The sequence below is a fragment of the Massilia sp. ZL223 genome (assembly GCF_018119395.1).
Classification (GTDB): Bacteria; Pseudomonadota; Gammaproteobacteria; order Burkholderiales; family Burkholderiaceae_D; genus Telluria.
This window is the reverse complement of sequence record NZ_JAGPWD010000032.1, coordinates 1-55,241: the sequence shown is the minus strand read 5'-3', so window position 1 is coordinate 55,241 and position 55,241 is coordinate 1. Positions and strand designations below refer to the sequence as shown.

The 55,241-nt window shown below is 66.7% G+C and carries 55 protein-coding genes (1 of these 55 running past the window's edge); 33 read left to right on the top strand and 22 right to left on the bottom strand.

Going from position 1 to position 55,241, the window contains the following annotated elements:
• Positions 1-342 carry the 5' portion of an HPF/RaiA family ribosome-associated protein gene (locus KBW95_RS18410; protein ID WP_211526511.1) on the bottom strand. It extends 33 nt beyond the left edge of the window, so only the first 342 of its 375 coding nucleotides appear in the window; its start codon is at positions 340-342; its stop codon lies off the left edge, out of view.
• Between the two features lie 174 nt (positions 343-516).
• Between KBW95_RS18410 and KBW95_RS18405 the strand changes: the two genes are divergently transcribed.
• Together KBW95_RS18405 and KBW95_RS18400 are read left to right on the top strand one after the other, a co-directional pair.
• A complete protein-coding gene (locus KBW95_RS18405) occupies positions 517-807 on the top strand; it encodes a hypothetical protein (RefSeq protein ID WP_211526510.1) in 291 nt (96 codons plus the stop codon).
• Positions 808-843: 36 nt separating this feature from the next.
• The gene (locus tag KBW95_RS18400) at positions 844-2,397 is read left to right on the top strand and encodes a methyl-accepting chemotaxis protein (RefSeq protein ID WP_211528989.1); all 1,554 of its coding nucleotides are present in this window, start codon (positions 844-846) and stop codon (positions 2,395-2,397) included.
• Here the strand turns inward: KBW95_RS18400 and KBW95_RS18395 are convergent.
• From KBW95_RS18395 to KBW95_RS18375, 5 genes are all read right to left on the bottom strand, one after another.
• Positions 2,378-3,253, bottom strand: coding sequence for a PHB depolymerase family esterase (locus tag KBW95_RS18395; protein ID WP_211526508.1), 876 nt, complete (start codon positions 3,251-3,253; stop codon positions 2,378-2,380). The genes KBW95_RS18400 and KBW95_RS18395 overlap by 20 nt on opposite strands.
• A 73-nt stretch (positions 3,254-3,326) precedes the next feature.
• Complete coding sequence (locus KBW95_RS18390) at positions 3,327-4,523, bottom strand: HAMP domain-containing sensor histidine kinase (RefSeq protein WP_211528988.1); 1,197 nt, start codon at positions 4,521-4,523, stop codon at positions 3,327-3,329.
• On the bottom strand, positions 4,516-5,220 hold the full coding sequence (locus KBW95_RS18385; RefSeq protein ID WP_211528987.1) for a response regulator transcription factor: 705 nt from the start codon (positions 5,218-5,220) through the stop codon (positions 4,516-4,518). The genes KBW95_RS18390 and KBW95_RS18385 overlap by 8 nt, the downstream gene beginning before the upstream one ends.
• Positions 5,221-5,261: 41 nt before the next feature.
• On the bottom strand, positions 5,262-6,494 hold the full coding sequence (locus tag KBW95_RS18380; RefSeq protein ID WP_211528986.1) for an MFS transporter: 1,233 nt from the start codon (positions 6,492-6,494) through the stop codon (positions 5,262-5,264).
• 85 nt (positions 6,495-6,579) lie between these two features.
• Positions 6,580-7,608 carry a CDP-6-deoxy-delta-3,4-glucoseen reductase gene (locus KBW95_RS18375; protein ID WP_211526504.1) on the bottom strand — a complete coding sequence of 343 codons (1,029 nt, stop codon included), beginning with the start codon at positions 7,606-7,608 and terminating at the stop codon, positions 6,580-6,582.
• A 164-nt stretch (positions 7,609-7,772) separates the two neighbouring features.
• On the opposite strand from KBW95_RS18375, the gene KBW95_RS18370 reads away from it, so the two are divergent.
• The 3 genes from KBW95_RS18370 (at position 7,773) to KBW95_RS18360 (ending at position 9,417) form a co-directional block, all read left to right on the top strand.
• Entirely contained in the window at positions 7,773-8,657 is an 885-nt protein-coding gene (locus KBW95_RS18370) for an NAD-dependent epimerase/dehydratase family protein (protein ID WP_211526503.1), read from the top strand.
• Between the two features lie 6 nt (positions 8,658-8,663).
• Positions 8,664-8,897, top strand: a complete 234-nt coding sequence (locus KBW95_RS18365; RefSeq protein WP_373888820.1) for a hypothetical protein — start codon at positions 8,664-8,666, stop codon at positions 8,895-8,897.
• Positions 8,898-9,153: 256 nt separating this feature from the next.
• Entirely contained in the window at positions 9,154-9,417 is a 264-nt protein-coding gene (locus KBW95_RS18360) for a hypothetical protein (RefSeq protein WP_211526502.1), read from the top strand.
• A gap of 71 nt (positions 9,418-9,488) precedes the next feature.
• Here KBW95_RS18360 and KBW95_RS18355 read toward each other — a convergent pair whose 3' ends face one another.
• The 3 genes from KBW95_RS18355 to KBW95_RS18345 form a co-directional block, all read right to left on the bottom strand.
• Entirely contained in the window at positions 9,489-10,199 is a 711-nt protein-coding gene (locus tag KBW95_RS18355) for a glycine-rich domain-containing protein-like (RefSeq protein ID WP_229429861.1), read from the bottom strand.
• A 298-nt stretch (positions 10,200-10,497) separates the two neighbouring features.
• Complete coding sequence (locus tag KBW95_RS18350) at positions 10,498-12,351, bottom strand: CHASE domain-containing protein (protein WP_229429860.1); 1,854 nt, start codon at positions 12,349-12,351, stop codon at positions 10,498-10,500.
• A 241-nt stretch (positions 12,352-12,592) separates the two neighbouring features.
• Positions 12,593-14,350 (bottom strand): glutamine--tRNA ligase/YqeY domain fusion protein, encoded by a 1,758-nt coding sequence (locus tag KBW95_RS18345; RefSeq protein ID WP_211528984.1) that lies wholly within the window; start codon positions 14,348-14,350, stop codon positions 12,593-12,595.
• Positions 14,351-14,493: 143 nt separating this feature from the next.
• On the opposite strand from KBW95_RS18345, the gene KBW95_RS18340 reads away from it, so the two are divergent.
• The 7 genes from KBW95_RS18340 to KBW95_RS18310 all read left to right on the top strand — a co-directional run bounded on the left by KBW95_RS18340 (position 14,494) and on the right by KBW95_RS18310 (position 19,701).
• On the top strand, positions 14,494-14,646 hold the full coding sequence (locus KBW95_RS18340; RefSeq protein ID WP_211528983.1) for a hypothetical protein: 153 nt from the start codon (positions 14,494-14,496) through the stop codon (positions 14,644-14,646).
• Between the two features lie 86 nt (positions 14,647-14,732).
• Complete coding sequence (locus KBW95_RS18335; RefSeq protein ID WP_159696031.1) at positions 14,733-15,023, top strand: DnaJ domain-containing protein; 291 nt, start codon at positions 14,733-14,735, stop codon at positions 15,021-15,023.
• Positions 15,024-15,072: 49 nt separating this feature from the next.
• The gene (locus KBW95_RS18330) at positions 15,073-15,588 is read left to right on the top strand and encodes a hypothetical protein (RefSeq protein ID WP_211528982.1); all 516 of its coding nucleotides are present in this window, start codon (positions 15,073-15,075) and stop codon (positions 15,586-15,588) included.
• Positions 15,585-16,373, top strand: coding sequence for a hypothetical protein (locus KBW95_RS18325; protein WP_211523320.1), 789 nt, complete (start codon positions 15,585-15,587; stop codon positions 16,371-16,373). Before KBW95_RS18330 ends, KBW95_RS18325 begins: the two co-directional genes overlap by 4 nt.
• A 17-nt stretch (positions 16,374-16,390) precedes the next feature.
• Positions 16,391-17,263, top strand: coding sequence for a hypothetical protein (locus KBW95_RS18320; protein ID WP_211528981.1), 873 nt, complete (start codon positions 16,391-16,393; stop codon positions 17,261-17,263).
• Positions 17,260-18,471 (top strand): MFS transporter, encoded by a 1,212-nt coding sequence (locus tag KBW95_RS18315; RefSeq protein WP_211528980.1) that lies wholly within the window; start codon positions 17,260-17,262, stop codon positions 18,469-18,471. Before KBW95_RS18320 ends, KBW95_RS18315 begins: the two co-directional genes overlap by 4 nt.
• 288 nt (positions 18,472-18,759) lie before the next feature.
• Entirely contained in the window at positions 18,760-19,701 is a 942-nt protein-coding gene (locus KBW95_RS18310) for a 4-hydroxyproline epimerase (RefSeq protein ID WP_229429858.1), read from the top strand.
• Between the two features lie 93 nt (positions 19,702-19,794).
• Here KBW95_RS18310 and KBW95_RS18305 read toward each other — a convergent pair whose 3' ends face one another.
• On the bottom strand, positions 19,795-20,556 hold the full coding sequence (locus KBW95_RS18305; RefSeq protein WP_211528979.1) for an AraC family transcriptional regulator: 762 nt from the start codon (positions 20,554-20,556) through the stop codon (positions 19,795-19,797).
• A 202-nt stretch (positions 20,557-20,758) separates the two neighbouring features.
• Here KBW95_RS18305 and KBW95_RS18300 point away from each other — a divergent pair, with 202 nt between their 5' ends.
• The 10 genes from KBW95_RS18300 to KBW95_RS18255 all read left to right on the top strand — a co-directional run bounded on the left by KBW95_RS18300 (position 20,759) and on the right by KBW95_RS18255 (position 31,154).
• Positions 20,759-21,655 (top strand): dihydrodipicolinate synthase family protein, encoded by an 897-nt coding sequence (locus tag KBW95_RS18300; RefSeq protein ID WP_211528978.1) that lies wholly within the window; start codon positions 20,759-20,761, stop codon positions 21,653-21,655.
• The gene (locus tag KBW95_RS18295; protein WP_211523325.1) at positions 21,652-22,770 is read left to right on the top strand and encodes an FAD-dependent oxidoreductase; all 1,119 of its coding nucleotides are present in this window, start codon (positions 21,652-21,654) and stop codon (positions 22,768-22,770) included. Before KBW95_RS18300 ends, KBW95_RS18295 begins: the two co-directional genes overlap by 4 nt.
• Complete coding sequence (locus tag KBW95_RS18290; protein WP_211523468.1) at positions 22,763-23,035, top strand: 2Fe-2S iron-sulfur cluster-binding protein; 273 nt, start codon at positions 22,763-22,765, stop codon at positions 23,033-23,035. Before KBW95_RS18295 ends, KBW95_RS18290 begins: the two co-directional genes overlap by 8 nt.
• Entirely contained in the window at positions 23,032-24,282 is a 1,251-nt protein-coding gene (locus KBW95_RS18285) for an FAD-dependent oxidoreductase (protein WP_211523326.1), read from the top strand. The genes KBW95_RS18290 and KBW95_RS18285 overlap by 4 nt, the downstream gene beginning before the upstream one ends.
• A gap of 34 nt (positions 24,283-24,316) precedes the next feature.
• A complete protein-coding gene (locus tag KBW95_RS18280; protein WP_211528977.1) occupies positions 24,317-25,537 on the top strand; it encodes a Xaa-Pro peptidase family protein in 1,221 nt (406 codons plus the stop codon).
• Between the two features lie 147 nt (positions 25,538-25,684).
• Complete coding sequence (locus tag KBW95_RS18275) at positions 25,685-26,155, top strand: hypothetical protein (RefSeq protein ID WP_211528976.1); 471 nt, start codon at positions 25,685-25,687, stop codon at positions 26,153-26,155.
• A 74-nt stretch (positions 26,156-26,229) separates the two neighbouring features.
• A complete protein-coding gene (locus tag KBW95_RS18270) occupies positions 26,230-26,895 on the top strand; it encodes a hypothetical protein (protein ID WP_211528975.1) in 666 nt (221 codons plus the stop codon).
• Positions 26,896-27,001: 106 nt separating this feature from the next.
• Positions 27,002-28,030, top strand: a complete 1,029-nt coding sequence (locus KBW95_RS18265; RefSeq protein WP_229429857.1) for a sigma 54-interacting transcriptional regulator — start codon at positions 27,002-27,004, stop codon at positions 28,028-28,030.
• Between the two features lie 209 nt (positions 28,031-28,239).
• Positions 28,240-28,515 carry a hypothetical protein gene (locus KBW95_RS18260; RefSeq protein ID WP_211528974.1) on the top strand — a complete coding sequence of 92 codons (276 nt, stop codon included), beginning with the start codon at positions 28,240-28,242 and terminating at the stop codon, positions 28,513-28,515.
• On the top strand, positions 28,512-31,154 hold the full coding sequence (locus tag KBW95_RS18255) for a tyrosinase family protein (RefSeq protein ID WP_211528973.1): 2,643 nt from the start codon (positions 28,512-28,514) through the stop codon (positions 31,152-31,154). Before KBW95_RS18260 ends, KBW95_RS18255 begins: the two co-directional genes overlap by 4 nt.
• Here the strand turns inward: KBW95_RS18255 and KBW95_RS18250 are convergent.
• Entirely contained in the window at positions 31,151-31,783 is a 633-nt protein-coding gene (locus tag KBW95_RS18250; RefSeq protein ID WP_211528972.1) for a cysteine hydrolase family protein, read from the bottom strand. The two genes, KBW95_RS18255 and KBW95_RS18250, sit on opposite strands and share 4 nt — an antisense overlap.
• A 117-nt stretch (positions 31,784-31,900) precedes the next feature.
• Between KBW95_RS18250 and KBW95_RS18245 the strand changes: the two genes are divergently transcribed.
• Positions 31,901-32,869, top strand: coding sequence for a GlxA family transcriptional regulator (locus KBW95_RS18245; protein ID WP_211528971.1), 969 nt, complete (start codon positions 31,901-31,903; stop codon positions 32,867-32,869).
• On the opposite strand, the gene KBW95_RS18240 is transcribed toward KBW95_RS18245, so the two are convergent.
• Positions 32,851-33,948 carry a tartrate dehydrogenase gene (locus tag KBW95_RS18240; RefSeq protein WP_211528970.1) on the bottom strand — a complete coding sequence of 366 codons (1,098 nt, stop codon included), beginning with the start codon at positions 33,946-33,948 and terminating at the stop codon, positions 32,851-32,853. The genes KBW95_RS18245 and KBW95_RS18240 overlap by 19 nt on opposite strands.
• A 93-nt stretch (positions 33,949-34,041) precedes the next feature.
• Here KBW95_RS18240 and KBW95_RS18235 point away from each other — a divergent pair, with 93 nt between their 5' ends.
• The 3 genes from KBW95_RS18235 (at position 34,042) to KBW95_RS18225 (ending at position 36,242) form a co-directional block, all read left to right on the top strand.
• The gene (locus tag KBW95_RS18235) at positions 34,042-34,944 is read left to right on the top strand and encodes a LysR substrate-binding domain-containing protein (protein WP_211528969.1); all 903 of its coding nucleotides are present in this window, start codon (positions 34,042-34,044) and stop codon (positions 34,942-34,944) included.
• Positions 34,945-35,014: 70 nt separating this feature from the next.
• Positions 35,015-35,797 (top strand): hypothetical protein, encoded by a 783-nt coding sequence (locus tag KBW95_RS18230; RefSeq protein ID WP_211528968.1) that lies wholly within the window; start codon positions 35,015-35,017, stop codon positions 35,795-35,797.
• Between the two features lie 121 nt (positions 35,798-35,918).
• Positions 35,919-36,242, top strand: coding sequence for a hypothetical protein (locus KBW95_RS18225; protein WP_211523335.1), 324 nt, complete (start codon positions 35,919-35,921; stop codon positions 36,240-36,242).
• Between the two features lie 166 nt (positions 36,243-36,408).
• On the opposite strand, the gene KBW95_RS18220 is transcribed toward KBW95_RS18225, so the two are convergent.
• The 6 genes from KBW95_RS18220 to KBW95_RS18195 are packed head-to-tail and all read right to left on the bottom strand — an operon-like array spanning position 36,409 to position 41,125.
• Entirely contained in the window at positions 36,409-37,662 is a 1,254-nt protein-coding gene (locus tag KBW95_RS18220; protein ID WP_211528967.1) for a CaiB/BaiF CoA-transferase family protein, read from the bottom strand.
• A 35-nt stretch (positions 37,663-37,697) separates the two neighbouring features.
• Positions 37,698-38,057, bottom strand: a complete 360-nt coding sequence (gene speD, locus KBW95_RS18215) for an adenosylmethionine decarboxylase (RefSeq protein ID WP_211523337.1) — start codon at positions 38,055-38,057, stop codon at positions 37,698-37,700.
• The gene (locus tag KBW95_RS18210; protein ID WP_211523338.1) at positions 38,054-38,215 is read right to left on the bottom strand and encodes a hypothetical protein; all 162 of its coding nucleotides are present in this window, start codon (positions 38,213-38,215) and stop codon (positions 38,054-38,056) included. Before KBW95_RS18210 ends, speD begins: the two co-directional genes overlap by 4 nt.
• Positions 38,216-38,221: 6 nt before the next feature.
• Complete coding sequence (locus tag KBW95_RS18205; RefSeq protein ID WP_211528966.1) at positions 38,222-39,661, bottom strand: DUF4178 domain-containing protein; 1,440 nt, start codon at positions 39,659-39,661, stop codon at positions 38,222-38,224.
• 12 nt (positions 39,662-39,673) lie between these two features.
• Positions 39,674-40,699 (bottom strand): SPFH domain-containing protein, encoded by a 1,026-nt coding sequence (locus KBW95_RS18200; protein WP_211523340.1) that lies wholly within the window; start codon positions 40,697-40,699, stop codon positions 39,674-39,676.
• Between the two features lie 39 nt (positions 40,700-40,738).
• Positions 40,739-41,125, bottom strand: a complete 387-nt coding sequence (locus KBW95_RS18195) for a DUF350 domain-containing protein (protein WP_211523341.1) — start codon at positions 41,123-41,125, stop codon at positions 40,739-40,741.
• Between the two features lie 61 nt (positions 41,126-41,186).
• On the opposite strand from KBW95_RS18195, the gene KBW95_RS18190 reads away from it, so the two are divergent.
• The gene (locus KBW95_RS18190; RefSeq protein ID WP_211528965.1) at positions 41,187-42,698 is read left to right on the top strand and encodes a polyamine aminopropyltransferase; all 1,512 of its coding nucleotides are present in this window, start codon (positions 41,187-41,189) and stop codon (positions 42,696-42,698) included.
• A complete protein-coding gene (locus KBW95_RS18185; RefSeq protein ID WP_211528964.1) occupies positions 42,698-44,293 on the top strand; it encodes an NAD(P)/FAD-dependent oxidoreductase in 1,596 nt (531 codons plus the stop codon). Before KBW95_RS18190 ends, KBW95_RS18185 begins: the two co-directional genes overlap by 1 nt.
• On the opposite strand, the gene KBW95_RS18180 is transcribed toward KBW95_RS18185, so the two are convergent.
• Together KBW95_RS18180 and KBW95_RS18175 are read right to left on the bottom strand one after the other, a co-directional pair.
• Positions 44,290-46,026 (bottom strand): cation:proton antiporter, encoded by a 1,737-nt coding sequence (locus KBW95_RS18180; protein ID WP_211528963.1) that lies wholly within the window; start codon positions 46,024-46,026, stop codon positions 44,290-44,292. The two genes, KBW95_RS18185 and KBW95_RS18180, sit on opposite strands and share 4 nt — an antisense overlap.
• A gap of 163 nt (positions 46,027-46,189) precedes the next feature.
• Positions 46,190-48,514 (bottom strand): family 1 glycosylhydrolase, encoded by a 2,325-nt coding sequence (locus KBW95_RS18175; protein WP_211528962.1) that lies wholly within the window; start codon positions 48,512-48,514, stop codon positions 46,190-46,192.
• A 308-nt stretch (positions 48,515-48,822) separates the two neighbouring features.
• On the opposite strand from KBW95_RS18175, the gene trpS reads away from it, so the two are divergent.
• Positions 48,823-49,845, top strand: a complete 1,023-nt coding sequence (gene trpS / locus KBW95_RS18170) for a tryptophan--tRNA ligase (protein WP_211523346.1) — start codon at positions 48,823-48,825, stop codon at positions 49,843-49,845.
• 135 nt (positions 49,846-49,980) lie between these two features.
• Positions 49,981-51,030 (top strand): zinc ribbon domain-containing protein, encoded by a 1,050-nt coding sequence (locus KBW95_RS18165; protein ID WP_211528961.1) that lies wholly within the window; start codon positions 49,981-49,983, stop codon positions 51,028-51,030.
• Positions 51,031-51,047: 17 nt separating this feature from the next.
• Here the strand turns inward: KBW95_RS18165 and KBW95_RS18160 are convergent, their stop codons facing one another.
• On the bottom strand, positions 51,048-51,479 hold the full coding sequence (locus tag KBW95_RS18160; RefSeq protein ID WP_211528960.1) for a DUF3597 domain-containing protein: 432 nt from the start codon (positions 51,477-51,479) through the stop codon (positions 51,048-51,050).
• Between the two features lie 55 nt (positions 51,480-51,534).
• Positions 51,535-52,062 (bottom strand): hypothetical protein, encoded by a 528-nt coding sequence (locus tag KBW95_RS18155; protein WP_229429856.1) that lies wholly within the window; start codon positions 52,060-52,062, stop codon positions 51,535-51,537.
• A gap of 145 nt (positions 52,063-52,207) precedes the next feature.
• Between KBW95_RS18155 and KBW95_RS18150 the strand changes: the two genes are divergently transcribed.
• The 3 genes from KBW95_RS18150 to KBW95_RS18140 all read left to right on the top strand — a co-directional run bounded on the left by KBW95_RS18150 (position 52,208) and on the right by KBW95_RS18140 (position 55,075).
• Positions 52,208-52,555, top strand: a complete 348-nt coding sequence (locus KBW95_RS18150) for a DUF1294 domain-containing protein (RefSeq protein WP_211523349.1) — start codon at positions 52,208-52,210, stop codon at positions 52,553-52,555.
• Between the two features lie 20 nt (positions 52,556-52,575).
• Complete coding sequence (ugpQ, locus tag KBW95_RS18145) at positions 52,576-53,334, top strand: glycerophosphodiester phosphodiesterase (RefSeq protein ID WP_211528959.1); 759 nt, start codon at positions 52,576-52,578, stop codon at positions 53,332-53,334.
• A 100-nt stretch (positions 53,335-53,434) separates the two neighbouring features.
• Positions 53,435-55,075 carry a flagellinolysin gene (locus KBW95_RS18140; RefSeq protein WP_211528958.1) on the top strand — a complete coding sequence of 547 codons (1,641 nt, stop codon included), beginning with the start codon at positions 53,435-53,437 and terminating at the stop codon, positions 55,073-55,075.
• Positions 55,076-55,241: the final 166 nt, after the last annotated feature.

Below are 55,241 nucleotides of genomic sequence, written 5' to 3'. Positions count from 1 at the left end.
ATCGTCGATGGCCGGCGAAGTGTGCTTGTTCTTGTCCTGCAGGCGCCCGATGGCGCTGTCGAGGGCGCGCGCCAGCTTGCCGCCCGCGTTCTGCACCGCCTGGTGCAGGTCGGCCGCGTGCTCGTGCACGACCACCGGCGCATAGCCGGACACGCGCGCTTCCATCATGCAGCTCTGGCCGCCGTCGGCCTTCTTTTCCTTGACCTCGTTACTCAGGTGCACGTCGACACGGGTCACGTGGTCGCCGAAGCGGCCGATGGAGGAGCGCAGGACGGATTCCACATGCTCGTCCAGGCCTTGGTGCTTATCGATGGTGTTATCGGTATTGACATTGATTTGCATGGGTTTGCTCCTGTTGTCACGTTAAGTCCATCTTACACGTCCCCTTGTTTTCGCCGCGCCCGGTCTGCACAAAGGGCGGTGTTGGATTTTGCTCATGTGAAACAATGCGTGAGACTGTGCTAATTTTTAGTACGTAGAATCCATGCCTGAATCAACTCGTTCTGTTCATTTTGTATGGCACACGTCTTCAGGCATCCGCACACCGGCCGGCGCGAAACGGTCGGTTTCCGCTGTTCCCTGTGCGTGCTGGTGGCGGGCGTCGCCTACCTGGCCTACAAGCGGCAGTGGATGCACGCCTTCATGGCCGGCATCATTCTCGCGATTCCCGTCTACCTGTGCTGCAGCAGCATGCTGGGTTTCACGCTGCCGCTGGTGTCCATCGCCTATTCCCTCGCCATCCAGGACATGCTTGTCGCCGATTACCTGGAGCGCGGCTGGGTCGAACTCGGCCCGGCCGGCGCATGAAGCGCCCTGCGGCCATTCTTCTCATCCAGGTCCATCGTGTTATCCAATCTGAAAATCGGTACCCGGCTCGCCTTGTCCTTCGGAGTCGTCGTTGCCCTCATGTTCGCCATCACGGCCATTTCCCTGAACCGGCTCGGCACGACCGCCGACGCGATCGGCGCGGCGACCGCGATCCGCCAGCAGCAACTCGAGCCGCTGTACGAAATCCGCGAGGCGCTGGCGCAGACCGGCATCGCGGCGCGCAACGTGTACATCGTGCAGGACCCGGCCCAGGCGCAGGCCGAGCTGGCCCTGCTGGACCGCCAGCGCGAAGCCTACGTGCGCAAGCTCGACGCGCTGGAACCGGTCCTGCGCGGCCGGCCCGAGTTCGACAAGGCCAGCGCGGGACTGCGCCAGATGGCGCAGGAACTCCTGCGCCCGCGCCAGCTGCGCGACAGCGGCGACATGGCGGCCTTCGCCGCTTTCCTGATCAATGAATGCAGCCCGCTGCGGCGCCGGATCGTGACCGATCTCGACGCCGCGATCGATGCCATCGAAGCCGACATGAATGCGGCGAGCGACAACATCGGCGCCGTCACCGAACACTCGCGCTGGATCGTGGTGGCCATCTCCGCGCTGGCCGCGGCGCTCGGCGCCGGCCTCGCGGCGGCCGTCACGCGCGGCGTCACCCGTCCGATCCGCCGCGCCTGCGCGTTCGCCCAGGCGGTCGAGCGGGGCGACCTCACGGTCGCACTGGAAGCGCGCTCGAGGGACGAGCTGGGCGCGATGATGGGCACCCTGCATGGCATGCGCCTGGGCCTGGCGCGTATCGTGCAGGAGGTGCGTCGCGGCGCCAGCGAAATCTCGACGGTCACCGACGAAGTCGCGACCGGGAACCGTCACCTGTCGCAACGCACCGCGTCGCAAGCCGCGTCGCTGGAACAGACCGTCGCCGCGATGGAGTCGCTGACCAGCACGGTGCGCAACAATGCCGACGCGGCGCAGGCGGCGGGGCAGGTGGCGGCTGCGGCCTCCTCCGTGGCGGTCGAGGGCGGCGTCATCATGGACAAGGTGGTGGAGAAGATGGACACCATCGATGCGGCGTCGGCGCGCATCGTCGACATCATCGCGGTCATCGACGGCATCGCGTTCCAGACCAACATCCTGGCCCTGAACGCCGCCGTCGAAGCGGCGCGCGCCGGCGAGCAGGGACGCGGCTTCGCGGTCGTCGCCGGTGAAGTGCGCAACCTGGCGCAGCGCTCGGCGGTCGCGGCCCAGGAAATCAAGGCCCTCATCGGCGAGTCGGTCGCGGCCATCGGCGACGGCTCGGCCCTGGTCGGCCAAGCGGGACAGACCATGGAGCAGATCGTCGCCAACGTCAACCGCCTGGCTGGCGCGATGCGCGAGATGGCCGATGCCAGCGACAGCCAGGCCACCCAGGTGCGCGAGATCAGCCTGGCGCTGGGCCACGTCGACGGGCTGACGCAGCAGAATGCCGCGCTGGTGGAAGAGGCCACCGCCGCCGCGCAGTCGCTGCACGAGCAGTCACAGCACCTTCAGGAACAGGTGGGCCGGTTCCGGACCGCGGCGCTCACCGCCGGTGCCGGCTGAAGAACTGCCACATCAGTTCATTGGCGTCGACATCGCGCGTAGTCTTCCCGATCGGCAGGCCGATATTGAAGGGATCGGCGCCCGGCCAGGTATGGCCGCCGTCCTTCACCGTCACCAGCGCCACGCCGCGCTCAACGTCAGCCTGTTCGAGATAGGTCACATCGGTGCCGTCGCCCTTATCGGCGTCGATCGTGCGTGAGCGCGCCGGCGCCGAGGCCAGGCCGTTGCGCTCGGCCCAGTAGCGCTGGCTGTCCTCGGCGGACAGGTAGCCGGCCGGCTTGCCGCCGTAGGCCACCACCTGGTCCGCGGTACCGTGGATCAGCATCACGCCGACCTTGCCCGCCTTCGTATGATGCTGGACCAGCGGCTTCGGCGTCGGCCCGCCCACCGAGGCCACGGCTGCGAACACTTCCGGCAGGTCGGCCGCGAGGCGCAGCGCAAAGAAGCCCCCGCGCGACAGGCCGGTGGCATACACCCGGCTGCCGTCGATGCGGTAATCCTGCTTGAGCTTCGCCAGCAGCGCCTGGGTGAAGCCGACGTCGTCGGTCCCTTCCAGATAAGGCATGTCGAAACCGACGTTCCAGTCCTGTTTGATGCCTTGCGGGTAGACCACGATGAAGCGGTGGCGGTCCGCCGTCCGGTTCATCTGGCTGTACAGCATCTGCTCGGTCATGCTCATGCCGCCGCCGTGGAAGTTGAAGACGACCGGATAGGATTGCTGCGGTTCGCTGTGGTAGGACGCGGGCGTGTACACGATGTACTTGCGCTTTTCTTCCTTGTGGACGAGCTTGCCGACCTGGGCCAGCGCCGTGGTGCAGGCACAGGACAGGGCGATCAGGGCGATGAGGATTTTCATGGACGTGCTCCTGGTGAATGGAGCACCCAGCGTATGCGGGCAGGGGTGAAATCGCGGTGAAATCCCGCGGATTTCAGCTCGTGGGGCGGATCTCGACGCGGTAGCTCGATGGGCCCGGGTGGAAACCGAGTTCCCAGTGCATGGCCCGCGCGACGCGCGCCAGCAGGTTCTGCCCGTGCGAAAAGCCCTGGATGCGGCCCGGTTCTCCCGGCGTCACGGTATTCGCGATCACCAGCCTGCCATCGGCCCAGCAGAGCGACAGCCGGGCCTGGGGACCGCCGTGGAAGAGCGCATTGCCCACGCAGTTATGGACGAGGAGGGCGGCGAGATGCGGGTTGCCGGCGACCTCGAGGCGCTCGGGCAGGTCGAGCGTCCAGCGGCTGGCGTCCCAGCGGCCTTCTTCCAGCACGCGCAGCAGGCATTGCTCGATGCAGGCGCGCAGGTCGAAGCGTTCGCTGCCGAGCCGCTCGGCGCGGGCGAGGGCAAACAGGACGTCGACCGTACTCCGAATCTCGTCCAGCCCAGCCTGCAGCTGCACCACTTCCGCATCGCCGATGGGACGCGTCGCGAGCGTGTTGTTCATGATGGTGAGCGGCGTGCGCAGCTCGTGGCCCACGTCGCGCGTGAATGCGTGCTCGCGCTCCAGCGCGGCCTGCAATTCGCTGAAGCCGGTTTCCAGGCGTTCGGCCAGGAAGCCGATTTCGTCAGGCCGGCCGCGTGCGCTGAAGGCGATCTCGCTGCCGGGTCCCAGCGCGCGCGCTTCCGCGGCAAGGGTCTGCAAAGGCAGGACCAGGCGCCTGGCCAGCAGCCAGGCCAGCAGCAGCGCCAGCGCGATCAGTCCCAGCGCCACGAAGATCAGCACGCCGCCGACGTCCTGGATCACCTTGGAGACCACCAGCAGCGGGCCTACGTCGGCCAGCAGGTACACGCGCCGCGCGTCGAGGTCGAGGGCCATCAGGTGATAGTGGCGCCCGCCGCCGGCGAACACTTCGGCGCGTCCTTCCGCCGGCCCCGCCGCCTGGCGCACGACGGCGGGCAGGGCCGCATGGCTGGCGTAGACGGCGATCAGATCGTTGCGCGCCGACGGAATGTCGCCGTGCTGCTCCACATGGCGCGCGATGGCGCGCGCTTCCCGCTCCAGCAGGCGCTCGACCAGCATGTCTTCGGTGACGTAGGCGATGACGACCGCCAGCCCGGTGTAGCACAGGCAGATCAGGACCGTGAAGCCGGCCAGCGCCGTGAACAATCCCTGCCGGATCGACTTAGCCATCCTGCGGCGCCGCGTCGAGATCGAGCCGGTAGCCCAGGTTCAGGATGGTTGCCAGCAGCTTGCGCCCGGACGCCTGTTCGAGCTGCTTGCGCAGGGTGTAGATGTGGGACTTGAGCGCATCGCTGTCCGGCGGGTCGTCGCCCCACAGGTGCCGGACCAAAACCGAGCGCGAGACCGGATGCGGGTGTTCCCTGCACAGCTGGAGCAGGATCCTGAAGCCGGTCTGGGTCAGCGCCAGCGGCGCGCCCTCGTACGCGGCGCGCATCTCGCGCGGCAGCAGGGTCAAAGGCCCGACCTGCAGCTCCTGGCGCAGGCGCAGCTGCCCGCGCCGCGCCAGCGCTTCGCAGCGCAGGGCCAGTTCGCGCAGGTCGAAGGGCTTGGTCAGGTAGTCGTCGGCGCCGTCGCGGAATCCGCGCGCCTTGTCCTCGAAGGCGTCGCGCGCGGTCAGCATCAGGACCGGCACGTTGCTCGGGGCGTTCGCCTTGATCTGGCGGCAGACCTCGAGGCCGTCGATGTCGGGCAGGTTGAGGTCGAGCAGCACCACGTCGTAGGCGTGCCGGGTCGCCAGCTCGATGGCGAGGCGCCCGGTGGCCGCATGGTCGGTCTGCCACCCCAGCCCGTCGAGGAAACCCGCCACCTGGCGCGCAATCGTCGGGTGGTCTTCGACCAGCAATACGCTCAGCGGGGGACGGTTCATCGGTCAGGGAGCCATGATCAGGAACCGGGATTGTAGCGCGCCTAGGCGCCGCTCTTGCGATCCTGGTCGTGGTGAGGGAAGCGGTCCATCCTGGAGAGCACGGGGAACAGCACCGCCCAGAGGCCGGTGACGAACAGGGTGGCGGCCCCGCCCAGCAGGATCGCGCGCACCAGGCCGAGCCAGCCGGCGGTCACGCCGGATTCGAACTCTCCCAGTTCGTTCGAGGCGCCGATGAACACCGAGTTCACGGCGCTGACGCGGCCGCGGATCTCGTCCGGCGTCTCGTACTGCACCAGCAAGTGGCGGATGTAGACGCTGACCATGTCGCCCGCGCCCAGCAGGAACAGGGCGCAAAGGGCGACCGGGAAGCTGGCGGTCCAGCCCAGCACCAGGGTGCACAGGCCGAACATGGCCACGCCGCCGAACATCCAGGCGCCCACGCGGCGCGTGATCGGGACGAAGACCAGCGCGATCGAGCACAGCGCCGCGCCGGCGCCGGGCGCGGTGCGCAGCAGCCCAAGGCCGGTCGGGCCGGCCTGCAGCACGTCGTGCGCATAGGCCGGGAGCAGGGCGGTGGCGCCGCCGAACAGCACCGCGAACAGGTCGAGCGAGATCGCCCCCAGCACGATCGGGCGCGAGCGGACGAGGCGCAGGCCTTCCAGCAGGGTGTGCCAGCTGACCGGCGCCTTGCTCACCGTCTGCTGCACGCTGCGGGTGGCGGACATCAGCAGCACCGCCAGCGCCAGCAGGCAGCTGGACGTCATGTGCACGGTCTGCGGGCCGAACACGTAGAGCAGGCCGCCGATGATGGGGCCGGCGATCACCGCCACGTGGAAGGTCGAGGAGCCGAGCGCCACGGCCTGGCTGAAGTCGCGGTCCGGCACCAGGTTCTTCAGCACCGCCTGCGAGGCCGGCATCATGAAGGCGCGTGCGCTGCCGAACAGCACCAGGATCGCGAACACCGGCCACACCACCTGGCTGCCGCTGGCAGTGAAGGCGACCAGCATCAGGCTGCACAGCAGCTGGGTGGCCATGCACAGCAGCACGATGAGGCGGCGGTTGTGGCGGTCGGCCACGTGGCCGGCCCACAGGATCAGGACGAGGAAGGGCGCGAACTGGGCCAGACCGATGAGGCCGAGGTCGAACAGGCTGCCGGTGATCTGGTAGACCTGCCAGCCGATGGCCACGCTTTGCATCTGGACGGCGAGGGTGCCGAGGAAGCGCGCGGAAAGGTAGAAGGAGAGGTTGCGGTTGCGCAGGACGGCGAGGGACATGGAATTGGTGGTAATGAGGCAGCGAACGCGGGACGAGCCCGCTATTCTGCCCCAATCCACGGCCGCTCGCCGGCCGGCGCCCGGCTCAAGGCTGGGCCAGGTCGGCTTCCGAGGTGAAGGCGTCGGCGTAGAACTCGTCCGCCGGCAGGCCGCATTGCGCCGAATAGTCGCGCCGCGCCGAATCGACCATGATGGGCGCGCCGCAGGCATACACCTGCCAGCCCGACAGGTCGCGGATGTCCTGCATCACGGCCGCGTGCACGTAGCCGGTGCGGCCCTCCCAGTTGTCTTCAGGCAGCGCGTCGGAGATCACCGGCACGTAGCGGAAGTCCGGCAGGGTGGTCTCCCAGGCGCGGCACAATTCGTCCATGTACAGGTCTTGCGGACGGCGGCCGCCCCAGTACAGGCGCACCGGGCGGGTCGACTTCAGGTGCATCAGGTGCTCGACCAGGGCCTTCACCGGGGCGAAGCCGGTGCCCGAGGCCAGCAGCACGATCGGCTTGTCGGATTCCTCGCGCAGGAAGAAGGTGCCCAGCGGGCCTTCGAAGCGCAGGATGTCGCGCTCTTTCATGGCGCCGAACACGTGGTCGGTGAACAGGCCGCCCGGCAGGTGGCGGATGTGAAGTTCGAGCGGGCCTTCGAAGGACGGCGCGTTGCCGATGCTGTAGGCGCGGCGCTTGCCGTCCTTGAGCAGGAATTCGATGTACTGGCCGGCGCGGTAGGCCAGCGCTTCATTGGCCGGCAGCTGCAGGCTGACGATGGCGACGTCCGGCGCGGCCTTGCGGATGGCCGCGATCCGGGTCGGCATCTTGCGCACCGGGTACTCGCTGCTGCCGCCCACTTCGCGCGCCTCGATCACGAGGTCGCCTTGCGGCACCGCGCAGCAGAACAGGGACATGCCCTGGGTCTTTTCGATGTCGCTCAGGGCGCGCTGCTGGTGCGGCTTGTGCTCCACCGCGCCTTCGAGCACCTTGCCCTTGCACGAGCCGCAGGCGCCATTCTTGCAGCCATAGGGCAGGCCGATGCCGGCGCGGATGGCCGCGGCGAGGACGGTTTCGTCGGCTTCGCAGGTGAACTGGTGGCCGCTCGGCTGGACGGTAACTTGGTAGGTCATGCGATATCGTCGGTTATGCGCCTGCTGGTGCAAGCTGTTGATCTGATAGGGCTTTACTGCGTAAGGGCGCCATTCTACACCTCCCCTGCGGGGGCCGGGGAACGCCGCGCCCGGCGCTGTGCTAGAGTAGCCGCCTCCGATCCGCCCAAGCATTCTTCCGACCCATGCCCCGATCCGCCGCCTTCGACCTTCCGCGCCTGCTCATCGTGGGCTGCGGCGACGTCGGCATGCGCCTGCTGCCGCTGCTGCGCGGCCGCTTCCGCGTGTTCGCCCTGACCAGCCAGCCGGAGCGTCGCGCCGCCCTGCGCGCCGCCGGAGCCGTACCCGTGGTGGCCGACCTCGACCGCCCGCACACGCTGGCGCGCCTGCGCCATCTGGCGCCCTGGGTGCTGCACCTTGCGCCGCCCCAGCCGGAAGGACCGCAGGACCTGCGCACGCGCCGCCTGGCCGCGGCGCTGGGCGGCGTCAGGCGCATGGTCTACGTCAGCACCAGCGGCGTCTACGGCGATTGCGGCGGCGCGCTGGTCGGCGAGCAGCGTCCGGTCGCGCCGCGCAACGCGCGCGCACTGCGCCGCGTCGATGCCGAGCGCGTGCTGCGCGCCTGGGCCCTGGCCAGCGGGGCGCAGCTGGCGATCCTGCGCGTGCCGGGCATCTATGCGCAGGACCGGCTGCCGCTCAAGCGCCTGGAGCAGGGCACCCCGGCGCTGCATGCCGACGAGGATGTGTACACCAGCCACATCCACGCGGACGACCTGGCGCGCATCGTGCTGCAGGCGCTGCTGCATGGCCGGCCGGGACGGGTCTATCACGCGGTGGACGACACGCGCATGAAGATGGGCGAGTACTTCGACGCCGTGGCCGACGCGTTCCGGTTGCCGCATCCGCCGCGCCTGCCGCGCGCCGAACTGGAGAAGGTGGTGTCGCCGGTGCTGCTGTCCTTCATGTCCGAATCGCGCCGGCTCGACAACACGCGCATGAAGCGCGAGCTGAAAGTGCGCCTGCGCTATCCCGACGTCGCTTCCGCGCTGCGGCGGCTGGCCGTACAATAGCGGCCTATGAAGAAGCCGATGACCTACGAAGCCTACCTGGACGAAGTGACCACCCTGATCGTCGAGAAATACAATCTCGACGACGCCGCCGCGATCAAGCTCGTGGTCGACGCCCAGGATGCCGGATACTTCGTTGCCCACGACGACAAGCCGGAAATGCGCACCCTCGACCGCGCGCACGCCGATGCGCGCGCCCTGTACCAGGCAAGCGCCTTCGCCAAGCCCAAGCGCGGCAAGTAAGCCTCCCTCCCGGCCGCCGCGCGCGGCCGATTCTTTCCTTCAATTGAGCCCGGCCGTGCTTCGCATGCCGGCGCCGCTTCACGCCCATTCGCATCAGCAAAAAAATGCGGTCTTGAGCAAAAGTTAAGCAATGTATGTATGATTTCGCATTCCGCGAAAAAAGCCATATAAATGGTGCCGTTTTGGCGTCAGGCTCTAACTTTCGCTGTGAATTCTAAGAATTTAATTAATTAATAATATTCCTGAAAGAGCCGCCATGCCCATCCGCCGCCTGCCTCCCCATGCGCAGTACGACCCCAACCGCGTCCTCGACGCCATCATCGACAAGCTGCGCCTGAAGAACGACGCCGCGCTCTCGCGCGTGCTGGAAGTCGCGCCGCCCGTGATCAGCAAGATCCGCCACAACACGCTGCCGATCGGCGCGACGCTGCTGTTGCGCATGCACGAGGAGAGCGAGTTCAGCATCCGCGAATTGCGCGCGCTGATGGTCAAGGCCGACGGCGCTTCCGCGCCGGCCTGAAGCCCGAAAACGCCCGCGGCCGGGCGGCGGAGCGAAGTCCGCCGTGCCGGCCGCGGGGAGGGATGGCGGAATCAGGCCGCGAGCTGCGCCTTGCCCGGCGAAGCGCACCAGGCCGTCTGGTTCGCGCTGGCGACTGCCTTGCCGGGGGAAGCACACCACGCGGTCTTGACGGCTTCGGCCAAGACCTTGCCCGGCGACGCGCACCATGCCGTGTCGCTGCCCTTGCCCGGCGAAGCGCACCACGCGCTGTCGCTGCCCTTGCCCGGCGAAGCACACCATGCGCTGTCGCTGCCCTTGCCCGGCGAAGCACACCACGCGCTGTCGCTGCCCTTGCCCGGCGAAGCACACCATGCGCCGTCGCCGCCCTTGCTCAAGGCCTTGCCCGGCGCAGCGCACCAGGCCGGATCGCCGGCTTCCATCAGCGGCTTGCCCGGCGAGGCGCACCAGGCTTCCTGGCCCGTGGCCGGTGCGCCGAATTCGGCGGCGTACAGTTCGCGCATGCGTTCGCCGGCGCGCACCTGTTCGCCTTCGACGGCCTGCTCGCCGATGCCGACATACGGATAGTGGTGCAGGAAGTAGCCGAACACCTGCTCGCAGTCGCGCGCGTACTTCATGGTGTCGAGGATGTGGTAGTGCCAGAAGGTGTCGACGTCGACCGTCGGCGACGCCTGCTCGTCCGGGTACTTCTTCATCAGGAACAGGTAGCGCCGGTATTCCGCTTCGACGGCGTTGGCGCGCACTTCGGACCAGCCTTCGCCGGATTCCACGTGCATCAGTTTCATCTTGATCGGTGTGAGGTCAAGTGCTTCAAAAGCTGCAAATTCAGTTTTCGTCGACATCGTGTTCACCTCTGTTGTCAGTATTTTGATGGTGGATACTGCTGGGTCCCTGTTTTGGTTGAAGCGGGTAAGGCGAATAATCCTCCTGCATGAATGGATGGAGAAACAAGACGGCATGCCGTCTTGAGCGTTCACAGCGATAACCATTTTCCTGCGGGCAGTCAGTGGAAATGTTGAGCTTGCTCAACCATTGATTGATGTGATTTTTCAACCACAACTGCCCAGCGGAATGATTTCTGCGTTAGGCGGCCACGGCGACCGAGGCGGCGCGGATGCCGTCCTGGGCGGGCGCGATGGGCCCGGTAACGGGGATCGTGACGACGATCGTGGTCCCGGTCTCCGGGCCGCTGCTGACCGAGAACGAGCCGCCCAGGATGCCGACCCTTTCCTCGATCCCGACCAGGCCGAAGGAGCCGTTGCGGTTGCGGCTGCCAGGCTGCATGCCGACGCCGTTGTCGCGGATGGTCATGGTGAGCATGTCGGCGTGCTGGCGCAAATCGATCCAGACCCGGGTGGCGTGGGCGTGGCGCGCCACGTTGTTGAGCGATTCCTGCAGGATGCGGAAGAAGGCGGTGGCGCAGTGGTCGTCGATGCGGTAGTCGCCGTCGTCGTCCACCAGCTCGCAGGCGATGCCGGTGCGGCGCGCGAAGTCCGCCACCTGCCAGTCGACCGCCGCGCTCAGGCCCAGGTCGAGCACGTTGGGCCGCAGGTCGTTGATGATCTGGCGCACGCTGCGGATGGTGACGTCGATCTGGCGCACCGTGGCGTCGGCGCGCGCATGCAGGCGCTTGTGGCCGCCCCGGGTGCGGTTGGCCAGGAATTCGGCCTCGATCTTCAGCGCCAGCAGGCTTTGCGCCAGGTCGTCGTGGATCTCGCGCGCGATGCGCTTGCGTTCGCCTTCCTTGATCTGTTCCGCGTGCGCCGCCAGCAGGCGCAGCTTCTCGTGGCTGGCCTGCAGCTTGGCCTGGCTGGCCCGCAGCTCGCGCGTCATGTCCTCGGCCATGCGCAGGGCGTTGCGGCGCGAGAAGGCCATGGTCTGGAACAGCGCGTACAGCAGGGCCGTGCTCATGAAGCCGGCGAAAGCGGCCAGCCACGGGTAATAGATGTCGAAGCTGGTGTAGAGCGCGGAGCGGGGAATGCTGAAGTCGGCCCGCCACAGGCGCTGGTTGAACTCGATCGGCAGGCTGGCCGAGAACACGCTGGCGTCTTCCGGCGGCAGCGCCGGGTGCGGGTCCCTGGCCGTGGCCTGGCTGTCGTAGAGAATGGCGCGCGGCGGCGCTTCGCCCGGCTCGGGCGGCACCTCGGTCAGGTCGGTGACCACCAGGCGCGTGCCCTTCACCGGGAATTCGTCCAGGATGCCGCCCATCAGCCGGGCCACGCTGAAGCCGATACCGGCCGAGCCCATGTAGGCCAGGCGGCGTTCGGCCACGGTGCCGGTCGGCATGCCGATGCGGTAGACCGGCATGCGCAGCGCCTGGCTGCTCTGGTTCGGTCCGGGCTGGAGCGCGATGCGCGTGCCCGAGGCGCTCAGGATGTTGGCGTCGCGCGCATGGGCCAGCACCTGGCGCGTGTAGCCGCGCGCTTCCAGGTCCATGCCGAGCTTTTCGAGCGAAGGGCGGGAGCGCGGTTCGATGTAGACCAGCACGGTATAGGTGTCGCGGCCGGGCAGGGGAACCAGCGGCGCGGCGTCGCCCTGGATGCCGAGCATGCGCATGCGTGCGCGCAGCTCGCGGTCGAGCTCGGCGAGGCCGTCGGCGTGCACCGTGCGCGCGTAATTGATCACCTCGATGCCGGGAAAGTTGCGTTCGATGTCGAGCTGCTCGACGTACTGGCGGAACTCGTCGGCGCTGGTGTATTCGCTGGCGCGAAACAGCCCGGCCGTCCCGCGCAGAAGGTCGCTATAGCTCTTGATGCGGGCATCGATGGTGTACTGGGCCGCGCGCGCCATGGTGCGGAAGCGGGTGCTGGCGTCGCTCTCGATCGCTTCGGAGGTGGCCAGGTGGGCGCCGGCGCCGACGAGCAGCGACAGCAGCGCTCCCGTCAGCAGGGTTGCCGGGTTGGCGAACATTCCGGCGGGATGGCGGTCTGGCATCATCGTTCTGGTCCTGAAGCGAAACATGCGCGCTTCGCAGTTAGTGCGGCGCGTCAATATTGTTACGCTAAGCAATGTCATTACGTATGATACCTAGCAAAAATGACAGGTTTTGTAGAAATACAACGTATGTTGCCTGTTATGCACGGGCGTGCGGTGCTATAGCGGCGTTTCGCACGGGCGGACGATGCGGAAAGGGCAAAAAAAAGACCGCCGCAGCGGTCTTTATCGGGGAAGCTGGCCCTTATTTGGCCCAGCTGTCCTTGAGCGTGGTCACGCGATTGAAGACCGGCTTGCCCGGCGTCGAATCCACGCGGTCGGCGACGAAGTAGCCGTGGCGCTCGAACTGGAAGCGCTGGTCGGCCACCGCGTCCTTCAGGCCCGGCTCCAGGTAGGCGGTGATGGTCTCGAGGGCGTTCGGGTTCAGCACGGCCTTGAAGTCCTTGCCGCCGGCGTCCGGCTGCGGTTCCAGGAACAGGCGGTCGTACAGGCGCACTTCGGCCTCGAGCGCGCTGGCGGCGCTGACCCAGGTGATGTTGCCCTTGACCTTGTAGTTGTCCGCGCCCGGCGTGCCCGACTTGGAATCCTCGAAGTACTTCACGTGCACGGCCGTCACGTTGCCGTCCGCATCCTTGTCGTAGCCGGTGCACTCGACCACATAGCCGTACTTCAGGCGCACGCGCGCGCCCGGCTGGTCGCCCACCGGAGGAGTGAAGCGGAAGTAGCCCTTGGTCGGCACTTCCATGAAGTCCTCGCGCTCGATCCACAGTTCGCGGGTGAACGGGAAGGTGCGCACGCCCCATTCAGGATGGTGCGGGTGGACCGGCGAGGTGCACTCGTGGGCCTCGCCTTCGGGGAAGTTGTCGACGATGAGCTTGAGCGGACGCAGTACGGCGATGGCGCGCGGCGCCTTCGGATCGAGGTCGTCGCGCAGGGCGCCTTCCAGGGTGCTCATGTCGATCCAGCCGTCGGCCTTCGAGACGCCGATGCGCTCGCAAAACAGCTGGATCGATTCCGGCGTGTAGCCGCGGCGGCGCAGGCCGACGATGGTCGGCATGCGCGGGTCGTCCCAGCCGGTGACGATGCCGTCGTCCACCAGCGAGCGCAGCTTGCGCTTGGAGGTGACCACATAGGTCAGGTTCAGGCGCGCGAATTCGTACTGGCGCGGCACCGGCTTCTGGAAGAAGCCGCCTTCGGCCAGGGTTTCGACCAGCCAGTCGTAGAACGGGCGGTGGTCGGTGAACTCCAGGGTGCACAGCGAATGGGTGATGTTCTCCAGCGCGTCCGAGATCGGATGCGTGTAGTCGTACATCGGGTAGATGCACCAGTTGTCGCCGGTGCGGTGGTGGTGCGCATGGCGGATGCGGTACAGGGCCGGATCGCGGTTGGTCATGATCGGGGACGCCATCGCGTCCTCGCTCATCTTGGCGCGCAGGATGTGCTCGCCGTCCTTGTACTTTCCGGCCTTCATGTCGCGGAAGATCTGGAGCGACTCTTCCACCGGGCGGTTACGGAAGGGCGAGTTGGTGCCCGGCGTACCGAAATTGCCGCGGTTCCTGGCCATCTCTTCGGCGCTCTGGCTGTCGACATAGGCCTTGCCGGTCTTGATCAGGTACTCGGCCATCTCGTACAGCTTGTCGAAATAGTCCGACGCGTAGTACAGGTGCTCCTTGCCTTCCTGTTCCCAGGAGAAGCCGAGCCACTTGACGCTGTCCATGATGGTGTCGACGTATTCCTGCTCTTCCTTCTCGGGATTGGTGTCGTCGAAGCGCAGGTGGCACAGGCCCGCGTAGTCGCGCGCCAGGCCGAAGTTCAGGCAGATCGATTTGGCGTGGCCCACGTGCAGGTAGCCGTTGGGCTCCGGCGGGAAGCGCGTGATCACGGGCGGCAGGCCCGCGCGCTTGTGGGTGCCGGCCGCCAGGTCGTTTTCGACGATGGCGCGCACAAAGTTCGACGACAGCGGATTTCCTGCCGCTGCCGGGTTATTCTTGTCGTTACTCATGAAGAATGGTGTTGGATAGGTAAGTTCGGGGCATTTTACCGTAGACGGGGCCGCTCCGGTCCCCTATGTGGTGGAGCGCACCGTCAGGATGGCCCCCAATGCGCATACTTGGGGACAGCTCAACCCCTTGCAAGGTCGAACCCATGAAAACCCTCGCCACCCATCCGGACCTGGTGCGTGCCTGGCTGTTTGCGCTCGGCGGCCTGCCCATGCCCGCGCTGCCGGCCGCGCCGCAAGTTGTCCCCGTAGCGCCCGTGCATCCGCCCGAGCCGCCATTGCCACCCTACAGGCACTGAACAGCTTGTTATCAATCTGGCAAGCCTGACAGCTTATCCTTTTATAGTGGATAATCTCGCCTTTGCCGATCGCCGGAGAGTCTCAAGTGGAAAATTTATACGCGATCCTCGGCGTCGCGCCGAACGCCAGCGACGACGAGATCAAGAAGGTCTACCGTTCGCTGGCCATGCGCTACCACCCGGACCGCAACCAGGCGCCGGGCGCGGAGGCGCGCTTCAAGGCCGTGACCAAGGCCTACGAGATCCTGTCCGACCCCGCCAAGCGCGCGGAATACAACCAGAGCGTCAACCACCGCATTGTGCTCGATGCCGAGGCCGAGGCCTTCGAACTGTGGCGCTCGCTGTTCGCGCTGAATGGCGTCAATCTCCAGGCCTGAGCCACGGCGCCGCGCTGCGCGGCCACCACCGAATCAACAGGATAGAACAATGAAACACGTACATCCCGAATTCTCGTTCCAGTCGCGTGAACTGGAAGGCCAGATCGAGGGCACCCTGGGCGACCCGCCCAACCGCAAGAACTACGACATGATGGTCGGCGCCCTGGTGTCCGAGTATGCCAGCGGGTCCGGCCTGGACGATGTCAACCTGATGGCCTTCGCCCTGGTCGACCGCATCCGCTTCACCGACCCCAAGGGCCTGATGCGCGAAGCCGCCGACTACGAGGGCGGCGACCCGTCGCGCGTGTTCGCGATGGCCGAGTGCGATGGCGAGGGCGGCGCGGCCATGTACGACTCGATGATCGCGAACCACCCGGAACTGGCGCGCCAGGCCATCATCACCGCCTTCCTGTACAAGAACCAGGGCCGCTGGGACGACGTCGACCAGTCGCTCGACCAGCTGGCCGAGGGCGAGGACGACGACGAGGGCGATGAGATGGACAGCACGGCCGCATCCGACGACTTCACCCAGCTGTTCGACCAGGAAGGAGGGGACCGCGAATGAGCGACGAAGGTAATAAAGGCAGCAACCTGCCCGCGCTGACCAAGCAGGTCGGCGACCTGGTGCTGGCCGGCTCGCTCGAACACGCCGAAGAGGTGTTCTCGAAAGCGGCCGACGAACACGGCGACTACGCCGTGGCCCAGGTGCTGCAGGACCTGCCGCCGCAGGTCACCGCGCTGCACCTGTCAGGCTTCGACGGCGCCAAGACCTCGCTGGCGACCATGCTGGTGCCGCCCAAGGCCTGGGCCGACAGCCTGGCCTATATCGCCGCCACCTGGCCGGACAACATGATCGAGGACGACCCGGAGCGCATCGCCGAGAACCTGTTCAACCACGTGCACGGCGTGGTCTATGCCCAGGACGACGAGGACCGCCGCAACGAGCTGCTGGCCGAGGCTTCGGCCACCGACCATGGCGCGACCGTGTTCGCGATCCTGTGGTCGTTGGCGCCGAAGGACATCCTGGAAGTGGCCGGCGAGATCATTTCCAAGGGCCGCTACGTGACCGCCCAGACCAGCGGCGACAGCGACATCGTGCCGCTGGCGGTGGACCTGGCCAAGGCCAGCGAGGACGGCTGGGAGCGTTCGCTGCTCGAGCTGTTCCCGGAATTCCGCCACAGCGCCGAGATGGCCGACATCGAGCTGCCGGACGACCCGGACGAGGAATCGGAATTCATGCAGCGCTCGACCCGCGAGCTGCTGTACCGCCTGCGCAAGCAGGTGCCGTCGGTGCGCAGCATGCCGCGCCGCAGCACCCGCCGCAGCCTGGGTACGGACATCTTCTCGTGAGCGGGGCCAGCGGAGCCATGCTGCCAGCCATCGTCATCGAGAAGCCGCCGCGCCTGGTGCGGGCGATCAAGCTGCTGTCCACCGAGGCTACGGCCGACGAAGCGGCGATCCTGGCGGACGAACTGTCCGGGATCACCGCCATGGTGGCCGAGAAGTTCACCAACGACCGTACCGCGGAAGGCATCCAGCGCGCCCAGCTGCTGACCGTGGGCGGCCTCTCGCTCGGTCTCGAACACCTGGTCGAGAGCGAGGACGACCTGGACGCGCTCGACGTCCTGATCGAGGAGGGCGCCGAATACGTGTTCCAGGCGGGCTTCCGCCTGATCCGCGAGCTGGCCGCGCTGCCCGAGGACAGCCTGATCGGCGAGTACGACAACGATCCGGTGTACTCGCAGCGCCGCCTGAAGGAACTGTTCGTCGATATCTGCACCGCCGATCCGGGCGAAAGCTGGTCGGGCTACGAGCGCTACCTGGGCCAGGTGGAGCAGCGCAAGGGCGTGCAGGCCATCGTGCGCGCCGCCCAGTGGCTGCGCCGCCATCACTACGAAGGTCCGATCAACGATCCGGACCTGAACGCCGAAGGCGTGATCGCGCTGGCGATCATCTTCGCGGTGGAAGGCGGCGCGCGCATCACCGCGCGCGCGGGGCAGAAGGAGTTCGAGCGCTTCGTCAAAGCGGTGCGCAAGAACCAGCCGGACTTCGAGACCGGCTGGGCGGAACTCATGGCGCGCATTCCCGATGCGCACAAGGCCATCATCGCCGAGCGCATCGACACCTACCGCACCCATTGCACCGTGCTGCAGAACATCGGGACCAAGGCCAGTCTCAAGCAGCTGTTCGCCGAGCTGGAAAACTACGCCGGTTCCGAACTCGAGGCGGATTACCCGTGAGTGCGCCGCGTGGTCGGATCGCGTCCGGGAGCATTGAGTTCCGGCGCATCAACCGCGCAATGGCATTCGGGGGCTTTTCGATCTTCGCCCTCCTGTACTGCGTCCAGCCGCTGATGCCGCTGCTGGCGCAGGATTTCCATCTCACTCCCGCGCAGAGCAGCCTGGCGCTGTCGGTGTCGACCGCGACCCTGGCGGTGGCGCTGCTCGCGTCTTCCAGCGTGGCCGACCGCTTCGGCCGCAAGACCGTGATGGTCGCGTCGATGTACTTCGGCGCGGTGCTCACCTTGCTGTGCGCCTTCACCTTCGATTACGCCCAGCTGGTCGGGGTGAGGGGACTGCTCGGGCTGATGCTGGGCGGGCTGCCCGCGGTGGCCATGGCTTACCTGAGCGACGAGATCGAGCCGACCTCGCTCGGGCTGTCGATGGGCATGTACATCAGCGGCAGCGCGTTTGGCGGCATGAGCGGGCGCGTGATCTCGGCCCTGATCAGCGACTTCGTCTCGTGGCGCATCGCCGTCGGGCTGCTGGGCGCGGCGGGGCTGTACGCGGCCTGGGAGTTCTCGCGCAGCCTGCCGCCTTCGCGCCATGCGGATACGCGGCCGCCGCGCGGGCCCGGGTTCATCGACGGACTGCGCGTGCACCTGCGCGATCCAGGGTTGCCATGGCTGTTCGCGGTGCCTTTCCTGCTGATGGGGTCTTTCGTCAGCCTGTACAACTACATCGGCTACCGGCTGCTGGCGCCGCCGTTCGAGCTGCGCCAGAGCGCGGTCGGGGCGCTGTCGCTGCTCTACCTGCTCGGGATCTTCAGCTCGATGTGGGCGGGGAAGCTGGGCGACAAGCTGGGGCGGCGCAACGTGCTCTGGCTGGTGATGGGGGTGATGATCGCGGGGTTGCTCATCACGCTGCACGATTCGGTGTTCGCGGTCGTGCTGGGCGTGGGACTGGCGACCTTCGGCTTCTTCGCCTCGCATTCGGTGGCCAGCAGCTGGGTGGGGCGGCGCGCCAAGCCCCCACAGGCGCTGGCGTCGGGCATTTATCTCTTCTTCTATTACCTCGGGTCGAGTGTGGTGGGGTGGGCTACCGGCTATGTATGGGAGCAATGGGCATGGCCGGGCGTTGTGCTCATGCTGGGAGCGATTCTATTGGTAGGGCTCGGAATTGCCTTGCGCCTGCGTTCACTTGCACCAGTGCCAGTGGTCCCAACCTGAGTAGGTTAGCTTGACCTGGCTGCATGGCGAATGCAAAGACGCAACGTTCCTGATCTATTGTCAGCACTAAGATGTGCGCTATCGATAATCATCGGTTCCTATCGAATTACAGTAGTCTCATTCGGCCGTTCCGGGCTTTCAGGTCGAAGAGGACGTTATACCCTAGCTTGGTGTGCCTTTTTCCATGCAGAACAGGCCCAGAATGCACAAGACCGCCTCGGCCACTGACGGTAGTCTGGTGCCACGTAGATGCCAGTGCGGGATAGTTCCGATAACAGTAGAGCCGAGATGAAAAAAATATCGATCATCGATTCACACACGGGCGGCGAGCCGACTCGCCTCATCATCGATGGAGGGCCGGACCTGGGTAGTGGCCCCTTGTCCGGGCGGCTGGCCCTCATGCGCGAACAGCATGATCACGTTCGCACCGGCACCGTGTGCGAGCCGCGAGGGTCGGATGTCCTGGTCGGGGCGCTGCTGTGCGAGCCCCATGCGGACGACTGCGCCGCCGGCGTCATCTTCTTCAATAACGTCGGCTATCTCGGTATGTGCGGGCATGGCACGATTGGCCTGGTCGCCTCGCTGGCCCATATGGGGCGCATTAGCGCCGGGCGGCACCGGATCGATACGCCGGTCGGCGTCGTGACGGCCGAACTCCACGCGGACGGCTCCGTCAGCGTCGATAACGTAGCCTCGTACCGGCTGCAGAAGCGGGTGTCGGTGGCGGTCGACGGCTATGGCACGGTGAACGGCGATATCGCCTGGGGCGGGAACTGGTTCTTCCTGGTGGAAGATCATCCTTTCGAGATCAAGCCGGGCAATATCGAAGCGCTGACCCGGTTTTCTGAAGCGATCATGGACGCGTTGCGGGAACAGGGCATTACCGGCGCAGGCGGGGCGCTGATCGATCACGTGGAGTTGTTTACGGCGTCCCAATCGGCGGACAGCAGGAATTTCGTGCTCTGTCCGGGCAAGGCTTACGACCGCTCGCCGTGCGGTACCGGGACCAGCGCCAAGCTGGCTTGCCTGGCGGCGGACGGCAAGCTGGAAGAGGGCGCGGTCTGGCGGCAGGAGAGCGTTATCGGCAGCGTGTTTGAAGGCAGCTATCGGCGGGAGAATGGGGGGATTGCGCCGACCATTCGCGGCACGGCTTGGGTGAGCGGGGAAGCGACGCTGATCTTCCAGGAGGATGATCCGTTTGCCTGGGGTATTGCGGGACAAGACGCTTAGATTGCGGGCGTTACGGCTGTGCAGCGAACTTGGACCCCGTCCTTCGCCGGGGCGACGGTTTCAATGCTAACGAAGGAATGCGCTCAACTATGACTACGCGTTCGTTGCGTCCACGCCATTTCTCACGTGTACCGCATACTGGGTCGGACTCATGCCAACATAGGACTTGAACTGCCGGCTGAACGCGCTGTGATCCGTATACCCGCATTCGTAGGCGATGTCCGCAATCCTGGCGTCGGGTTTCCGCTCGATCAGGTCCATCGCAGCAGTCAACCGGCACTGCAGCAGCAACTGGCGCGGCGAATGCTGGAACACCTTCTGGAACAGCCTTTCGACGCGCGAAAGGGATAACCCCGCCTCCTGCGCCAGCGCCTGCAGCGACAGGTTCTCGTGGTAGTTCTCGCTGATGGTCTGCGCGATATGCGCGATCTGCCGGTAAGCAGGATGCAGGTCGTCGAGCAGCCCCAGGTCATGCGAGGTGCCGATCAGCCCGATGACTTCTCCATCCTTGCCATACAGCGGCACCTTCTTGGTAATGCACCAGCCCCGGCTGCGCCCCGGATAAATGTGCAGCTCCAGGTGCTTGTCGATCGGCGCGCCCTTGTCGATCACCTTCCTGTCCTGCGCCAGGTAGGTTTCCGCCAGCACGCGCGGGAACAGCTCCAGCGCCGTCTTGCCGATGACATCCTTCTTGTGCCGGACTCCGCAGCGCCGCACCATGGTGAGGTTGATGCTGAGGTAGCGGCCCTCCCTGTCCTTGACGAAATAGGCGATGTCGTTCAGGGCGTCGAATAGCGATTCGACGGCCTCCATGCCGACCCCGTCAAACGACTTAAACGCTGTTACGTCAATCATTCTTCCTCTCCGACCTCCACAATATAGGCGCTTTCCCGATGCCTCGCAATCGCCCAGGCGCCGAGCAGGAGGGTACCCCAACAGGCGTTTGCCCGCTGTGCCGATTTCGGCGCGCTTTGGGCAAGCTTGGAGCAAGACCGCGGGCCCGCCAGGGCCTAGCATGGATACTTTCAAAAGCCATAACCGAAGGAGAGGTATTGCCATGTGGAGAGGTGTTCTTCCTGCCGTGACCACCAAGTTCAAGGACGACGGTTCCCTGGACCATGAGGAAATGATCCGCTGCTTCGGCATCCAGATGGATGCCGGCGTGGACGGCCTGATCGCCTGCGGTTCGCTGGGCGAAGGTCCCATGCTGTCGCACGACGAGCGCATCGAGGTGCTCAAGCTGTGCAAGCAGGTCAGCGGCAACAAGCCCTCCCTGCTGACCGTGGCCGAAGCGGCGACGCGCGACGCCTGCGCCCTGGCCAGGAAGGCCGCGCAAGCCGGCGCCGACGGCCTGATGGTGGTGCCGAGCACCATCTACCACACCGATCCGCGCGAGACGGTCGCCACCCTGAAGGCCATCGCCCAGGCCAGCGACCTGCCGATCATGATCTATTCGAACCGCCTGGCCTACCGCGTCGACGTGACCATCGAGATCATGGAAGAACTGGCCGGCGACACCCGCTTCGTCGCGGTCAAGGAATCCTCGGACGACATCCGCCGCAGCACCGACATCATCAACCGCTTCGGCGACCGCTTCGACCTGCTGACCGGCGTCGACAACCTCGCCTTCGAAGCGCTCACCGTCGGCGCGGTGGGCTGGGTGGCCGGCCTGTGCCTGGCCTTCCCCCATGAAACCGTGGCGATCTACCGCCTGACCCAGGCCGGCCGCTACAACGAAGCCCTCGAGATCTACCGCTGGTTCCGCCCGCTGCTCGACCTCGACGTCTCGACCTACCTGGTCCAGAACATCAAGCTGGCCGAAGCGCTGGCCATCGGTTCCAACGAGCGCGTGCGCGCACCGCGCCTGCCGCTGGTCGGCGAGCGCCGCCTGAAGGCGGAGCAAACCATCAAGGCGGCCATCGCCAAGCGTCCCAAGCTGCCCGCCCTGGTGTGAGCAACCCGGACGTCATTGTCGTCGGCGCCGGCATCATCGGCGCCGCCTGCGCCCTGGAACTCCAGTCCCTGGGGCGCAAGGTGCTGCTCGTCGACGAGCATCATCCCGGCGCGGGCGTGACCGCGGCCGGGATGGGCCACCTGGTCGCCCTCGACGAGACCGACGATGAACTCGACCTGTGCATGCTGTCGCTGGCGCGCTGGGACAGCTATCTGTCCAGGAAGGGCGGCATCGCCGAACACGCGCAGTGCGGCACGCTCTGGGTCGCCGAAGACGAAGCGCAAATGGCCCACGCGGTCGCGCGTGCGGAAAGGCTGGCGCAACGCGGCTGGAGCGCGTCCCTGCTGTCGGGGGCGGAGCTGGCCAGGCTTGAACCTTCGCTGCGCAAGGGCATGGCGGGCGGCGTCCGCGTCGCGCGCGACAGCGCCGTCTTTCCGCCCGCGGTGGCGCGGGAACTCACCGAACAGCTTGTGGCGAAGGGCGGCAGCACCCTGTTCGGCGTCCCGGTCCTGCGTATCGGCAGCAACGGCGTGCAGCTCTCCAGCGGCGAACGCCTCTCCGCTGCCGATGTGGTAGTTGCCGCCGGCACGGGCGTCACGCGCCTGCTGCCCGATATCCCCGTATTTCCACGCAAAGGCCACCTCGCCATCACCGACCGCTATCCCGGCCGCTTGTCCCATCAGCTGGTCAGCATGGGTTATGGTCAGACGGAGGCGGGCAGCGACGCACTGGCGGTCGCGGCGAACGTGCAGCCGCGCGCGACCGGGCAATGGCTGATCGGTTCGTGCCGCCAGGACGGCATCGAGCATGCGGACGTCGATCCGCGCGTGCTCGCACAGCTGCTGCGCTCGGCCATCGACCTGCTGCCCTGCCTGGCCGAGATGAGGATCCTCAGGAGCTGGACCGGGATGCGTCCCGCGACCCGCGACGGCCGGCCCATCATCGGCCGCCACCCCGCGCTCGACCATGTCTGGCTCGCAGCAGGCCATGAAGGCCTGGGCGTGACGACGGCCTTCGGCACCGCCCAACTGCTGGCCGACCTGATGCTCGGCAGACCGCCCTGCATCAACGCCGGCGTGTATTCACCTTCGAGATTCACCCATGCATATGTCTGAAGTGTTCCGTGCCGAAGTGATCCGCGTCTTGACGGTCGACGACGTCCGGGTCGAGGTTCCCAGCGGCGCCACCGTAGTGGCGGCGCTGGTCATTGCCGGCAAGCTGCGCACCAGGCGCTCCGTCACCCGCCAGCCGCGCTTTGCCCTGTGCGGCATCGGCCAGTGCCAGGAATGCCGGGTGACGATCGACGGCAAACCCCACCAGCTGGCCTGCCGCACCATCTGCAAGGACGGCATGGTGGTCGTCACCGGAGGCAGGGCATGAGGCCTGCCGACCTGCACATCGTTGGCAGCGGCCCGGCGGGGCTGTCCGCGGCGCACACCGCGATCAATGCCGGGGCCAGGGTTTGCCTGATCGATAACGATCATGCGCCGGGCGGCCAGATCTGGCGGGGAGGACCCGACAAATGGACCGATTCCCGCGCCCTGGAGATCTGGAAGACCCTGCACGCGCATCCGCATTTCACGCGTCTTTCGAACGCGCAGGTGATCGGCAGCGTCGACTGCAATTCCCTGCTGCTGGAGGTAAAAGACGAGCCGGTGCGGGTCGACTTCGAGCGCCTGCTGATCTGCTCGGGCGCGCGCGAGCTGTTCCTGCCTTTCCCTGGCTGGACCCTGCCTGGCGTTACCGGCGCGGGCGGCCTGCAGGCGCTGATCAAGGGCGGAATGCCGGTGCAAGACCGCAGCATCGTGATCGCCGGGTCGGGGCCTCTGCTGCTCGCCACCGCGCTCACCGCGATGGAAGCGGGCGCACGGGTAGAGGCCATCGTCGAGCACCAGGGCTTGCCGCAGTTGTCGTCCTTCGGCCTGGAACTGCTGTTGCGGCATCGGGAAAAATTCCGCCAGGCCGTGTCGCTGTTTTCGCGCCTGCGGAAGATTCCCTACCTCACCGGTGGCCGGATCGTCGAGGCCAGGGGCCTGGACGCCGTGCAGAGCGTGGTCGTCAGGACTGGCCGCCGCCAGCAGGAATTCGCGTGCGACTTCCTGGCGGCAGGCTTCGGCCTGGTGCCCAACATCGACCTCGCCTGTTCGCTGCGCTGCGACACCGCTAACGATGCCGTCGTGGTCGATGCGCTGCAAAAGACCAACCGCCCGCATATCTGGGCGGCGGGGGAGTGCACCGGCATCGGCGGCGTGGACAAGGCGATCATCGAAGGACGCATTGCCGCGCTCGACGCCCTGGCGATGCTTCCCTCGGCGCAGGACAGGGCAATGCTCAGGCAGAGCCACGATTTCGCGGCGCTGCTGGCGCGCAGCTTCAAGCCGGACGCCTCCTTGAGGGAGATGTGCCTGCCCGGCACCATCGTCTGCCGCTGCGAGGACGTCGCCGCATCGAGCCTGGCGCCGCACCGGAGCTGGCGCGAGGCGAAACTGGCGACACGGGTCGGCATGGGGCCGTGCCAGGGCAAGACCTGCGGCGCGGCCTGCCAGTTCCTGTTCGGCTGGGCGCCCCCGGCGTCGCGGATACCGATCGTGCCGGCAAGTGCGGCGGCGCTATCGCAGATAGAATGAATAGTGGAAGTCATTTGGACATGCAGGAGAACACATGAGTATTGGCGGGAAAACGAAACAGCAGGCGCTCGACGCCCTCGAAAACATGACCGGGCGCGCGGTGCCGATCAGCGTGGACGAACACCAGTCCCGGATCCGGCGCGCGCAGGAGTTCATGCGCTCGAACGGGGTCGCGGCCCTCTACCTCAACGCGGGCAGCAACCTGAGCTATTTTTCCGGCACCCGGTGGAGCCCCAGCGAGCGCATGGTCGGCGCCATCCTCCCGGCGGAGGGAGAACTGGTGTACATCGCGCCCGCCTTCGAGGAAGGCACCATCCAGAAATTCATGCAGGTCCCGGGCGAGATCGCCTGCTGGGACGAGCACGAGAACCCGGCCGCGCTGCTGCGCCAGGTGCTGGAAAAGCTCGGCGTCGCGCCGGGCGCCCAGTCCGCGCCGAAGCTGTATATCGACGAGAGCACGCCGCTGCTGATGTTCGACGCGATCCGCGCCGCCACTGCCGGCTACGTGCTGGAGAACGCCTACCCGGTGACCTCGTTCTGCCGCATGCGCAAGTCCGACGCGGAGCTCGCGCTGATCCAGTGTGCGATGGACATGACGATGGCCGTGCACCGCGCGGCCGGATCGATCCTGCATGAAGGGATCACCACGGCGGAAGTGGAGGAGTTCATCCAGCTCGCCCATCGCAAGGTGGGAGCAAGCGGGTCCTACTTCTGCATCGTGCTGTTCGGCGAAGCGACCTCGTATCCGCATGGCGTGAACTACGTCCAGACCCTCCAGCGCGGGGACACGGTGCTGATCGACACCGGCTGCAAGGTCCACAACTACATTTCCGACATCACCCGCACCTATGTATTCGGCGAGGTGTCGGAAAAGCAGAAGTTCGTCTGGAACGCGGAAAAACAGGCGCAGCAGGCGGCCTTCGACGCCGCCCGGCTGGGCATTCCCTGCGAAGAAGTCGACAAGGCCGCGCGCCGCTCGCTCGAAGCCAATGGCTTCGGACCGGGCTACAAGCTGCCGGGCCTGCCGCACCGGACCGGCCACGGCATCGGGCTCGACATCCATGAAGGGCCCTACCTGGTCGGCGGGGAGCGCAGGCCGCTCGAGCCGGGGATGTGCTTCTCGAACGAGCCGATGATCTGCGTGCCGGGCGAGTTCGGCATCCGCCTGGAAGACCACTTCTACATGACGGCGAACGGGCCGAAATGGTTCACCCAGCCGGCGGCGAGCCTGGACAAACCGTTCGACGCGGCCTGACAGGAGAGGGCGGACTTCGAGCTCGCTTGAAGTCCGTCTTGATGCCTGGCGCTGCCGCCATGTGTTGCTCTTGATCCATTTTTCTCCTACACTCGATTTCACCTAAACCGGGATGCCCGTCATCCTTCCATCGAGCGTCAGGACTCTATGCGCATCTGGACAGCCTCACTCGCCGCTGTCGCGGTTCAGCCTCTCGTATTCGCAGCGCGGCTGGCGCCGGACCACGCCGCTTGGCAGCAAGCCTTGCACAGTGCCGGCCTGGTCTTGCTGAGTGTCGTCGTGCTTGCGGCGGCGAGCGTGCTGCTGGTGGGTATCCCAGGCTTTCTTCTGCTCCGCAAGTTTCAGCGCCTGAACTGGATCTCGCTTGCCCTTGCCGGCTTCGTGGCGGGCACGCTGCCGCTCGCCATCCTGGGCTGGCCGCGCCGCCTCGAAGGATTTTCGGCAGGCGTGAACTGGCACGGTCAATACGTGGACACCTACATCGATGGCCTGCCCACGACCCATGCGTGGCTGATGTTCGGCGAGCAGATCCTGCTCTTCGGCCTCCACGGTGTCGTCGGAGCGCTTGTGTTCTACGCCGTGTGGCGCCGCTCTTCGAAGCATCCATGTCAAGCCTAGCCCTCGTATTCGCTGTCCTGGCCATCCTCCTGGCCGCAGGGCTCATCCCTTTCAATCTGAGGCGGCGGCGGATCATGCGCGCCGCGGCGGCGGCTTCGGCGAGCCAGCTCGAGCACATTTACCAGCTTGTCGAGCGCACCGGTTCGATCGCCTCCAACGGCTATATCCTGGCGCGCACGAACGAGACGAACGACAATCCGGGCTGCCTGATTCCGATCCCGGCAGGCCTGCCGGACTTTCCCTGGGCGGGAAAGGCCATCGAAGTCACCCGAACGAACGATGTGACGTTCCGCTTCGTCGACGCGGAGTCGGCCGCCCAGCCTTCGCTGTCGGGCAAGGTATGCCGCCCGCTGCAGGTTCCCCGCCACCAGACGACAGGCACCGGCCAGGGACGCAATGCATTCGCACCCGAGAAATACCTTGCCGCCAGCGAGGAGCTGGAAGCGGCATTGAAGCAGGTATGTCCCGGCCATCCCAGGGAACTGCTGTCCTATCTCCTGTGCGCCGGCGGCGAAAGCGGCGAGTTCGAACCGATCGACCAGGCCCGTATCGGCGCCAGCCCGGCCTGGGCCCAAAGTCCGGAGCACCAGGACTGCGACGTATGCGGCAGGCGCATGACCCTGGTGCTCCAGCTTCCCGGGACGACGATCGACAGGAAGCACTTCCACAGCGGCATGTTCTACCTGTTTGGATGCGTCAGGCATCCGGAACAGCTCAAAAGTGTCGTCCAACATACGTAGGCGGCGCGGTCCGGCTTCCCAATCCCGCCATATTGGAATACCGTAGCCATATCGATGGCGGCGCCGGCCGCCAGGGGAGCTCAACCATTCCATAGTGCAGAGTGTCATGATGGAAGCCTTCGATACGGATCGCGGCGGCGCCGGCTGCCTGCGCGGCATGGTCGGGCAGTCGCCCCGCTTCCTGGCCGCCCTGAAGCTCATTGCGCGCATCGCCCACTACGACGCGCCGGTCCTGATCGAGGGAGAAACGGGCACCGGCAAGGAGCTTGCGGCCCGCGGCATCCACGACGGCAGCCGGCGGCGGGCGAAGCCTTTTGTCGCAGTCAACTGCGGTGCGATACCAGAGAGCCTGATCGAAAACGAGCTGTTTGGCCACTCGCGCGGCGCCTTCACCGATGCGGGCATCGCCGTGCCCGGACTGCTGCGGCTGGCGCACCAGGGCTCTTTGTTCCTCGACGAAATCGATGCGCTGCCGGCGCGCGGCCAGGTCGCGTTGCTTCGCTTCCTGCAGGATGGCCACTACCGGCCGCTCGGCGCCCAGCATGCGGAGTCGGCGGACGTGCGCATCATCGTCGCTTCCAACCGCAGGCTCAAGACCCTGGTCGGCGAGCACAGCTTCCGCGCCGACCTGCTGTTTCGCCTGCATGTACTGTCGCTCGAGATGCCCGCCCTGCGCGATCGCCCCGGCGATCCGTGGCTGCTCGCGCACCACTTCCTGGACGAATTTGCGCAGCGTTACGGGAGCATCGCCGGTGAAGCAAGGCGCTCGATCGATTCCCATGCGCATGCCTGGTTCGATGCCTATGCCTGGCCGGGCAATGTGCGCGAACTGGAAAACCTGATCCACCGCGTCTTCCTGCTGTCGGACGGGCCGGAACTGACCCTGCCGGCGCCGGATGTTCCGGCCTTGGGCGGTCCGGAGCTGCTCCAGGACGCCGCCGGGGACACCCCGCAAAGCTATGCGGCGGCGCGCACCCAGGCGCTCGACGTCTTCCACCGGCGCTACCTGGACGCGCTGCTCAGGCGCACGCAAGGCAATGTCACCCAGGCGGCCCGCCTGGCCGGCAAGGAAAGGCGGGCCCTCGGCAAGCTCCTGCAGAAGTACCACATCGATCCTTCGCGTTTCCGGATGTGATCTCCGCAAGCCGGGTGGGTCGGTAATGACCCGGTGGGTCCGCCGAACCGGGTGCGTATCGACCCGGCGGGCCGCTATCGCTTGCAAGCTCTCCCCGATTCTCGTGCATTTCGCTTTTTGCCCATGACTGGCATGTGGGTTGCTTGATCCATGCAGACATTGGAAGGTTTGGCATCCCGACGCCATAACCGCAAGGAAAGGAGTACGCCATGCCAGCACCATCGGAAAAGCGGCCGGACCCCGAGTCGACCGAGCACGACGTGGACGGACACGTGGTCCGCATCGTCACCGGGCCCGACCATGAAGAACTGTGGATCGACGGCACGCGCCGCCGCTTCTTCAAGAATTCGGGCGGATATGTCCTTGCCGACAATGCGTATATGCCGGCGCGCGAAACGCTGCTCGAGGCGGTGCGCGATTACCTGCGCCAGTCCGAGCGCGAGCGGGGCGGCACGGGACAAGACGAACAGCGGGGAGAACGATGATGCGCTGCCGAAAAAACTTCACCGAGCTGACCCCGGTCGAGCGCGAGCGGCTCGGGGATGCCTTCAACGACGTCTTCAGCCGCGGCGTCATCGCCAGCATGGGCACCGAGCATAACGATCACTTCAACCACGGCATCCACTGGGGGCCGGCCTTCCTTCCCTGGCACCGCCACTTCCTGCTGCGGCTCGAATGGGAGCTGCGCCAGTTCGACGACCGGGTCAGCCTGCCGTACTGGGACTGGACGCGCGCGGACTCGCAAGATATCGACGCCGAGCCGTGGAAGTCCTTCTTCGGCGGACGCAACAAGAGCGGCGGCCGCTTCGACCACTGGGACTTCGTGCGCCGCAGCGATGCCGCGGGCAACGTGCTTCCCAGCCTGGACCAGGTGCTTGGCGAGCTCTCCGCCGGCAACTACGCGGCCTTCCGCGCGATCGAATGCGGCACGCACGTCAATGCCCACGTCTGGGTGGGCGAGAGCATGGCCGGCGGCCGCTCGCCGGACGATCCCCTGTTCTACCTGCACCACTGCAATGTCGACCGCATCTGGGCCATCTGGCAGCTGAATCACCCGGCACCCGGCGTCGAACAATACTCGACCGGCCCGAGCACCTGCAACGAGGACGAGGATGCTTTCGTGGGCCTGAATTCGCCCATGCACGGCGGCGCCACGCCCGCGTCGATGCTCGACCATGTCGCGCTCGGCTATGTCTACCATCGCGACGACCTGCTGCTCGCCGCCGCCCAGGCAAGAGGCATGGCGGGATTCATCCCGGGCGATCCGCTGACGGTCACGTTCGAGACGCCCCAGGTCACTTTCAACGACGTACCCGAGGGCGACACGACCCACCGCTCGGCCTTGTTCAAGATCGTCGGCTGCGGTGGGCTGATGTTCGAGGCCGCGATCACTTCGGGGCCCTTCACCCTGGCGGACCCGAGTCCGTATTCCTTCCCCGGCAGCGATTTCCCGACCGACCAGTTCAGGATCTGGGTCCAGTACACCGGCCAGGCGCCCGGCACGCTCGCGAACGGCACCATGCGTGTCGTCGCGCACAACATGTTCGGCGACGAGCTCTGGCGCGACGACGATATCCCGATCGTCGCCAATTCCGTCCGGCGCCCGCGTGCGTCCGTCACCATGGTGCTCGACGAGTCGGGCAGCATGCTCGCGAATGCCGGCAACAACCGGATGCGCCTGGAAGTGCTGCAGTTCGCGGCCACCACCTTCGTCGACCAGCTCTACGACGACAATGGCGTGGCCATGGTGTCGTTTTCCGACGCCGCCCAGACCGTGCGCGACCTCGAGGTGGCCGGGCCGCTCACGTCCGGCGTGCGCAACGACGTGCGCCTGAAGATCACCCAGCACGGTCCGCCCGACGCCTATCCCCACACCTGCATCGGCGCCGGGATCCAGCAGGCGGCGGACCTGATCGCCGCCTCGCCGATCAAGGGCGACTTCGAGATCAATGCCACCATCGTTTTCACGGACGGCATCGAGGACCGCTCGCCCAGGATCGCCGACGTCCAGCACCTGATCACCGACCGCATCTACGCCGTGGGCGTGGCCGACGCGGCCAACGTCCAGAACGACATCCTGCGCGCGATCGCCAACAATTCGGGCGGCTTCATGCTGGTCACGGGCGCGCTCGCGCAGGACGACGAATTCCTGCTGGAGAAATTCTTCATCCAGATCCTGGCGGGGGTGCTCAACCGGGACATCGTGCGCGACCCGCCAGGATCGGTGGGATTCGGCGAGATCGCGCGCGTGCCGTTCTCGATCACGCGCTCGGACATCGCCTTCGACGCCGTGGCCCTGACCCGCGCGCCGCATTTCCTGGCCGTCGCCCTGCAGGCGCCGGACGGAACGGTCATCGGCGTGCCCCAGCTCCCGCCAGGCGCCTACCGGCCCGGCGCGACCTCGCGCAACCTGCGCGTGACCCTGCCGGTCTTGCACGACGGGAAAGAGCATTGGGAGGGCGAATGGCAGCTGCTGCTGGCGCTGATGGGCCGCGGCTACACAACCGGGCTGGCGAACATTTCCGCCGTCGCGGCGCCGGGGCAGGGGCCGCGTCTTCCCTTCCATGCCCTGATCCACGCGCGCTCCAACCTGCACATGCGCGCCACGCTCAGCCAGACCGGGGTGGCGCCGGGCTCGACCTTGTACCTGCGCGCCACGCTTACCGAATACGAGCGGCCGCTCGCCACCCACCCTGTCGTCAACACGACCGTCACGCTACCGGATCACTCGACCGCCCTCGTCGCGCTGCACGAGACCGACACCGGGGTGTTCGAGGCGGCCATGCTGGCCACCCAGGACGGCGCCTACCGTTTCCATGTGGTGGCGGAAGGGCTGGCCTCGCGCGGCGCGAAGTTCACGCGCGAGCAGCTGCTGACGGCCGTGATCGGGCGCGCGCCCCAGCCCGGGGATCCGCGGCCGGGCGAGGGTGGCGATGGCCACGACGGCAAGGGCGACGATGGTGTCAAGGATCTGCTGTGCTGCCTGCTGAGCGAACGGGTGCTGACCGGCCGCTTCGCCGAGCTGGCCAAGCAGCTCGGCATCGATATCGAGCAGCTGAGACGGTGCGCGCGGCACGTTTGCCGTCCGCGCGACGACAAGGACCAGCCGCCGATCTTGCGTTAGGCCTTCAGCAGTCCCCGTGCGCGCTGGTTCGAGGCGTAGATGTTGTCCCGGCCCAGCGCGGCGCGGTCGGCCACGGCGCCGATCCAGGCGCCGGTCGTGGTCACGGTCGCGAAGCTCGAGTGGAACACCACGCTGAATACGCGGTGGATTTCTTCCGCGCTGGCCTTGCCTGCCGCGTTCTCGTAGGGCAGGGAACCGCTGGCATCGCCCAGGACCTCGACCTGCAGGCCGTTGTGGGCCGCTTCCAGGATGGTCGAGGCGTTGCAGTTGTGCGTCATGTAGCCGGCGATCGTCACGGTGTCGATCCCGTTGTCCGCCAGCCATTCGCGCAGGCCGGTGCCGGTGAAGGAGCTGGCCAGGGTCTTGTTGATGCGGTGGTCGGCCGCCTGGGCGGCGATGGCCGGGTGCAGCTGCCAGCCGTGCGAACCCTTGGCGAAGATCGGCGAGTTTTCCGGCGCGTCGTGCTGGACCGTGATCACCGGAATGCCGTGGGCGCGCGCGGCTTCCATCGCGCGCACGATGTTGGGCAGCGAGCTGTCGGCCGGCGGATGGGTGATCGGCATGCCGCCGTCGAAGTATTCGTTCTGGACGTCGATGACGATCAGGGCGCGGCGTGGGGAATGGGACATCTGTGGCTCCTTCAGGTGGTGAGTGAGCAGCCATTTTCTGGTTCCCAGCCAGAACGCGACAGTGGCCCGATGGTCAATGTGCGATAAAATCGGGCCAACATCATTCCAGGAGTGCGCATGCGCATTGCCGTTATCGCCTTCGGCGGCCTCAAGCCGTTCCACTTGTCCGTGCCCAGCATCGTGTTCGGCAGCGTCCCCGACGAGGCAGGGGGCTTCGAGGTCATCGTCTGCGCCGCCGAGTCAGGGCCCCTGCACACCTCGGCCGGCTTTTCGATTTCGGTCGCGCACGATTTCAGCGCCGTGGACAGTGCCGACATCGTCATCATGCCGACCTGGCACGACGACTGCCGTCCGGCCCCGGAAGCCTTATTGGAGGTCCTGCGCCGCGCCCACGCGCGCGGGGCGCGCCTGCTGGGCCTGTGCCTGGGCGCCTTTCCGCTGGCGCAGGCGGGCCTGCTCGACGGGAAGACAGCCACGACGCACTGGGCGTTTGCCGATACGCTGCGCGCAGGCTACCCGAAGGTGAAGGTCGATCCCGAGGTGCTGTATGTGGACGAAGGCTGCGTGCTGACCTCGGGCGGCGTGGCCGCGGGCCTGGACTGTTGCCTGTATCTGCTGCGCGCGCTGCGCGGCGCCGAGGTGGCCAACGCGGTCGCGCGCCAGCTGCTGGTGGCGCCGCACCGGCAGGGCGGGCAGGCGCAATTCATCGAACGGCCACTGCCCGTCAGCCACAGCGACGGACGCTTCGCAGAAGTGCTGGAGTGGGTGACGCGCAACCTGGAGCAGAACCACAGCCTGGACGCGCTGGCCGAACGCGCGGCCATGAGCCGGCGCCACTTCACGCGCCACTTCCGCCAGGCGACCGGCACCTCGTTCAAGCAGTGGCTGCTGGGCCAGCGCCTGGCCCAGGCCCAGCGCATGCTGGAGCGGAGCGACGCATCGATCGACCTGATCGCCGACGAAACCGGCTTCGGCACCGCGCTCTCGCTGCGCCAGCACTTCCGCGCGGTGCTGCAGACCTCGCCCTCGGCCTACCGCAAGCAGTTCCGCGCCCAGCAGGTCGACGCTTACGCCGAGGCCAGGTAGGCGGCGATCGCCTTGCCGACGTCGGTGGTGCTGGCGCTGCCTTTCAGGTCCGGCGTGAGCGGACCTTGCAGCAGGCAGTGCTCGATGGCGCGGACCATCGCGTCGTGTGCTTCGGTGTAGCGGGCGTCCCCGTTGCCCAGGAAGTCCAGCATCATCGCGCCCGACCAGATCATCGCGATCGGGTTGGCGATGTTGCGGCCGTAGATGTCCGGGGCCGAACCGTGGACCGGCTCGAACAGGGACGGGAAGGTCCGGTCCGGGTTGAGGTTGGCCGACGGGGCGATGCCGATGGTGCCGGTGCAGGCCGGGCCCAGGTCGGACAGGATGTCGCCGAACAGGTTCGAGGCCACCACCACGTCGAAGCGCTCCGGCGACAGCACGAAGCGGGCCGCCAGGATGTCGATGTGGTACTTGTCCCAGGCGACGTCCGGATAGGACCCGGCCATCGCGGCCAGGCGTTCGTCCCAGTAGGGCATGGAGATCGCGATGCCGTTCGACTTGGTGGCCGAGGTCAGGTGTTTCTTGGGGCGGCGCTGGGCCAGGTCGAAGGCGTAGCGCAGGATGCGGTCGGTGCCATGGCGGGTGAAGACGGATTCCTGCAGCACCAGCTCGCGCTCGGTGCCTTCGAACATCTTGCCGCCCACGGAAGAGTATTCGCCCTCGGTGTTCTCGCGCACCACGTAGAAATCGATGTCGCCCGGCTTCTTGTTGGCCAGCGGGCAGGGCACGCCCGGCATCAGGCGCACCGGACGCAGGTTCACGTACTGGTCGAAGTCGCGGCGGAATTTCAGCAGCGAACCCCACAGCGAGATATGGTCCGGCACCGTGTCCGGCCAGCCGACCGCGCCGAAATAGATGGCGTCGAAGCCGCGCAGCTGCTCGAACCAGTCGTCCGGCATCATCTTGCCGTGCTGGAGGTAGTAGTCGCAGCTGGCCCATTCGAAGGTCTCGAAGGCGAGGGGAATGTCGAAGCGGCGTGCGACGGCTTCGAGGGCGCGCAGGCCCTCGGGCATGACTTCCTTGCCGATGCCGTCGCCGGCGATGATGGCGATGCGGTGCGCGGTCCTGGTCGTATTCATGTTTGTTCTCTGGTATGTGAAGGAATGGTGTTAGATTAACTCAAAACGATTTGTTTATAATCCAGTCAATTGTTGATCCTGAAAACACAGTCTGTGAATAATCCAGTTGAGAACGAAGATTTGCGCGTGTTCGTTGCCGTAGTGCGCAAGGCGGGCTTCGCCGCGGCCGCGCAGGAGCTCGGCATGTCGCCCGCCTATGTGAGCAAGCGCATCGGCATCCTGGAACAGACCTTGGGCATCCGGCTGTTCCAGCGTACCACGCGCCGCATCGTCATCACCGACGATGGCGAACGCGTGCTGGCCCATGCGCAGACCATCCTCGAGCACCTGGACAGCCTGGTCGACGCGGTCTCCGAGCGGCGCCGCGAGCCCAGCGGGCGGGTGCGCATGTGCAGCAGTTTCGGTTTCGGCCGCAACGTGGTCGCGCCCGTCATCGCGCGGCTGGCGGCGGACTATCCCGGCCTGCAGATCCGCTTCGAGGTGTTCGACCGCCTGGTCGACATCGTCGAGGAGGGCTTTGACCTTGACGTGCGCATCGGCGACGTGATCCCGCCCCACCTGATCGCGCGGCGGCTGAAGGACAACCACCGCGTGCTGTGCGCATCGCCCGCCTACCTGGCGCGCCACGGCATGCCGAAGGCCCTGGCGGACCTGGCCAGCCACAACTGCCTGCCGATCAAGGAGCGCGATCATCCCTTCGGCACCTGGCGCCTGCGCGGCCGGCAGGGCGAAGAGACGGTCAAGGTGTCGGGCTCGCTGTCGACCAACCATGGCGAGATCGCGCTGCGCTGGGCGCGCGAAGGCGCGGGCATCGTGCTGCGCTCGCTGTGGGACGTGCAGCCCTATCTGGCGGACGGCAGCCTGGTGCAGGTGCTGCCCGAGTATGCGCAGGAAGCGAACGTGTGGGCCGTGTATCCGCAGCGCCTGGCGGGTTCGGCCAAGGTGAGGGTGTGCGTGGAGATGCTGGAACGCTATCTGGCGGATGCGAAGCCGTGAGAAAGGGCGCATTTCGCGGCTGCCTGCGCATGCTAAGGTTCATCCGATTACATGCCTGGATGGAGCAGCAATGAGCGATACCGCAGCGCGCACGGAACGGATGAGAGACTTGTACGAGGCGGGCCGTTACGCCGATCTGCTCGTCCTCTTGCAGCAATCGCTCGCCGAGGCGGAGCTGGAAGTGGCTCCGGAGCGCACGCGCTTTTTTATGACAATGTTTCACTGGCAAATGCTGGTCGAAGACTACCCGCCGGCACGGGCTGCACTGGAAGCGGCACGGGACGAACAGGCGGCGCGTTTGTTCGCCGGTGACCTGTACGCGGGCCTGGACGACGATGCCGCCAGGGATGAGGACAGCTTCCGCCGTGTGCAGCGCTTCTCGCTCATCGCCGACATGAACAGGACGCTGGGAGATGCGCGCTCGACCCACGCACTGTTCGTGCGGCTGGATGCCGGGCAGCCGGCACTGGCACGGCAGTACGCCTATCTGGCGCTGCCGGCCGTGGTTGAAGCGGGGGATTTTGAGCTGGCGGACCGTTACCGCCATGATCCTCTCAGACTATTGGCGGAGGTCAATCGTGATTCCACGGCATGGCCACTTTTTCCGCCTCCGATCCATCCGCGCATGTCCGCGCAATTGTCCAACGTGGTTCGTGACGTACGTATAGGTATCGACGTACTGCGCGGACTCGGGCGTGTGGCCGAAGCTGATGCATTACCGGAATCCCTGCTGTCTGGACTGGCGTCAGGCGAGCTGCGCGCGTGGGCGCAGCGCGAACTCGCCGAGCCCGGTTCGATCACCCGGCATTTTGTGGAATGTCAGATGGCACTGGAAGACCGGGCTTCGGAATGATGGGAAGAACGCCCCGTTTTTGTCCCGAAGCTCTGCTTCACTTAACGCTTGATAAACCCTGAATTCATCCTAAAGTGGAATGCTCCAGTGGTTTATTCCGCTTACTTTCAGGAGGTCAATCATGTTGCAACCTGCCGAAATTCAACAGCGTTTCCGTCACGTCCAGCAGACCATCAACCAGGCTGAAGAGGTCTGCCGCAACGACCAGAACATTCCGAACGAAATCCGCGATTGCATCCAGAAGCTGGCGCACGAGTCGAGCCGGGCGCAGGGCGTGATGCAGTCGAACGACCAATCCGATATCGTGCAGTGCATCGACGACCTGGAAGCGATTGGCGATGAAGCCAAGCGGGTGTGCCGCAGCGCGCAGCCGTCGCCGCAGGTGCAATCGATGGTGATGCGGGTGCATGATGAGTTGTCGGACTTTAAGCATCAGTTGCATTGAGTGTTAGGTTGCTGGTGTGTTTGCAAACTTGGGTCCCCGCCTTCGCGGGGACGACGGTTTGAATCCTGCCGCCAGCCCTAGATCCGTCGTCCCCGCGTAGGCGGGGACCCAGTTCCTCCGCCCACTACCACCCCAACAAAAAACCGCGCCTCGGCGCGGTTTTTCATCACACTACCCCTTTACCCCGTAAAGAAGCAATCTCCTCCTCACTGCGCCCCAGCACCTCGCGCAGCACTTCTTCCGTATGCTGCCCCAGCAAAGGCGGCGCCTTGTCGCTCGTCGCCGGCGTCGCCGACATCCTGATCGGGCTGCGCACCAGCTTGACCTTGCCCGCCTTGGGATGCGGCAGTTCGATCGCCACTTCGCGCGCCACCACCTGCTCGTTGGCGAACACCTCGCCGATGTCGTTGATCGGCCCGCAAGGCACGCCGCAGGCCTCCAGCAGCGCGATCCATTCGTCGCGCGTCTTTTCCCTGACCATTTCGGCCAGGACCGGCACCAGCACGTCGCGGTTCTTCACGCGCAGCGGATTGGTCGCGAAGCGCGGATCCTGCCCCAGCTCGGGCCGCCCGCCGGCCTCCACGAACTTCTGGTACTGCCCGTCGTTGCCGGTGGCGACGATGATGTGTCCGTCCGCGCAGGCGAAGGTCTGGTAGGGCACGATGTTGGCATGCGCGTTGCCCCAGCGCTTGGGTGGCTTGCCGCTGTTGAGGTAGTTGCTGCCCATATTGGCCAGCATCGCCACCTGGGTGTCGAGCAGGGCCATGTCGATGTGCTGGCCTTCGCCGCTGCGGTCGCGGTGGGTCAGCGCCGCCAGCACCGCCACCGTCGCATACATGCCGGTCATCAGGTCGGTCAGCGCCACGCCCGCCTTCTGCGGACCGCCGCCCGGCAAGTCGTCGCGCTCGCCGGTCACCGACATCAGCCCGCCCATGCCCTGGATCAGGAAGTCGTAACCCGCGCGGTGCGCATACGGCCCGTCCTGGCCGAAGCCGGTGATCGAGCAGTAGACCAGGTCCGGCTTGATCTCCTTGAGCGAGGCATAGTCGAGTCCATAGCGCTTCAGGTGGCCGACCTTGAAGTTTTCCAGCACCACGTCGCAGTGCTTCACCAGTTCGCGCAGCAATGCCTGGCCGTCCGGGCTGGCGATGTCCACCGTGACCGAGCGCTTGCCGCGGTTGGCGGACAGGTAGTAGGCGGCCTCGCTGGTGTCGCGCCCTTCGGCGTCCTTCGCGTAGGGCGGACCCCAGGCGCGGGTGTCGTCGCCGCTGCCCGGGCGCTCGATCTTGATCACGTCGGCGCCGAGGTCGGCCAGGTTTTGCGAGCACCAGGGCCCGGCGAGCACGCGCGACAGGTCGAGTACGCGGATGTGTCCCAGCGCTTTCGGCAGCGCCGAAGAATTGATACCGGATTGCGTCATGTGGCTGTTCTAGTGAAAGGTCGAGAAGCCTCGGATTATAGCTGGCCGCGTTCCACCGTCCTTACCGTGCGCGACGCAGGGGACAGGGCGCGTTCGATGAGCTCGAGCGCCAGTACAGGCTGGGCCGCGCCGCACATGAAGATGTCGGCGGCGGCGAAGCCGTGCTCGGGCCAGGTGTGGATCGAGATGTGCGATTCGGCCAGCAGCAGTACGCCGGTGACGCCCATGCCGGGGCCGAAGGTATGGAAATGGCTGTGCAGGATGCGCGCGCCGGCTCTCAGTGCGGCTTCGCGCAGCAGGGCGTCGATCGCATCCGGATCGGTGAGCAGGCCGGCCTCGATGCCGGCCAGGTCGGCCAGCAGGTGGATGCCGGCGGGGCGGTGAACCGTGCTCATTTGTGGCCGCTGCCCCCGCCGCCATAGTAGCCGGAGCCGCCCCCCGACCTGTAGCCGCGGCCACTGGACGAGCTCGAGGAGTCGAGCATGCTGAACCAGCAGACGATGGTGGTCACGATCGTGACGGCGATTGCATAGACGAAGTAACGCTTGTTCATGGCGCGTCAGTCCCTTTTCACGATATCGGGCGGGATGAACAGCGCCACCAGGCCGACCAGCATCCAGAGCATGGTCTCGCCGAAGTTGAATACCAGCGGAATGGCATTGAGCCCCAGGATCCACAGCAGGAACTTCCACTGCAGCTCGCTCAGCGACGGCGGCACCTTGTGTGTCGAGACCGGCACGGCCAGCCCGAACCAGGTGCGCACCTGGTCCGCAGCCACCGGCGTCGAGCGCGACCAGGTCAGTTCCGCCTCGGTGCTCTCCGCCGACAGGCTGGTCATGCCGCGTTCGAACTCGCGCACCCGCACGCGGTCTCCTGCCGCCACCTTCCAGTTGAAGGCTCCCGCCGCCCAGCTTACCCGTGCAGGGTAGTCCAGCGTGCGCTCATAGTCGACGTTGTGCAGCCTGGCTTTCGGCACAGAGGGCGTGCCCGGCTCCGGCCACTCGTCCAGGACCTCGGAGCGCCACCAGCCTTCGCTCGTTTCGACCAGCCAGAAGAACTTGCCGCGCGCGTTGTACAGCAGGTACTCGGTCCATTCCTCGCCATCGTCGTCGACGCGCCGCATGGCGCCGAGCAGGCGGAATTCCTGCTGGCCGATCTTCGCCACGGCGCCAAGCGACAAGGTCAGCGGAACCCGGTCCGTGCGCTCGCCGGCGGCCAGCACCTGGGCCTCGGGCGTGGCGGCGTCGATGCGCGCCGCGCAGGCCGGGCAGACCAGGTTGCTGGCCATCCCGGGCAGGTAGTCGATCGGGCTGCCGCAGGACGGGCATTGCAAGGCATCGACCTTGCCCCGGTAGCGGCCGGCCGTGGCCTTGATCGCCTCGTCGTCGCGCAGCAGCTGGCACTGCATCGCCTCGAGCGTGACGGCGCCCCCGGTGTAGAGGCGCGGCGTGTCGCCATCCGAATAATCGAGCGTGGCGAAGGAGGCCGCGCGGCGCAGGTCGACGACCAAGGCCTGCCAGCCGTCGCCGACAGGGAAGGGCAGCTCGCCCTGGCCGCCGGTGCAGGTCGCCACGCGCCGGTCGGAAACGACGAACAGGCCGCCGCCAAGGTCAACCTGGGCGCCCACCCTGGCCATGTCGAACGCCGGCCATTCCCTGGGCAGGGGACGTTCGGCGGTCACCGTGAACTGGCCGGAAGCGTCGCCCAGCCAGCCGGCTTCGCCGTCGTCGTACATCAGGTACCACTCGTTCCACATGCCGGCGTCGTAGCGCAGCTGGATGCGGCCGATCACGGTGAAGCCGCGCCCGCCGAGTTTGCCGGAGGTGCCGATCTGGATCGGCGAATAGTCTTCCAGCACTTCGGACAGCTTGCCCAGGTCCTTCACCGCGCCCGGGTCCTTGTGCACCGTGGTGCGGCAGAACTCGCACACCGCCATGACGGAGGCGTGCGAGCGGAAGGAGACGGGGGCGCCGCAGGAAGGGCAGGAAACGCTCAGCATCTAGGTAAGTGCTCAGCCCAGCAGTTTCTTGAGCAGCTCGGCCTTGGTGCTGTCGTAATCGGCCTGCGAGATGAGTCCCTTGTCGAGCAGGCCCTTGAGCTTGCCCAGGCGGTCTTCGATCGAATCGCTGGACGCCGGGACGGCGGGCGGCTGGGGCGGAGCGAAGGCGCCGCTCATGCCCTGGGCCATGGCCTGGCCGATGGCGATGCCGGCGCCCGCGCCGGCGCCGATGCCGGCGATGCCGCCTTCGTTCTGGGCCGCCAGCGGAATGCTGCTGGCCACCTGGAACTGGGTGAAGCCGCCCATCTTGTCCGCGCCCAGGCTGGCCTTCATGCCGGCCGAGATGCGTTCGTCGAGCGCGGCCTGCAGTTCTTCCGGCAGGCTGACGCTGGTGACGTTGAATTCGTCCAGGCCCACGCCGTAGCGCGCGAAAGCGGCGGCCAGGTCGCCGCGGATCTGCTGCGCCATCAGGGTCTGGTTTGCGGCCATGTCGAGGAAGGCGATCTTGGACGCGCCCAGCGAGTTGGCCATGGTCGCCAGCAGGATGCCGCGCAGCTGGTCCTCGACCTCGTCGCGGGTGTAGGCCGCGCGCGTGCCGCTGATCTCGGTGAAGAACAGGCGCGGGTCCTGGATACGGTACGAATACATGCCGAAGGCGCGCACGCGGATCATGTCGAAGTCCTTGTCGCGGATCGTCACCGGCTGGGTGGTGCCCCACTTGCGGCCCGTCTGGACGCGGGTGCTGAAGAAGTACACGTCCGACTTGAAGGGCGAGGCGAACAGCTTGTCCCAGTTCTTCAGGTTGGTCAGCACCGGCAGGGTGGAGGTGGTCAGGCGGTGCGTGCCCGGCCCGAACACGTCGGCGATGCGGCCTTCATCGACGAACACCGCGATCTGCGATTCGCGCACCACCAGGGTGGCGCCGTTCTGGATCTCGTAGTCCTCCATCGGATGGCGCCAGGCGAGTACGCCCTCCGTCTCCTCGTTCCATTGCAGGACGTCGAGAAACTGCTTCTTGATGAAAGAACCGAGCGACATGGCGGCCTCCGTATGCGAACTGAATAAAGGGGTGGTGAATCAGGAAATGCTGCCGGCGTTAATCAGGCCGATGGACAGCGAAATGGCGCCGAGCAGGCCGCCGAAAGCCATGTTGTTGGCTTCGATCTGGTCTTTCGACATGCGCAGCAGGCGGGTGGCGATCACGAAGACAAGCACCTGCACCAGCATGGCGAAGGCGCCCCAGCCCAGGAACTGGACGTAGTCGCCCGTGTACATGAGGCTTGCGGCCACGGTGACCGAAAAGCCGAGCAGGGTGCCGCCCAGCGACAGCGCCGCCGCTCCATTCCCGGCGCGGATCAGGTGCACTTCGTCGTAGGGCGTGACGCGCGTGTAAACCACGAAGAAACCCATGACCAGGGCAACAGCCGTTGCCAGATGCAACAGATAGTTTAGGATGGCGGGCACCTCGTCCTCCACGGATAATGTCAGGTTGGCAGCACCGCGATCTTAGAGCAAAACAACAGGTATGACCAAAAAAATTCTCATTCTCTCCGTCTTTGTCGTCGCTTCATGCGGATTGGCTTACGAACTGATTGCCGGGGCGCTGTCGAGCTACCTGCTGGGCGACTCGGTGCTGCAGTTCTCGACCATCATCGGCTGCTACCTGTTCGCGATGGGCGTCGGCGCCCACCTGTCGAAATACGTGCGCGACGAAGACGTGCTGTCGCGCTTCGTCGACATCGAGCTGGCGGTGGGGCTGATCGGCGGCGTCTCGGCCGCGCTGCTGTTCATGACCTTCACCTGGATGGCCGCGCCTTTCCGCACCGTGCTGTATGTGACGGTCTTCATGATCGGCGCCATGGTCGGCATGGAAGTGCCGCTGGTGATGCGCGCCCTGAACGAGCGCCGCACCGAATTCTCCGAGCTGGTGAGCCGGGTGCTGACCTTCGACTACCTGGGCGCGCTGGCCGTGTCGCTGCTGTTCCCGCTGGTGCTGGCCCCGCACCTGGGGCTGGTGCGCACCGGCTTCCTGTTCGGGATGCTGAACGTGGGCGTGGCGATCTGGACGCTCTACGTGTTCCGCGCCGAGCTGACCAACCTGGGCGGCCGGGCGATCCGCGCCGGCAGCGTTATGTTCGTACTGGCGCTGGGTTTCGGGCTGTCGGACCGTATGGTGGAGTGGGGCGAGCGCGGACTGTTCGGCGACGAAGTCGTGTACTCGACCACCACGCCTTACCAGCGCCTGGTGATCACGCGCTGGAAGGACGACCTGCGCCTCTACATCAACGGCAACCTGCAATTCTCCTCGCGCGACGAGTACCGCTATCACGAGGCGCTGGTGCATCCGGCCATGCAGGCCGCGCCCTGGGCGCGCAAGGTGCTGGTGCTGGGCGGCGGCGACGGCCTGGCCCTGCGCGAGGTGCTGCGCTATCCGAACGTACAGGAAGTGACCCTGGTCGACCTCGATCCGCAGATGACCGGGGCTTTCGCGACCAGGCCGGAACTGGTCAAGCTCAATGCCGGGGCGCTCAGGGACAAGCGGGTCAAGGTGATCAACGCCGACGCCGCCGTCTGGCTGCAGCGCGAGGCCGGGATGTACGACGTGGCCATCGTCGACTTTCCCGACCCGTCCAGCTTCGCCCTCGGCAAGCTGTATTCGGTGCCGTTCTACGGCATCCTGCGCAAGCACGTCGCGGCCCACGGCATGATTTCCGTGCAGTCGACCTCGCCCTTCTTCGCGCCGCACGCCTACTGGACCATCGAAGCCACCTTGCGCGAAGTGGGGATGAAGACCTGGCCCTACCACCTGTATGTGCCGTCCTTCGGCGAATGGGGCTTCGTCCTGGCCTCGCCGCAGGGCAGCTTCACGCCGCCCGAGCGCTACACGCTGCCGATGCGCTATCTCGATGCGGAGACCACCCGCGCCATGTTCGCCTTCCCGCCCGACATGCAGCGCCTGCCGATGAAGCCCAACCGGCTCGATTCGCAGTCGCTGGTGCGCGAGTTCGAGGAAGACTGGCAGCAGGTGATCCGCTGATGGACCGGCGTTCCTTCATCGTCTCGGCCGCCGGGGCGGGGCTGGCGGGGCTGGCGAGCGCCGCGGGCTTCCTGCGCTGGCAGGAAATCACGCCCACGGTGCGTTACCCGGGCCGCGTGGAAGGCCACCTGCTGCGCGACCGCGCCCAGATGCTGCCGCCCTCGGAAACCATCGAGACCGATGTGGCCATCCTCGGTTCCGGCATTGCCGGCCTGTCGGCCGCCTGGAAGCTGGACCGCCTGGGGCAGCGCGACTACCTGCTGTTCGACGGACCGGAAGCCTTCGGCAACGCATCAAGCAGCCGCTACGGCGAATTCGCCTGCCCGACGGGGGCGCACTACCTGCCGCTGCCGGGCATGGAGTCGCTGCATGTGCGCGAAATGCTGGGCGACCTGGGCATCATCCAGGCCGGCGTCCTCGACGAGCGGCCTGTCTACGACGAGCGCTTCGTCCTGCACGGCCCGGAGGAGCGCCTGTTCATGCATGGGCACTGGCAGGACGGTCTGATGCCGGCGGAGGACCAGGCCGAGCAGCAGCGCTTCATGGCGCACATGGACCTGCTGCGCCATGGGCGCGGCCGGGACGGGCGGCGCAGCTTCGCGTTTCCGTCGGTGCTGTCCTCCGGCGACCCGGCTTTCGATGGCCTGGACGCGATCAGTTTCGCCGCCTGGCTGGACCGCGAGGGCTACCGCTCGCCGGCGCTGCGCTGGTATCTCGACTACTGCTGCCGCGACGATTACGGCGCCGGCATCGCCCTGGTGTCGGCCTGGGCCGGCGTGCATTATTTCGCGGGGCGCTGGGGGCGGGCGGCGAATGCCGAGGACAACGGGCTGCTGACCTGGCCGGGCGGGCTGTCGCCCATCGCCGAAGCGCTGGCCGCGCGCGCCGCTGGCAGGCGCCGCGCGGGTACGGCGGTGTCGGTGCGCGTGCGTGGCGGCAGGGCGGAAGCGCTGTGCTTCGCGCTGGAGAATGGCAAACCGCGCAGCTTCCTGGTGCGCGCGCGGCGCATCGTGTGCGCCATGCCGCTGTTCGTCGCGGCGCGCGTGGTCGAGGACATCGGCGCGCTGGGCTTCGACGCCCGCAGCCACATGCCGGCCTATGCGCCCTGGATGGTCACCAACTTCCTGATGCGCGACTTCCCGCGCGAGCAGGGCGGGGCGCCGCTGGCCTGGGACAACGTGGTCTACGGCGGCAAGGGGCTGGGCTATGTGGTGTCGACCCACCAGGATATCCGCGTGCGGCCGCCCGAAAAGACCGTGTTCACGGCTTACATGGCGCTGGCGGACCGCACGCCGCTCGAGGCGCGGCGCTGGCTGCAGCAGGCCGCGCCCGCCGAGCTGATGGAGCTGGCGTCCAGCGACCTGCGCCAGGCCTACGGCTGGGCGTTTGCCGCCTGCGTGGAGCGGGCCGACATCACACTAAGGGCACATGCGATGGCGATTCCCGCGCCGGGATTCCGCGGCAATGCAGGCCTGGCGGCGCTGCGCGAAGCGGACGGGCCGGTTTTGTTCGCGCACAGCGACCTGTCGGGCTTCTCCGTGTTCGAGGAAGCGGCGTGGTGGGGCTGCGAAGCGGCGCGCCGCTGCGCCGCCTAGGACTCCAGCAGCTTGGCTGCGAACTCGTCGCGTTCGCGGTCCACGATATCGTCCACCACGCGCTCGTCCAGGCCCATCGCTTCCAGCACGAAGGCCGACAGCTGCAGGCTTGCCTCCAGGGTCTCCGGCACCACAACGCTGGCTCCGGCCAGACGCAGGGCGCGGGCGTGCTTCTCGTCGCGCGAGCGCACGAACAGGCGCACCTTCGGGAACTCGCGGCGGATGCCGCGCACCGCCTGCATGGCGGACGCCGGATGGTCCATGGTCAGCACGATGGCCGGCGCTTCGTCGGCATGCACGTGGCGCAGCAGTTCCGGGCGCGAGGCATTGCCGAAATAGACCGGCATGCCTTCCGCATGCAGCTTCGAGACCAGCTTGGCGTCGTTCTCGAATGCGACGAAGGGGATGTTCTGGTCCTTGAGCAGCTTGGCCAGCTGCTGGCCCACGCGGCCGAAGCCGGCGATGATGATGTGGCCGCGCGCCGAGGCCAGCGTGGCTTCGTCGGCCTCCGGCTGCTCCTGCTTCGGCTCCCAGCGCTCGCCGATCGTGCGGCCCAGGCGCGCCAGCATCGGCGTGATGAACAGCGACAGGCCCACCGCCAGCATGACGCGCGCGCCCAGGGCCGGATCCAGCACGTTCGTGGTGACGGCATAGCCGATCACGATGAAGGCGAATTCGCCGCCCTGGCCCAGCAGCAGGCCGCCTTCGATGGCGCGGCCCCAGGGCAGGTGGCCGATGCGGAACAGCACCCCCACCACCACGGCCTTGATCAGCACCAGGCTGGCCACGAAGGCGGCCAGCCACAACGGGGCTTCCAGGATCTGGCGGGTGTCGATGTTCATCCCGACAGTCATGAAGAACAGGCCCATGAGCAGGCCCTTGAAGGGCTCGACCATCAGCTCGACCTCGTGCTTGAACTCGGTCTCGGCCAGCAGCAGGCCGGCGATCAGCGCGCCCAGCGCCATCGACAGCCCGGCCGCCGCCGACAGGGCGGCGATGCCGAAGGTGGACAGCAGGATCAGGGCCATGAAGACGTCCGGCTGGCGGTGGCGGGCGAAGGCGCGGAACAGCGGATGGATCACGCGTCCGCCAGCAAGGTAAATCAGGGCGATGGCGCCTGCCGCTTTGGCCATCGTGACCAGGGCCAGCATCGCGACCCCGTCGCCGCCACCCTTGCCGAGGGCGCCGATCAGGATCAGGATCGGCACCACGGCCAGGTCCTGCAGCATCAGGACCGCGAAGGCTGCCTGGCCGAGGGGCGTGGCGGTGCTTTGCTGCTGGGTCATCAGCTGCATCACGACGGCGGTGGAGGAGAGCGAGAGCACCAGGCCGAGGATGACGGCGGTCGGGCTCGATTCACCGTAGAGGGTGAGGGCGCCGCCGATCAGGGCGGCGCTGAGGATCACCTGGGCGGTGCCGGCGCCGAATACCCAGCGCCGCATGGCCCACAGGCGGGCGGCGGAGAGTTCGAGGCCGATCATGAACATCAGGAACAGGACCCCCAGCTCGGCCAGCATCGAGACGCCTTCGCCGCTGGGGAAGGTGAAGACGCTCATGATCGGGTACTGGTCCGCCAGCAGGCCCAGGCCGTAGGGGCCTGCGATGGTGCCGACGGCCAGGAAGCCGAGGACCTGGTTGATGCGCAGGCGCTGCAGCAGGGGGATCAGGATGCCGGAGAGGATCAGGAAGAGGATGATCTCTCGCAGGAAGGGGAAGGCGTGTTGCTCTTGCACGTTGAATCGGCCTGGTAGTTAGTCGGGGGTGGGCCGGTGCATTGTAGCGTTTGATGCGCGTCTCCCGTCGGTTGTGGAGGGGATTGGCCGGGTATGTCGACTTCGGGAGGGAACTTGGGCCCCCGCCTTCGCGGAGGCCCAAGTTTGCACGCGTACCCGTAGCTTAGGTACCCGCCTGCACCGCCCCCAAATCCGTCGCCTCCTGCTGCCGGTGCCCGCTCGCCACCGGCTGCCGGCTCTCGGCCGTCATGACCAGCTCCTCCATCTCCACCGGATCGCCGGCACGCAGTTCGAGATAGCGTCCCAGCGCATCATCGAGCTTCGGCAGCAGCACCCCGCGCTCGCTGTGCAGGGCGCAGTAGGCAGGGCGCGCCGCCGCGAACCCGAGTTGTGCCCCGGTGCGCAGCTCCAGCCGGCTCGCATCGACCCCGGCCCGCTCCGCCGCGCGCAGCGCCAGCTCGGCCCAGGTGAGCTCGCCGCCGTTGGACAGGTGCCAGATTCCTTTCTCGCGGTCGATCGCCAGGTCCAGGCAGGCATGCACCAGGTCCGGCACGTAGGTCGGCGTGATGGTCAAATCGCTCGCCGCGACGAAGGGATCGCCGCGCTCCAGCGCTGCCAGCGCCAGGGTCACGAAGTTGTACTTGTCCCAGGGCCCGAAGAAGGCGCTGGTGCGCACCATCAGGGCGTCCGGGTTGCGATCCAGGACGATGCGCTCCGCCTCGGCCTTGCTGCGGCCGTAGACATTGAGCGGCGCCACCGGGTCGGATTCGACATAGGGCCGGTCCTGGCGGCCGTCGAACACCAGGTCGCTCGAGAAGCTGGTCAGGTGCACGCCGTGGCGCGCGCAGGCCGACGCCAGCACCGCCGGGCCGAACGCGTTTTCGCGCAGGCAGCGCTCGATCTCGCTCTCGGCGTCGTCCACCCGCACGTAGCCGGCGGTATTGATCACCGCCCAGGGCTTGTATTCGGCCAGCGCGCGCTCCACCGAATCCGGGTCGGCGATGTCCATGTCCTGGCGCGACAGCAGCTTGAAGTTGAGGTTGCGCTTCTGGCACACGCGGGCGAAGGCGCGGCCCAGGGTGCCGGTCGCGCCCAGCACCAGGATCGGCGCGGCGCCCGTGCCCACCAGGCGGTGGCCGTCTGCCGAGATCGAGGTCAGGGCGGCAGGGGTGGCCACCGGCGGGTGGCACAGGAAGCGTCCCGGACGGCGCCACCAGCCCTGGCCGCGCAGCACCGGGTGCGACAGCGGCGCGCCGGAGGACAGCTCGCGCATCATCTTCGCCAGTGCCGTCGGGCGCGGCATGGGCGAACGCACGTCGAAGGGACCGGGCTCGTAATAGCCGCGGTTCGCGGTGACCAGGCAGTTCCAGTCGAAGGAGCCGAGCAGCGACCACACGGTGACGGCGCGCACGTCCACGCCGTTGCGCTGCGACTGCTGGGCCGCTTCCCAGATCTCGAGCAGCCAGCGCAGCTGGTCTTCGCGGTTGGCGTCGATGTGGGCCTCGGTCACGGCCAGCGGGATGCGGTAGCGGTCCCAGATCTCGGCCAGCAGCGGCGCGATGCCTGCGGTCGGCGTGGCCAGCACGCGCGAGGCTTCGATGTCGGCGCAGGGCTTGCCGTCGGCCATGCCGCGGTGGTGTTCCGGGAAGCGCTCGGGACGGTGGTCGAGCCAGCGCTCGCTGGTGACGTAGTAGTTGACGCCGATGATGTCCGGCGGGCAGGGATTGTCGCGGAACCAGAGGAATTCCTCGGCCGGGATGCCGGTCTTGGTCAGGTATTTCCACAGCTTGTGCTCCGGTCCGACCATCCCGCACAGCAGGTCCCAGGCCAGCCAGCGGCGCTCGTTGTAGAAGTCGGCCACGTGGGCCATCTCGGGCGTGCTGTAGGTCTTGCCCAGGTCGTCGGTCTGGACCAGCTTGGCGTCCGGGTTCACCTTGCGGATGGCGCGCATGGACAGCACCACCGCGCGGCACTGGTTGAGCAGTGCCTGGATGAAGGTGCGGTCGTCGCGCCCGTGCGGGTACCACACGCCGTACAGGCCGGCGAAGCGGGCCGTGGTGCAGGGCTCGTTCACCGGGGTGTAATACTCGAGCCACGGATAGCGCGCGGCGACCGCGCCCGCATACTCCGCCAGCTGCTCGGCGAAGTTCGGATCGACGAGGCTGGTGTGCTGGGGACCGCTGCCGTGGTGGATCAGGCCGGCGATCGGGTTGACGCCCGCCTCGCGCAGGGCGGGCAGGCGCTCGTCGGGCCAGGTCCAGTCTGCGCTGTCCAGGCCGTTCGGGGCCGTGCGTTCCCACAGGATCGGATAGCGAATTGCGCGAATGCCGAGCGAGGCGAACCGCTGGATGTCGCAGGCGCGCTCAGCGTGACCGTTGCGGTCGAGCTGGCTGAAATATTCGTCGCGGACGCGGTTGACCGTGCATTCAAGGCCGCCCCACAGTTCCAGCGGGCGGGTCGAAGTGTGTGTGCTCGTATTTAAATCCATAACATTCACCAATTAATTATTAGAATTTTTACAACAACGTGGTCTCAGGAGGGCGCCCGGATGAAAAAAGACCTTGTGGGGAGCCCTGCCTGCCGTGTCACGGGTGCGCAGCGGTTGACAGCGGGACGCCAACCTGCAACCATGCAACCCATGAACTTTCCGAAAGCACATCTGACTTTTCGTACCTGGTGGCGCCGCTCGTAACGCGCGGCCCCAGGAAATGATGTGCATTTCAAACAACGCCGCCTCGACTCAGGTGGCGTTTTTACATTGGCGCAGGATGATCGGGGCAAGAACAAGGAACCCCGATGAGCCAGCCAACCGCTAACCCTTCCACGCCTATCATCCTCACCGGCGACCGTCCGACCGGTCCGCTGCACCTCGGCCATTACGTCGGCAGCCTGCGCAACCGGGTCGCCTACCAGGACACCTACCGCCAGTTCGTGATGCTCGCGGACTCCCAGGCCCTGACCGACAACATGGATGACATCGGAAAGGTACACCGGAATGTTGTCGAGGTGGCGCTCGATTACCTTGCCGTAGGGATTGATCCGGCCAAGACCACTATCCTGATCCAGTCGCAGATCCCCGAACTGACCGAACTCACCTTCTATTACCTGAACCTGGTGACCGTGGCGCGCCTGGAGCGCAACCCGACCGTCAAGCAGGAAATCATCCTGCGCGGCTTCGAGCGCGACATCCCGGCCGGCTTCCTGACCTATCCGGCCAGCCAGGCCGCCGACATCACCGCCTTCAAGGCCAGCGTGGTGCCGGTGGGCGAGGACCAGATCCCGATGATCGAGCAGTGCAACGAGATCGTGCGCAAGTTCAACCGCAACGCCGGCCGCGACATCCTGGTCGAGTGCAAGGCCATCGTGCCGGAAGTCGGCCGCCTGCCGGGCACCGACGGCAAGGCCAAGATGAGCAAGTCGCTGGGCAACACCATCAACCTGGGCGCTTCCGCCGACGAGATCCGCGCCGCAGTCAAGATGGTCTACACCGACCCGCTGCACCTGAAGGTCTCCGATCCGGGCCACCTGGAGGGCAACGTGGCCTTCATCTACCTGGACGCCTTCGATCCGGACAAGGAAGGCGTGGCCGCGATGAAGGAGCACTACACCCGCGGCGGCCTGGGCGACAGCGTGGTCAAGAAGCGCCTGGAAGGCGTGCTGCAGGAAATGCTGGCCCCGATCCGCGCGCGCCGCGAGGAGTTCGCCAAGGACCGCGGCCAGGTGCTGCAGATCCTGAAGGAAGGCACCGCGCGGGCGCGCGAGATCGCGGCCGTCACCACCGACGAAGTCAAGAAGGCGCTGGGCCTGTCCTACTTCTGATCGTGTCGCATGCAACCCGGGTATCGCCGCGCGGTACCGCGGGTAGCGCACGCGGTAACCCTTGCGCCCGGCGCTGGCCGGGCCCTGTTCCCGATGGCACACTGGCGGCTCCACTAAGCTGAGAGGAGTCGCCCCATGGACAAAGGCTTGCGCCTGACCGAGAAATGGCTGCAGCGCGCGCTGTGGCTGGTTGCTGTCGTGTTCGCCGGTTTCCTGATCGGCCTGGGCAGCCTGGTGGTCGGGAACCTGTGGGACGTCGAAGCGCCGCTGAGCGTCGAGCAGTTCATGGACCCGGCCAGGCTGGGGCAGGCCAGCCTCGACCGCCGCCAGGCCGGCGAGCGGCTGGACGCGGCCCGGGAGCGCCTGGAGCAGGCGACCCAGAAGCACAGCGTCGCCCAATCCAATACGCGCTCGGCGCGCGCCACCTTCGACAACTGGCTGGCCACGCGCCAGGCCACCGCGCGCCCTAGCCAGGACCCCGAGCTGGTCGCCCGCACCAGGGCCCTCGACGCGCTCGAAGCCGAGGAGCGCAAGGCCCTCGGCGCGGTCGAGGCCGAGCAGCAGGCCATGCTCGACGCCACCCAGGCCGCCGAGCGCGCCCAGGCGCAGCTGGACCGGCTGGAAGCGCCGGCCCATGAAGCCTTCGCCAAGGCTTCCAAGGCCAAGGAGCTGCGGGTCTTCCTGTACCGCCTGGCCGTGACCCTGCCTCTGCTCCTGATCGCCGCCTGGCTGTTCAAGCACAAGCGCAAGACGCCCGACTGGCCGTTCGCCTGGGGCTTCATCCTGTTTGCGCTGTTCGCCTTCTTCGTGGAACTGGTGCCTTACCTGCCCAGCTACGGCGGCTATGTGCGCTACCTGGTGGGCATCGGCCTTACTTTCGTGGCGGGCCGCTATGCGATCCGCTGGCTGCAGGCCTACCTGGCGCGCCAGAAGGCGGCCGAGGCGCTGCCCGACGTCGAACGACGCCAGACCATGCGCTACGACCTGGCGCTGGCCCGGCTCGGCAAGAGCGTGTGTCCGGGCTGCGAGCGCCAGGTCGACCTGAAGGACAGCAGCATCGACTTCTGTCCGCACTGCGGCATCGGCCTGTTCGACCGCTGCGGCTGCTGCAGTACGCGCAAGAACGCGTTCGCGCGCTTCTGCTTTTCGTGCGGGACAGCGGCCAATACCACCCTGGCCGACTGACATCAACTGGTCAGGATCTAGTCACGCAAGTCGGCCGGCACCTTGCCGCCGTTGGCCGCCAGCTTGTTCATGACCTGGCGGTGCAGCCAGATGTTCATGGTGGCCGAATCGCTGGTGTCGCCGGTGTAGTGCAGCTCGGCCGCCAGTTCCTTGCGCGCGGCCAGGCTGCTGTCCAGGCCGAGCAGCTTGAGCAGGTCGACGATCGAGGTGCGCCAGTTCAGCTGCTGGCCGGACGACTTCTGCATGTCGTTGAGGATCTGCTCCACGTCGACCTGCTGCATCGGCGCCGCCTGGGGCTGGGCCTGGGCCTGCGCTTGCGCCTGCGGCGCGGCCGGGGCGCTCGGGGCCGGAGCCGCTGGCTTGGGTGCCTGCGCCTGTGCCGGAGCAGGGGCCGGCTTCGGCGCCGAGCCCGGGAAGATCTTGTGGAAGATATTGCTCAGAATGCCCATGATGTCCTCGCTGGTTGTTGTTGGTTCGAAAGACGGCTCACTGCGGTTCGCCTGCTTATTGCTTGCGCATGTTCTGCGCCATGTGGCCGAGCGCGATCGCCAGCGCCGCGCCGCCGATGGCCTTGACCAGGGTCGGGTTGTCTGCGTAGAAGTCGCTCATGCGGTCGACGATGCTCGGATTCTGCTGCTCGGCCTTCTCGGCCAGTTCGCGCACCTGTTCCGGCGAGACTTGCGAGGCCTGTTCCGGCGTCACCTGGGTCGGCGTGCGGCCGCCGAAGATGTTGCCGAGGTTGCCGAGGCCGCCGTTGCCGAGCTGCGCCAGCACGGTCGGGCCGAGGGTGGCCAGGATCTGGTTCAGCATGCCCGCGCGCTGGTTCGGATTGCTTTGCCCGAACAGCTGGCTCACCATTTGCGGGAAGGGCGGGGTCTGGTCCGAGCGCAGCGCGCCGGCCACGCCCTGGGAGACGGTCTCGCGCGGCGCAGCCTGGGCCACGCGGTCGAAGTCGTCGGTCGCGGCGTTCGGGTTCATGTTGGCGGCGCCGCCGAGGTATTGCTGCAACAGGTTGCCTAGATCAAAAGCCATGTCGTTCTCCTGCTTGTCCGGGGTTGAAGGTCGAGGGTAGGCGTTTTGACATGCCTTTCTCTGTTCGTTAACGAACGGTGAAGCCGCAAAGCCTTGTCTTTTTTGCCATATGGACATTCCCCAGGCAGAAACGTAAGCTGTCGCCATGCCTTATTTCCCCCTGATCCTGTTCGCCGGGCTCTACCTGTTCGCGACCCTGGCCTGGTCCCTGCCGCTGCTGGTGGGCGCGGCCTACCTGGTGACCAGCCTGACCTGCTTCGTCGCCTACGCCCTCGACAAGTCCGCAGCCCGCGCCAAGGCCTGGCGCACCCCCGAGGCGACCTTGCTGGTGCTGGGCCTGGTGGGCGGCTGGCCGGGGGCGCTGCTGGCCCAGCAATGGCTGCGCCACAAGACCGCCAAGACCTCGTTCCAGTGGAAATTCCACCTGACGGTGGCGCTGAACATCGGCCTATTCTTCTGGCTGTCGCGGCAGTTCGGCCTGTCTCGAATCTGATCCAACCCAAGGAGCGGCGCATGTGGCGATACCCCCGGATCCTGGCCCACCGCGGCGGCGGCACCCTCGCTCCCGAGAACACCTATGCCGCTCTGCGCCGCGGCATGGAGCAGGGTTTTCGCGCCATCGAGTTCGACATCATGCTGGCGCGCGACGGCGTGCCGGTGGTCCTGCACGACGCCGTCCTGGGCCGCACGGTGAATGGCAGCGGGCATGTCCACGACTATGACGCGGCCGAGCTGGCGGCCATGGATGCGGGCGGCTGGTTCGCGCAAGGCTTTCTCGGGGAGCCGGTGCCGCTGTTCGTCGAATTCGCCCAGTTCTGCAAGGCGCACGGCGTGTGGATGAACATGGAGATCAAGCCGGCGCCCGGTTTCGAGCGCGCCACCGGCGAGACCGTCGCGCGCATCGCGGCCGCCCTGTTCGCCGGCGAGCTGGAGGAGGGCGGTGAGGCGATCGGCCGCGTGCCCCTGCTGTCCTCGTTCAGCCATGCGGCGCTGGAGGCGGCCATGGCGGCCGCGCCCCGGGTGCCGCGCGCCTGCCTGATGGAGCGCCTGGCGCCCGACTGGGAGCGCATCGCCCGCTCCGTGGAGGCGGTCGCGATCCACGCCTGTCACCGCTACCTGACGCGCGAGCAGGCGCGCGCCGTGAAGGAGGCCGGCTTCGGGCTGTTCTGCTACACGGTCAACGACCCGGCCCGCGCCCGCGAGCTGCTGGGCTGGGGTGTGGACGCCTTCTGCACCGACCGCATCGACCTGATCAGGCCGGATTTCCGGTGATGTGCGCCCGCGCGCAAAATTCTCTTAACTAACACTCAAGAAGTTTGACAGGTTGTCGTTAAGTACAGACAACCACCCCTTGGGTATGGCAAAAATGTCATTGTCAATCAATTCAAATTCGCTGTCGCTGAACGCGCAGCGCAGCCTGGACACGCACGTGAAGGACCAGGCGAAGCTGATCTCGCGCCTGACGACCGGCGTGCGCATCGGCAGCGCCGCCGACGACCCGGCCGGCCAGGCCATTGCCTCGCGCATGTCGTCCGGCCTGCGCGGCATCAGCCAGGCGATCCGCAGCATCAACGATGCGAGCTCGATGCTGCAGGTGGCCGACAGCGCCATGGCCAGCGTCACCGACAGCCTGCAGCGCCTGCGCGAGATGGCGGTGGCGGCCGGCAACGGCAGCTATGGCGACGGCGACCGCGACTCCCTGCAGAAGGAGGCGGGGCAACTGCTCCATCACATCACCCAGGTGGGCGAGCAAACCAGGTTCAATGGCGAAGCGGTATTTGCCCAGGAAACGGCCAGTATCGGCGGCGAGGCGAAGCGGCGCGCGGTGCTCGACGGCCTCAAGTCCGGCTGGCTGAGCGCGGCTGAGGACATGATCAAGAAGTATTACGGGCTGGAGGGCGACGGCGCCAAGATGATCGTCAACCTGGAGACCAGCGACGGCCCATCGACCGTGCTGGCCTCGGTCGGCCCGGTGGCCGGCGGCGTGCAGATGAACATCGACATGGCCGACTTCGGCACCGCGGCCACGCCGGACGGCGGCACCGCCTTCCTGTACAGCGACCGCATCGTCGCGCACGAGATGACCCACGCCGTCATGTTCCGCAGCGTGAACATGGGCGGGCTTCCCAAATGGTTCATCGAAGGCACGGCCGAGCTGATCCAGGGCGCGGACGAGCGCCTGGCGGGCGCGGCGGCGGGCGGCTCGGCGGCCCTGGTGACCGACACGGCGAACGGCGTCTTCAGCTACGAAGGCTCCTACGCCGCCAGCCGCTACCTGCATGCGCGCATGAAGGAGCTGGGCGTGGAGGGCGGTATCAAGGGCGTCATGCAGCACTTGACGACGCACCGTTCGGATAACCTGAGCCAGGCTTTGGCGACGGTCAGCCGTGGCGAGTATGCCGACGAGGCCGCCTTCCTGGCCGATTTCAGGGCGAACGGCGAGGATTTCATCGACAACAAGATGAACCTGGCCAACGCAGACACCGGGGCGATCGGCGGCCTGGATGCGGACGGCGGGCCGGTGTTCGACGCCAGGAAGGTGGTAGCGGACGCCGGCACCAATAACGCCAGCGACGGCCTGTCCGGCTTCGCGGTCGAGTATCCGGAGCTGGGCGGCGCGACCGGCACGCGCAAGGTACAGGTGCAGGTGGGCGACGGGGCGGGGGATTTGATCGAGCTGCAGTTCTCGTCCATGAATGCGTCCGCGCTGGGCTTGGCCGACTTGGATATGCGCAGATCGTCGGTGGCGCTGCTGCACATCGACCAGGCGCTGGAATTCGTCAACCAGCAGCGGGTGGCGGCGGGAGCGTCGAGCAACCGGCTGGACATGGCGGTCAACGCGCTGCAAACCAATTCCCAGAACCTGGCGACGGCGCGCGAACGCATCGAGGGCGTCGACTACGCCACCAGCGCGGCGGGGCTGACCCGTGCCCAGATCCTGCAGCAGGCGGCGTCGGCGATGCTGGCGCAGGCCAATACCCAGCCGAGGGCGGTGCTGACCTTGTTGCGGTAATCGCAAGCTTTTCGGCTGTTCGAGCAAACTTGGGTCCCGGCCTGCGCGGGGACGACGTTGGTTTAGGAGCGGGTGAATACCGTTCAACAGACTTCGGACACGTTCCTACGAACCGTCGTCCCCGCGCAGGCCGGGACCCAAGTTCGTTGCAAACCACCCCCAGCGC

Excerpts from the sequence above, each read along its gene's own strand:
- KBW95_RS18405 (WP_211526510.1), top strand. The coding sequence starts at position 517 with ATGGCACACGTCTTCAGGCATCCGCACACCGGCCGGCGCGAAACGGTC.
- KBW95_RS18395 (WP_211526508.1), bottom strand. The coding sequence starts at position 3,253 with ATGAAAATCCTCATCGCCCTGATCGCCCTGTCCTGTGCCTGCACCACG.
- KBW95_RS18390 (WP_211528988.1), bottom strand. The coding sequence starts at position 4,523 with ATGGCTAAGTCGATCCGGCAGGGATTGTTCACGGCGCTGGCCGGCTTC.
- KBW95_RS18385 (WP_211528987.1), bottom strand. The coding sequence starts at position 5,220 with ATGAACCGTCCCCCGCTGAGCGTATTGCTGGTCGAAGACCACCCGACG.
- KBW95_RS18380 (WP_211528986.1), bottom strand. The coding sequence starts at position 6,494 with ATGTCCCTCGCCGTCCTGCGCAACCGCAACCTCTCCTTCTACCTTTCC.
- KBW95_RS18375 (WP_211526504.1), bottom strand. The coding sequence starts at position 7,608 with ATGACCTACCAAGTTACCGTCCAGCCGAGCGGCCACCAGTTCACCTGC.
- KBW95_RS18370 (WP_211526503.1), top strand. The coding sequence starts at position 7,773 with ATGCCCCGATCCGCCGCCTTCGACCTTCCGCGCCTGCTCATCGTGGGC.
- KBW95_RS18365 (WP_373888820.1), top strand. The coding sequence starts at position 8,664 with ATGAAGAAGCCGATGACCTACGAAGCCTACCTGGACGAAGTGACCACC.
- KBW95_RS18360 (WP_211526502.1), top strand. The coding sequence starts at position 9,154 with ATGCCCATCCGCCGCCTGCCTCCCCATGCGCAGTACGACCCCAACCGC.
- KBW95_RS18355 (WP_229429861.1), bottom strand. The coding sequence starts at position 10,199 with ATGAAACTGATGCACGTGGAATCCGGCGAAGGCTGGTCCGAAGTGCGC.
- KBW95_RS18350 (WP_229429860.1), bottom strand. The coding sequence starts at position 12,351 with ATGATGCCAGACCGCCATCCCGCCGGAATGTTCGCCAACCCGGCAACC.
- KBW95_RS18345 (WP_211528984.1), bottom strand. The coding sequence starts at position 14,350 with ATGAGTAACGACAAGAATAACCCGGCAGCGGCAGGAAATCCGCTGTCG.
- KBW95_RS18340 (WP_211528983.1), top strand. The coding sequence starts at position 14,494 with ATGAAAACCCTCGCCACCCATCCGGACCTGGTGCGTGCCTGGCTGTTT.
- KBW95_RS18330 (WP_211528982.1), top strand. The coding sequence starts at position 15,073 with ATGAAACACGTACATCCCGAATTCTCGTTCCAGTCGCGTGAACTGGAA.
- KBW95_RS18325 (WP_211523320.1), top strand. The coding sequence starts at position 15,585 with ATGAGCGACGAAGGTAATAAAGGCAGCAACCTGCCCGCGCTGACCAAG.
- KBW95_RS18320 (WP_211528981.1), top strand. The coding sequence starts at position 16,391 with ATGCTGCCAGCCATCGTCATCGAGAAGCCGCCGCGCCTGGTGCGGGCG.
- KBW95_RS18310 (WP_229429858.1), top strand. The coding sequence starts at position 18,760 with ATGAAAAAAATATCGATCATCGATTCACACACGGGCGGCGAGCCGACT.
- KBW95_RS18305 (WP_211528979.1), bottom strand. The coding sequence starts at position 20,556 with ATGATTGACGTAACAGCGTTTAAGTCGTTTGACGGGGTCGGCATGGAG.
- KBW95_RS18300 (WP_211528978.1), top strand. The coding sequence starts at position 20,759 with ATGTGGAGAGGTGTTCTTCCTGCCGTGACCACCAAGTTCAAGGACGAC.
- KBW95_RS18290 (WP_211523468.1), top strand. The coding sequence starts at position 22,763 with ATGTCTGAAGTGTTCCGTGCCGAAGTGATCCGCGTCTTGACGGTCGAC.
- KBW95_RS18285 (WP_211523326.1), top strand. The coding sequence starts at position 23,032 with ATGAGGCCTGCCGACCTGCACATCGTTGGCAGCGGCCCGGCGGGGCTG.
- KBW95_RS18280 (WP_211528977.1), top strand. The coding sequence starts at position 24,317 with ATGAGTATTGGCGGGAAAACGAAACAGCAGGCGCTCGACGCCCTCGAA.
- KBW95_RS18275 (WP_211528976.1), top strand. The coding sequence starts at position 25,685 with ATGCGCATCTGGACAGCCTCACTCGCCGCTGTCGCGGTTCAGCCTCTC.
- KBW95_RS18270 (WP_211528975.1), top strand. The coding sequence starts at position 26,230 with ATGCGCGCCGCGGCGGCGGCTTCGGCGAGCCAGCTCGAGCACATTTAC.
- KBW95_RS18265 (WP_229429857.1), top strand. The coding sequence starts at position 27,002 with ATGATGGAAGCCTTCGATACGGATCGCGGCGGCGCCGGCTGCCTGCGC.
- KBW95_RS18260 (WP_211528974.1), top strand. The coding sequence starts at position 28,240 with ATGCCAGCACCATCGGAAAAGCGGCCGGACCCCGAGTCGACCGAGCAC.
- KBW95_RS18255 (WP_211528973.1), top strand. The coding sequence starts at position 28,512 with ATGATGCGCTGCCGAAAAAACTTCACCGAGCTGACCCCGGTCGAGCGC.
- KBW95_RS18250 (WP_211528972.1), bottom strand. The coding sequence starts at position 31,783 with ATGTCCCATTCCCCACGCCGCGCCCTGATCGTCATCGACGTCCAGAAC.
- KBW95_RS18245 (WP_211528971.1), top strand. The coding sequence starts at position 31,901 with ATGCGCATTGCCGTTATCGCCTTCGGCGGCCTCAAGCCGTTCCACTTG.
- KBW95_RS18240 (WP_211528970.1), bottom strand. The coding sequence starts at position 33,948 with ATGAATACGACCAGGACCGCGCACCGCATCGCCATCATCGCCGGCGAC.
- KBW95_RS18230 (WP_211528968.1), top strand. The coding sequence starts at position 35,015 with ATGAGCGATACCGCAGCGCGCACGGAACGGATGAGAGACTTGTACGAG.
- KBW95_RS18225 (WP_211523335.1), top strand. The coding sequence starts at position 35,919 with ATGTTGCAACCTGCCGAAATTCAACAGCGTTTCCGTCACGTCCAGCAG.
- KBW95_RS18220 (WP_211528967.1), bottom strand. The coding sequence starts at position 37,662 with ATGACGCAATCCGGTATCAATTCTTCGGCGCTGCCGAAAGCGCTGGGA.
- speD (WP_211523337.1), bottom strand. The coding sequence starts at position 38,057 with ATGAGCACGGTTCACCGCCCCGCCGGCATCCACCTGCTGGCCGACCTG.
- KBW95_RS18210 (WP_211523338.1), bottom strand. The coding sequence starts at position 38,215 with ATGAACAAGCGTTACTTCGTCTATGCAATCGCCGTCACGATCGTGACC.
- KBW95_RS18205 (WP_211528966.1), bottom strand. The coding sequence starts at position 39,661 with ATGCTGAGCGTTTCCTGCCCTTCCTGCGGCGCCCCCGTCTCCTTCCGC.
- KBW95_RS18200 (WP_211523340.1), bottom strand. The coding sequence starts at position 40,699 with ATGTCGCTCGGTTCTTTCATCAAGAAGCAGTTTCTCGACGTCCTGCAA.
- KBW95_RS18190 (WP_211528965.1), top strand. The coding sequence starts at position 41,187 with ATGACCAAAAAAATTCTCATTCTCTCCGTCTTTGTCGTCGCTTCATGC.
- KBW95_RS18185 (WP_211528964.1), top strand. The coding sequence starts at position 42,698 with ATGGACCGGCGTTCCTTCATCGTCTCGGCCGCCGGGGCGGGGCTGGCG.
- KBW95_RS18175 (WP_211528962.1), bottom strand. The coding sequence starts at position 48,514 with ATGGATTTAAATACGAGCACACACACTTCGACCCGCCCGCTGGAACTG.
- trpS (WP_211523346.1), top strand. The coding sequence starts at position 48,823 with ATGAGCCAGCCAACCGCTAACCCTTCCACGCCTATCATCCTCACCGGC.
- KBW95_RS18165 (WP_211528961.1), top strand. The coding sequence starts at position 49,981 with ATGGACAAAGGCTTGCGCCTGACCGAGAAATGGCTGCAGCGCGCGCTG.
- KBW95_RS18160 (WP_211528960.1), bottom strand. The coding sequence starts at position 51,479 with ATGGGCATTCTGAGCAATATCTTCCACAAGATCTTCCCGGGCTCGGCG.
- KBW95_RS18155 (WP_229429856.1), bottom strand. The coding sequence starts at position 52,062 with ATGGCTTTTGATCTAGGCAACCTGTTGCAGCAATACCTCGGCGGCGCC.
- KBW95_RS18150 (WP_211523349.1), top strand. The coding sequence starts at position 52,208 with ATGCCTTATTTCCCCCTGATCCTGTTCGCCGGGCTCTACCTGTTCGCG.
- ugpQ (WP_211528959.1), top strand. The coding sequence starts at position 52,576 with ATGTGGCGATACCCCCGGATCCTGGCCCACCGCGGCGGCGGCACCCTC.